The sequence below is a fragment of the Streptomyces sp. NBC_01176 genome (assembly GCF_045039825.1).
In the GTDB taxonomy this organism is placed as follows: domain Bacteria; phylum Actinomycetota; class Actinomycetes; order Streptomycetales; family Streptomycetaceae; genus Streptomyces.
This window is the reverse complement of record NZ_CP108600.1, coordinates 1,261,855-1,318,795: the sequence shown is the minus strand read 5'-3', so window position 1 is coordinate 1,318,795 and position 56,941 is coordinate 1,261,855. Positions and strand designations below refer to the sequence as shown.

Here is a 56,941-nt window from a genome sequence, read left to right as displayed (position 1 = left end):
TCGTCGAGCGGGGCCGGATCCCACCTGCCCGCGATCACCGGAGTCCCGGCCGCGCCTTCCGGGAGACACGGCGCGACCGCCGTCGGGGCACCGGCACGGACCGGTGCCCCGACGGCGGTCGGCTGCTCGACGGAGACGGGGCGAACCGGCCCGTGCCGTCGATGACGAGGGACGCGTGCTCGGGTGCGTTCCTCGAACGCGCCGTCGCTCAGCCGGCCTTCGACCGGCGCGACCGGCTGAACCGGCGCATGAGCGGGGCCTCGACCGTGGAGTAGAGCACCCACGACAGCAGGACCGTGACGGCGGCGGTGCCGAGCAGCATCGCGAAGCCGGCCGTGTTGGAGTACATCTGCTGCATGCCGAGCGCCTTGCGCAGCCAGGACAGGGCCGTGTAGTGCAGCAGGTAGAAGGCGAAGGAGATCTCGCCGAGCCAGACCATCGTGCGATTGCGGAACAGGGTGAAGCGGCCCTCGATGTCCGCGGTCGCCGTGGCCGCGATCAGCAGCACGATCGGCAGGATCATCGTGGCGCGCTGGCCGTAGAGGTAGGGCACGTGGAAGGTCAGCACATATCCGCCGACCAGCAGCAGGCTCGACCAGACCATGCCGATGTTGCGCCAGCGCCCGTGCTTCACCGCGAGCGCCACCAGGATGCCGAGGGCGAAGTCGACCATACGGACCGGGGGCAGTACGTAGGCGAACCAGTACTGCGAGACCGAGAGGACCTGGCCGCTGGGCACCGGCGGGGTCTTCGGGAACAGCGCGTACGCCAGCGCGGGGGTGGCCACCACCGCGGCGATCCCCCCGGCGATCCAGTACTTCAGGTGACGGGGGTCGATACGCCGGAACACGTGCAGCAGCAGCGGGAAGCAGAGATAGAAGACGGCTTCCACCGCCAGCGACCAACTCGGGGAGTCCACACTGAAGTTGGTGAAGTAGCTGGGCACCCACACCTGGACCATGAAGAGGTTGGCGACGGCGACGCGGGTGGAGGTGTAGGAACCTGCGAACAGCAGCATGGCGAGGGCCCAGGCGACCACGTAGATCGGGTAGATCTTGACGAACCGGCGCCGCCAGAACGCCGTCGTGGTGTCGCTGTCCCGCGCCGACCAGGTCAGTACGAACCCGCTGAGCACGAAGAAGAACGCCACGCCGAGTCCGCCGGACTGCCCGAACCAGTCGGCCAGACGGTACTCGGTGCGGTCGTCGGCCAGCAGCCGCAGCGGGGGGATCGGCAGGAAGGCGTGGTGGGCGAACACGGCGAGCGCGGCGGGGAACCGCAGGCCGGTGAGTGACGGCAGCCGTGAGGGGCGGGGGCGTTTCGGCTCCGCGGCTGCGCCGCTCTCACCGGCCGGCGCGGAGCCGGTCAGAACTTGATCAGTGGCCATGGGATCTCCGTTGTCGGGCCGTTCTCGGGGAGTCCTGCGGTGTCCGGTCCCGCACGAGGGGGAAGGGACCGCGTCTGTACAGCGCACGGTGGTGAGGCTCGGCCGGTCGGGTCGTGCGTGTCGTCGCGTGGCGGCCCAGTCCGTCCGTCACCTCGCCCTACTGCGTTTCTCCGGTGGGGAGTTACCTCGTTTTTTGTACCGTCGCGTGCTAGTGGCGCACTCAAGAACCAGGGGTGGACCGAGCCGGGCGGGGTGGTGTTGTACTCGACCCGGCCACCGGGCCGACCACGCGGAAAAGGCCCGCGCGTCGTCGACGCGCGGGCCTTGCTGGTCGTGCCTCGGCGACGCACGGGGGCGTGAACCGTCAGTCGTCCGCTGTGCGGCCGTCCCCCGGCGGGGAGCCGTTCGCCGCCGGTCTCCCCGGTCGCTCCGGGTCACCGTCCCATGGCCCGGTGACCCCGACCGACCGCACCGTCCCCCGGCCCGGTGCGGGAGCGCGGCGGCTCAGTAGCGGACGTCGCTCTGGACGAGCGGCGGATACACGGTGGAGGTGTGCCCGTCGACGGTGGTGCCCGCGAACTGCAGCATCGACCGCAGGGCGCCGTGCATCGGTGCCGGGTAGTCCAGTTCAGGAGTGGACACCTCGTCCAGCCGCCGGAGCTGTTCGGGTGTGAGTGTCACCTCCAGGCCGGCGAGGTTGTTCTCCAGATGGTCGACGCGCCGGGCGCCCAGAATGGGTACGACGGTGCCCTCGCGGGCCCGCAGCCAGGCCAGCGACACCGCCGCCGAGGTGGTGCCGAGTTCGTCGGCGACCTCCGCGACGGTGTCGATGACGGGGTACTCGTCCTCTCCGGGGCCGCCGACGAAGGCCGTCCGCGCGGAGTCGGTGACCTGGGTGCCCCGCCGGTACTTGCCCGACAGGAAGCCGTTCTTGAGCGGGCTCCACGGCACCAGTGCCATGCCCTGGTCGAGCGCGAGCGGCGCGAGTTCACCCTCGACGGTGCGGGCCAGCAGCGAGTACTCGACCTGCAGCGCGATCAGCGGGCTCCAGCCCTTCAGCAGCGCCGTCGTCTGGGCCTGCGCGGTGACCCAGGCAGGGGTGTTGGAGAAGCCGATGTAGCGGATCTTGCCGGCCGTGACCAGGTTGTCGAGGGTGCGCAGTGTTTCCTCGATCGGGGTGTGCCGGTCCCAGTTGTGCAGCCAGTACAGGTCGAGATGGTCGGTGCGCAGACGGCGGAGGCTCTCGTCGAGCTGGGCGATGATCGACCGGCGGCCGGCCCCGCCCCCGTTGGGATCGCCGGGGAAGAGGTTGGTGAAGAACTTCGACGCCAGCACGACGCGCTCGCGCTGTCCGGGACGCGCGGCGAAGAAGTCGCCGAGGATCCTCTCGGAGTGGCCGTTGGTGTAGAAGTTCGCGGTGTCGATGAAGTTCCCGCCCCGGTCGAGATAGGTCGCCAGGATCTTCTCGGACTCCTCGACGCTGCAACCGGCACCCCCGGGATCCTCTCCGAAGGTCATCGCGCCGAGGGCGAACGGGCTGACCCGCAGCCCCGACCGGCCGAGGGTGACGTAGTGGTCGAGCGGCATGACGGTGCTCCTGTGGGTGTCGCGACGGATTCGGATCTGCTCACCACCATCGAAACGCGAACGGCAGGGGCCGGAGTAGGCCGATCCGCGCGGGTGCTTGCACGATCCTCTTCGCTTCGCCCCGACCGGGCCCGCCCGGCGGCGTCCGGGAGGATTCCGCGGCGGGCGCGCCCCTCCACCGGGCCGCCGAGCGGGGTCCGTCGCCTCAGCTGCCGCTGAGTATCGTGCGCGGCAGCGACGCGCCGCGGTGTTCGTTGCAGTCGGCCGGTGCCGGATCGCCGGGGACGGGCCATGCCTGGTGGGACTGCAGGGCGACGCTCACCAGGGTCAGGAGCAGGTGGATGTCGGAGTCGACTTCGAGGCGTATGGTCACCCAACGCGAACCGGGCACCATCCGGACCGCGCTCGCGCCCCTGAGGTGATCCTCGTAGCGGCGGATGGCACGGGCCGTCAGATGCAGGTCGACCTCGTGTTCGGAGTGGAAGTGCACGATCTCGTCCCGGGCCGAGCGCAGTGCCCGCCCCGTGCCGCAGCTGGGCCGGGCCTCCGAGAGGTCCGGCCAGGCCGCCAGTTGCGTCATGGCACGCAAGGCCAACGTCATGCCCCCCATCATGACCAGCTCACCGCCCGGCCACCAGGACTTCGGGATGCCGTAACCGACTTGTGGTCCGGGCGTATCGGTGCATATCGGGTCAGGATGACGAGGGAATCGCGGCTGGCGGGAGGGGCGTCGCCCGGGTCGGCCGGGCGAGCGGACACGCCGCACCGGGAGCGGAGCGTCAGGCCATCCAGAAGAACACCGCGGTCATCCGCTTGTCCTCGATGGTGGTGCCCGCGTAGCCGGTGGCGCTGTGCATCAGGTTGGCGTTGTACAGCAGCAGTCGGTTGTAGCGATGCGGCACACGCACGTCCTCGACGAACGAGTCCGGCGGGACGAAGCGGGTTCCCAGCGCCTCGACGAGGTTGTTGTGCGGCGCCGCCACCACGTTGCCGCCGAGACGGCCGCCGGGCAGGTTCTGCCGGTAGAAGCTCGTTCCGCAGTCCTTGGGCGCGGCCGGGTTGAGATACAGCACCGCGGCGTACCGGCACAGCGCGCGGGAGTCGGTGTGCGGGCGCGGCTCACCCTCGTCCTTGCCGACCACCTGGACGCAGTTGTGGTTGAGGGTGGCTCCGGAGGCCGTCGCCTGCTGCCACAGCTCCCGCGCTCCGGTGGCCTTCTTCACCAGCCGCTCCACGCGGGCGAGTTCGTCCGGTTCGAGCCCCGGCATCGTGCGCAGGCCCGGCCAGCTCTCCGAGGTGTACGGGTGACCCTTGACCCAGTCGTCCTTGGCGAGGCAACGGGCCCGGACGGCTTCCACGTCGGGCAGGACGTCGTCGAGAACCCAGTAGTCCCGGTCGCGGGTCGGTTTCCGGTAGGGGAGAACGGGGAGAGCGGGAGTCCGTGGGGGGTGTGGGGACATGCGGCAGACCATAGTGGCGGCGCCGGTCACCACTGGCCAAGGAATTGGTCAACAGTCTGTCAACTTCCCTTGGTCGCGGGGGAGTCGCGCGGCTTCGGTGAGGGGATCGACGGCGCGTACGTCACACCGGTGGCTCCGTCAGGGACTGCTCGGCCCAGATGATCTTGCCCTCGGGGGTGTAGCGGGTGCCCCAGCGCTGGGTGAACTGGGATATCAGGAACAGCCCACGGCCGCCCTCGTCGGTCGTCTTCGGATGGCGCAGATGCGGAGCGGTGGCACCTCCGTCGGAGACCTCGCAGATCAGCGCACGTTCGGCGATCAGGCGCAGCCGGACAGGACCCGGGGCGTGCCGGATGGCGTTGGTGACGAGCTCGCTCACCACCAGCTCGGTGGTGAAGGCCAGCGAGTCCAGGCCCCAGACCCTGAGCTGCTCGGCGGAGGCCTTGCGGGCCCGGGCGACCACCGCCGGATCGTCGGGCAGGTCCCAGGTCGCCACCTGTTCGGTACCCAACCGGCGGGTCCGCGCCATCAGCAGCGCCACGTCGTCGTACGGACGGGTCGGAACGAGATCGTCCACGATGGTCCGGCACAGCCCGTCCAGTGATCCCCGGTATCCCTCCAGCGCGCGGCGCAGACGCTCCCGGCCCGCTTCCGGGTCCCGGCCGGTGCGGGGCGTGGCGATGAGCCCGTCCGTGTGGAGGCCGAGCAGGCTGCCTTCCGCCAGGGTGAACTCGGCGGATTCGAAAGGCAGTCCGCCCACGCCCAGCGCGGGACCGCGGGGAAGGTCGGCGAACGAGACCGTGCCGTCGGGGGCGACGATCGCGGGTGCCGGATGCCCCGCGCCCGCCATGGTGCACCGCCCGCTCACCGGGTCGTACACGGCGTAGAGACAGCTGGCGCCGACGGCCTGCATGCCGCTGGTGAGGGTGTCGGCCCCGCTGCCCTCCTCCCGGGCGGCCCGGCTGACCAGGTCGTCCAGATGGGCGAGCACCTCCTCGGGCGGCAGATCCAGATCGGCGAGCGTCTGCACGGCGGCTCGCAGCCGCCCCATGGCGGCGGCACCGTCGATGCCGTGCCCGGTCACCTCGCCCACGACCAGCGCCACCCTGGCCCCGGACAGCGGAATCACGTCGAACCAGTCGCCCGCCAGCCCCGTCAGCTCGTCCGCGGGCCGGTAGCAGGCGGAGACCTCCACGGCGTTCTGCTCGGGGAAGCGGTGCGGAAGCAGATTGCGCTGCAGGACGAGTGCCGCGTCGCGCTCACGGGTGTAGCGGCGGGCGTTGTCCACGCACAGGGCGGCCCGGCCGACGAACTCCTCAGCCAGGCTCAGATCCTCCTCGTCGAACGGGTCGTGGCGCCGGCGCCGGAAGAACGTGGTGATGCCCAGGGTGACGCCCCGCGCACGGATGGGCACGATCATGACGCTGTTCAGTCCGAGATCGGCGAAGCGGGCGGCCTGCCGCCCCTCGTCCGCCGTGGCCCACTCCTCGGCCGACGGATCGAGCCGCTGCTCGCGCCACGAGCGTCCCTCGGCCAGACACCGGATCGGGGGCGAGCCCGCCTGGTACGTCGCCACGCCGCCGACGGGCACGGTGGTCTCGGGCACCCCGGCCCGGGTCGACTGCTGACCGGCGCGCCGCAGGGGCAGCGCGTCCGTGTCCCCCGGCGGACCGGTGGCCGGCTCGGCTCCCTTGAGCACGGAATCCAGCAGGTCCACGGTGGCGAAGTCTGCCAGGCCCGGCACGGCCACGTCGGCCAGTTCCTGCGCGGTCTGCTGGACGTCGAGACTGCGGCCGATGTGCTCCCCGGCCCGGTCCAGCAGCGCCAGCCGCCGCCGGGCCCGGTAGCGCTCGGTGACGTCGACGACCGTGTAGTACACACCGATCGGATGGCCGTGGTCGTCGTCGAGCCGGACGAACGACAGGGAGTGCGCGGTCTCGCGATGCGGCGCGGACCGTACGCGGCCCACGTGCTCGAATCCGACCACCGGCTCACCGCTCCGCAGCACCTGGCGCATCCTCGCCTCCAGGGCCTCGGCGTCGAGCCCCGGCTGCACATCGGCGAGTCTGCGTCCCAGTCGCCGCTGCGGCGAACCGCCCCCGAACTGCTCCAGCGCGGTGTTCGACCACACGAACCGCAGTTCCGTGTCCACGATCGCGATGCCCACCGGCGAGCCCGCGTTCATCCGCTCCAGCACGGACCGGCTCATGTTCCAGCCGGGACCGTCGGCGAGGTCGGCGAGCAGCACCACCCACCGCGTCGGAGCGCCGTCCTCCCGCACCGGGACGGCCCGCACCATCACCCGGACCGCATGGCCGTCGCGGTGCAGTGCGGACAGCAGCCCGCTCCAGCCGCCGACGCCGCGGCACCGCTCGGAACGCTCGGTGATCCGCGCCGCGTCCTCCGGGAGCAGCAGGTCCACGACGTGGTGGCCCACCACCTCGGCGGGCCGGTATCCCAGCAGCCGCTGGGCGTCCGCGGTCCAGCCGGTCACCGTCAAATGGGCGTCGAGCAGGAGTGGCGCGGCATCCGCCACGTCGAAGCGCCGACGGGGCGGCACCTCTCGTTCCTCGCTCACGGCCACGGTGACCCTCTCCGCTCTCCGAAGGTGGTCCTACCCCGTATGTGCCCATTCTTCACGTTGTTCGACCCGAGCCGCGGAGAGCGGTCGGCGGCCGGCCATTGCAGCAGGACGGCCACCGGGAGCCCACCGGCCGTCCGTCAGGGGCGCCTTTCGCTGAACTCCGGGGCCGACCGTCGCGTATCACTCCACGGGGACGGCGTGAGCTCGCGCGCACGGAAGGAGAGCAGTGTGTCGACACCGCCCGAACCGGGGCAGCCCGCGAGGCGACGGGCGATCGAGCCCACCCATGTGCAGCGGCGCCGCCGGACGGAAGCACTGGCGCAGCTCATGAAGGAGGTGCGGGAGGAGCAGTACGGGGCCGATCCGGACGGTGGCTACGAGGTGGTCGCCGTGCCAGCCACCTCCTCGAAGGCCGTATCGTCGGCTGCCGATGAGGCGACGGAGGAACTGCCGCCCGTACCGGGGGGCGAGGACTACGCCCGCGACGCCGGAACCGCGGGCGTCGCGCCGGGAGCCGCGCGGCGGACCGGGCGCGCACCCGACGTGGCGCCGGGGAACGGGCCCCGGCCCGCCCGGGGGCGGCAGCCCGCGCCACGGCGGCAGCCCGCGCCCGGCCGGGAACACGCACCCGGGCGCGGCCACGCCGACGGTGCCGGCCGACGCCGGGCCGCCATCGCCCTGGGGGTGACGGCGGCTGCCCTGGCCGGCTTCGCCCTCGCGCTCCTGCTGCCCGGCGACCAGGACGGCCGCGCGCGGGCCGGACAGCCCGGCACCAGCCCCTCCGCGACAGCCGCCGCCCCGGCGCCGTCCGGATCCGCCGACCCGGACGGCACGGGCACCCTCCGTGAGGGGGACAGCGGCCCCGAAGTGACCGCACTGCAACAACGGCTGCTCCGCGTCCCGGACGTGTACGCGGGCGGCTCCACCAATGGCAGCTACGACGCCACGCTCACCGCGGCCGTCGCCCGCTTCCAGCTCTGGTACGGGATCCGGGGTGACGAGACCGGCGTCTACGGCGACGACACCCGCGCCGCCCTGGAGTCGCGTACGACGCCGTAGACCGTCGGGGGCGCGGGAGCTCCCGACGGCCCACCCGGGGCGCGCGGCGCTCGCGGGGGCCGGCCGGGTCGGCCCGCGAGCCCGGTCCGCCGGAACGGCCTGCGAGCCCCGGTTCGGACGGGGAGGCCCGGGAGCCCCGGTTCAGGGTTCAGACGGGGAGACCGGCGAGCCAGTCGATCAGGATGCGGTTGACGTCCTCGGGCCGTTCCTGCTGGATCCAGTGGCCGCAGCCCTCCAGGATGTGGGACGAGACCAGACCGGGCAGGGTCGTGGGGAACGCCGTGATCGCGTCGGCCAGCCAGGTGGTGGACGCGTCGAGGGCGCCTCCGACGAACAGCGAGGGCTGGGTGACGGGCGCGCCGTCGTGGTCGGCCAGGTCCTCCCAGTCGCGGTCCATGTTCCGGTAGCGGTTGAGCGCCCCGCTCGTCCCGGTCCGCTCGAACTCCTCCGCGTAGACGTCGAGGGTGGACTCGTCGAGCCAGTGGGGGAGACGTCCGGACGGGAACCGGTCCCGCAGGGTTCCGCCGGGGCTCACGAAGTGCGGGTCCGGCGTGCCGGGGCCGGGCATGGTGTCGCCGGACAGCGCCGCGTAGAAGCCCCCGAGCCAGCCACGGACGTCGGGCTCGATCTCGGCCTCGGCCCGGCCGGGCCGCTGGAAGTAGGAGACGTAGAACTCCTCGGGGCCGCCCATCCGCGCGAAGACGTCGCTGGGGCGCGGACCGCCGCGTGGGGTGTAGGGCACGCTGAGCAGCCCGACCGCGCGGAACACGTCGGGGCGGACCAGCGCGGAGGTGGCGGCGATGGTGGAGCCCCAGTCGTGCCCGACGACGGTCGCGGACCGCTCACCGAGTGCGTGCACGACGGCGGCGCAGTCCTCGACCAGGTTCAGGATCCGGTACTCGGCCACGCTGTCGGGCCTGGACGAGCGACCGTAGCCGCGGACGTCCAGGGCGACCGCCCGGTAGCCGGCCGCGGCGAGCGCCGTCAGCTGATGGCGCCAGGAGTACCAGGACTCCGGAAATCCGTGAACCAGCAGGACCAGCGGGCCGGTTCCCTGCTCCACCAGATGGATCCGGCCGGCCGGCGAGGACACCAGACGGTGGGTGCGGTCTGCTGCGGACGACTTCGGCACGGATCCTCCCAGGACACATCGGCTACGGGGTGCGACGAGCGGGGCCCGGGGGACCCGGCCTTCCCGCGCCGGCACTACGAGTGATCATGCGGCGATCGGCGGGCCGTGGCCCAGCCCTGTTGCCGATCCGGCAAAACCGGGCCCTCGCCGCCGCCTTCGAGCACTCTGGTGTCGTCGCCCGCTCGCAGCGGGCAAGGCGACCGCGCAGACGTCACGCGGCACCGTGGAGCACGGACCTCAGCGCAGGGCGTCGTCCCGAGCGGGCGGCGTCGGGCCGGCGGATCACGCGGACCGCCCGGTGTTCTCCAGGTCCAGCAGCCGCTGCTTGCGCTCCAGACCCGCGGCGTACCCGGCGAGTGCGCCGGCGGCACCGATCACGCGATGACAGGGGCGCACGACGAGCAGGGGGTTCGCGCCGATGGCGGTGCCCACGGCGCGCACGGCCGCGCGTGACACACCGATCCGTGAGGCGATCTCGCCGTAGCTGACGGTCGTGCCGTACGGGATGCCCTCGACGGCCTTCCACACCCGCCGCTGGAAGTCGGTGCCCGCCCCGCCGGCGTACTCGATGGTGAAGTCGGTCAGCCCGCCCTCGAAGTAGGAGTTCAGCTGCGCGACGATGTCCTTGAACGCGCCGTCGTCCCGCGTCCAGCCGTCCCGTACGACGGCACCGGCCTTCTGGCCGGGCATGGAGAGCGACACGAGCGCCGTGCCGCCCCTGGCGGTGGCCGACTCCTCGCCCACGAGAAGCAGCTCGCCCAAGGGGCTGTCGATGGTCGTCCAGACCGTCATCGGGGGTGTCCTTTCATGCGTGGTCCAAGCGGTGCGAGCACCGCTTCACCTGCTATGTTGCCGTGTTCTCCGCTCGGCGTCCGGCGGGATTCGGACACCTAGCTGCCGGCTGCCGCCATACCCCGCCGCCCTGGGAGCCCGGCGTCGGCCGGCCTCTCGTCCCCGGCGCGATGTTCGCCAGGTCGACACGCGCCCTGCCACCCACGCTCACCTGCCTCACCGTCTTCCGGCGGAGACTGGTGCAGGGACCGGCGACCTCCGCAGCGAAGGGCTGATCTCGTGCATCTCCCCTACCAGCGCGGCCGGTTGCACGATCTGCCGGACGACCCGGCGGCGTACGACACCGTTCTCGCCGCCGTCACCGAGGAGGCGCTGGCCCGCCTGACGCCGGACGGCAGCCTCGAACACCCCGCAGCCGTCGACGACATCGGCGACACGTCGCTCGGCGTCACCTCGCTGCTGGCGCTCGCCTGGCAGCGCACCGGGGACCCGCGCCTGCCGGACGCCGTCCGCCGCAGCCTCGCCTTCCATCTGCGCGAGCGCGTCTTCACGCGGGACAACCCCGGTTACCCCAACCTGAGAATCCGTGACTCCGGTATGCCGTACGCCCGTTACGTACTGGAGGACGGCGCCCACCCCATCGGCGACTGGCCGAGCACGGTGTGGGCGCTGCTCCAGGCGGTCACCGTGCTGGACCTGGCCGAAGGGCTCGTCGACGACGCACAGCACGGCGAACTGCGGGACGTGGCACAGGGATACTGGCGTCGGCTGACCGAGGTGACCTTCTTCAACCCGCAGGAGGCAGGCAACCAGGCCATCGGCTGCGTCGTCGGCGGACTGATGCTCGCCCGCCATCTCCCGGCGGTGGAAGGGGAGTCGGTCAGGTCGCACGCGATGCGGCTGTACACCGACGAGATCCGGGCCCGCCGCGTCCGCGACCGGGGAGCCCTCCTGCCCCCGGAACACGGCGGAGCCTACGACAACAACTACGGACCGATCTCCCTGTCCTTCCTCGCCCAGGCCCACCGGGTGAGCGGAGAGCCGGTCTTCGCCGAGGACGGCGACACGCTCGCCCGCTACCTCGACGCACGGCTGACGGCGGGTGGGTTCGACCTCGGCGGTCCGCGCTACAGCGAACAGCACTGCGGCTTCGAGGCCGTTCTCGGCCTGCGCCGCTTCGGCGGCCGGATCGGGGCCGACCTCGGCCGCTACCGGGGGGACACCCGCTGGGGACGGCACGCGACCGGGCCGGACGGCGCCGTCGACGGCCACTTCGCCTTCATGCTGGTCTGGCAGATCCAGGACACGGCCCGGTGGCACCGCACACCCAGGACGGCACCGGTGCGCCACCAACTGCGCGCGGGCACCGTCTCGGTGGCGTTCGACGACCGGATGACGCCGTCCCTGGTCGAGGCGGCGGGCACCTACCTGCTGCCCGCCGCCGTGAACCGCCAGCACGGCTTCGGGCCGGTCGTCGACGGCTTCCTGCTGACCCGCCCTATGGGCGCGGTGCGGGTGCGCGACCTGGCAAGCGACGGACTGACGGCCAAGCTCGTCAGCAAGCCCGTCGTCACCCCCGACCACGTCCTGCGCCACGTCAGGTCGCTGTACGTCACGGACGGCACCAGCCTGTGGACGACGGTCGCCGTCGAACGGCTGGACGGGGACCCGTACCTGCTCGCCGGAATGCCGTACGCGGCCGACGACGGCGACCGGGTCCGCAGGGTCGCGGCGGCGGACGTGGTGTCCGCCGGCACCCTTCGGCTGACGCACCCGCGGACCGAGGGCGCCGACCGCTTCGACGCCCGCGCGCGGACCACCCAGGAGGAGGCGGCCTTCGTCCTCGCCGCCGACCCCCGGGTCTACGGCAACCCCGACGAGGGCTGGCGCCACCTGGTCGCCTCCACGGCGTTCGAGGCGGGGCCGGCTCCCGGCGCCCCGGAGGACCTGCACGTCTTCGCCGTGCGCTACGGCTCCCCGGGTCCCTTCGCCCCCGTCGTGGAGCACGCGCCCGAGGGGCTGACGATCCGAACCGAGGCGTTCACCGCACTGATCGGGAGTCCGGCGGGCGATGCGCGGGGGGAACCCGGGGCACGGATCCGGAGGCGGTGACCTCGGGTCCCACGACCAGATCGGCACGGGCCCGCGTCGCGGCGATCAGATCGGCGTTGCGCTGGTCCGTGCCGAGCACCCAGGCCACCGCCGTGTCGTGGTCCTTGCCGAACTCCTCGTGGCGGGCGACGAGACGGCGTACGCGTTCGGTCTCGTCGAGCTCGCAGAACCAGACCTCGTCCAGCTGCGCCCGTACGCGCTCCCATGCCGCGTCGCGCAGGAGGAGGTAGTTGCCCTCGGTGATGACCAGACGGGCGGTGCGGGGGACCGGGACGGCGCCCGCGATCGGCTGCTCCAGGGTCCGTTCGAAGCCCGGCGCGTAGACGATGCCGTCGTCCTGCTCCTCGTCGCGGAGCCGGCGCAGCAGTGCCGCGTACCCCGCCGCGTCGAAGGTGTCGGGCGCGCCCTTGCGGTCCCGGCGGCCCAGGCGCTCCAACTCGACGTCCGCGAGATGGAACCCGTCCATCGGCACGTGCGCGACCCAGCGGGAGCCGTCGCCGTTCAGCTCCCGGACCAGCCGCTCGGCCAGCGTCGTCTTGCCCGCTCCGGGACTTCCGGCGACGCCGAGGATCGCCCGCCGGCCCGGACGGACGAGGGACGCGGCCCGTTCCAGAAGGTCGTCGAAGGTCATGAGCGGCGCCCCGGACGCACGACCGCCGTGCCGGCGTTCAGATCGACGGTCGTACGGTGCGCGGGCGCCCCGTCCTCCTCGTCGTCCCGCATCACCAGGGCCGACTGCCGTTCCTTGAGCTCGTGCTGCTTGCCCGGCGACAGACTCGCGTGCAGTTGCTCGAAGCCGGTGGCGGATATCTGGCCCTGCCGCGCGCCGTTCCGCCACGGCAGGAGGCCGGCCCGTCCGGCGCGCAGCAGCGCCTGGTCGGCGAAGGCCGTGAGGGTCAGTACGACGACGAGTCCCGGCAGGGTCATGAAGACGGCGAATCCCATGCCACCAGTATCGGGCGCGGAGCCGGAAACCGGCCGACCCGGCTCTACCGGGGCCTGCGCCGACCCGGGTGACGGGTGCGGCCGGCGCCGGTCCGGCCGCACCCTGGCCCGTCAGTCGCGGGCGATGCCCGGCGCGATGTCCTCGTACCGCTCCGTGGGCGCGGCGGGCGCCATGGCACGCCGGGTCGCCTTGGACGACTTGCCGCAGAACGCGGACTCCAGCGTGCCGGCCATGGTGTTGAGCACGTTCGCGTTGTTCGAGGTGTTGGCGAGCGAGGTGACGCTGCGCTTGCCGTCCTTCGAGGTGAAGGCGTACGTGTAGTAGCCCTGCACGGTGCCGGTGTGCCCGTACACGGAGACACCGCAGGACAGGTCACGGCGGCGCAGACCGAGGCCGTAGCCCTGGGTGCTGCTGACGGTGGTCCACTGCTGCATCTGGGCGAGCTGCGCGGCGGACATGAGCTTTCCGGCCATCAGGGCGGAGAAGAACGTGTTGAGGTCCCGCGTGCTGGAGATGATCGCGCCCGCGCTCTGTGCCCAGGACACCGTCTGCGCGGTGGAGTCGACCAGGGCCGCACCGGCCGCGTCGGGGGTGAGATAGCCGTTGGCGTGCGTACCGGGGATGGAGGTGCCGGGGTGCACGTAGAAGGTGTCGGTCAGGCCGAGCGGTTTGAAGATGCGGTTCTGGTACTCCTTGGCCACCGCGTTCCCGGTGAGCTTCTCGATGAGCATGCCCGCGACGACGAAGTTGGTGTTGGAGTACGAGTAGGCCGCCCCCGGCGCGTTGGTGAGCGCGTGCTTCAGGGACAGCCGCACCAGGTCCTGGTAGCTGAAGACCTTGTTGCGGACGGACTCGAATCCCGGGACCGTCTGCGCGAACATGTCGTTGGTGTAGTCGTAGAGACCGCTGCGGTGACTCATCACATGGCGCACGGTGATCCTGTCGTCGGGCAGCAGCCCCGGCAGATACGTGTTCACCGAGGTGTCCAGGTTCAGCTTGCCCTCGTCGACCAGCTGCAGCAGGACCACGGCGGAGAAGCTCTTGGTGACGCTGCCGACGCGGAACCGGTCGGCCGCGGTGATGGACCGACCGGTGGCCCGGTCGGCGACCCCCTCGGACAACTCGTGGACGGTGCCCGCGTCGTCGACCCGGACCATCGCACCCGGTGCTCCCTGGGCCAGCGCCGCGTGCAGCACGCCCTGAAGCCCGGCGTCGTCGGGCGCACCCGACTTCGCCGCCGCGACGCTCGTGACCCGTCCGGTGCCCGAGTCGCCCGGCGCCGCGGAGGCCGCCTGCGCGGGGAGCGCGACGAGGGACAGCAGTACCGCGCCCAGCGCCGTACCCGTGCCCACCGATCCTGAGACCATCTGATTCTTCTCCCGACTCTCTCCACCGGGTTCGCCGCCGGTGCGGACGTCCGGCGCGAACCGTGCCGCGGACGCGGCGTCGACACCCTCTTTACGCGCCGGAAGGCCCCCGGGTTGCACGGCACGGAGGGGAATCGGAAGGTACGTCAGAATGGGTCGGGTCAGCCGCCGAAGAGCTGGGTCCAGTACATGCCGGCGTCGCCGCCGCCCGCGAGGCCGATGCCTATGTGGGTGAAGTCGGGCTTGAGGATGTTGGCGCGGTGTCCGGGGCTGTTCATCCAGCCTCGGACGACCTCCTCGGGAGAACGCTGGCCGCAGGCGATGTTCTCGCCGATGGTCCGGCGCGCGGAGCCCGCCGCGGCGGCCCGGTCCCAGGGCCGGCGGCCGTCGGGGGAGGTGTGGGAGTAGAAGGCGCGGGCCACCATGTCGTCGCTGTGCGCCTGGGCCGCGCTGGTGAGCGGCGCGTCGGCGAGGAGCGGTGGCAGGCCTTCGCCGGCCCGCTCGGTGTTGGTCAGCGCGACGACCTCCCGCGACGTCCGCGCGAGTCCGTCGGTGCTGAACGGCCGCGCCCACAGCGCCGTCCAGTACAGGTCGCCGGAACGGGGGGCGGCGACGTACGCGAGACCCGTCTGGGTGTACGCGTGGTCGTACAGGGTGGCGCGGGACTGCTCGGTGGTGAGGCAGTACTCGACGAACTCGCCGGGTGTGCGCGGGCCGGAGACGAGGTGCTCGCCCACGGTGAGATAGGCGTATCCCACGGCCGTGACGCGCTGGTAGACCGAGGTCCCGTCAGCGCCCTGGGAACTGAGGAGCCCGCGCGCCGCCATGTCGGAGGCGTGCGCCCGAGCCGCGCCCGCGAGCCGTGCGTCGAGCGACACGGGTGGGGAACCGGCGGCCGCGCGCACGGAGTTCACCAGCTCCAGGAAGCCGTCCGGATCGGGTGCCGCGGCCGGCGGGGTGTCGTCCTCGGTGACGTCCACCCCGAAGTCCCGGGCGATGCCGGCCAGTCCCTCCGCGTACCCCTGCCCCAGGGCCCGCAGCTTCCACTCCGCGCCACGCCGGTAGATCTCCGCGAGCAGCAGCACGGTCTCCCGCTGCGGGCGCGGGGGAGTGAAGCGCGCCAGGGTGCGCCCGCCGGAACCGGTGACGAGCAGGGTGGGGGCGGGCAGCCGGCCCAGCGGTGTGCCGGGATCGGCCGGAGTGACGAGCACGGTGACCCGGCTCGCTCCGGAGCGCAGGCCCGGCGGGTCGACCGTGAGGCTCTCCCCGGTGAGCCGGGCACCCGGCACCGCGGGCTGGTTGTAGAAGACGAAGTCGGTGTCGCCGCGCACCTTGCCGGTGTCGTCGGTGATGAGCGCCGAGACGTCGAAGGGGCCCGGCACCCGGATCGTCAGGGTGCCGGCCGGCAGGGGTACGTTGCCCCCGGGAACCAGCTCGCTCATCGTGCCGCCCGTCGAAGTGGTGGTCCCTGCGGACCTCCGACGCGGGCGTCCTCGACTCCGGCCCGCTCAGCCCGTCAACGTCCGGTGCGCGCGGGAGGGTTCCCGGGTTCGTCGGCGTCGAGCAGCTCCGGGCGGCGCAACGAGCGCAGGGCCAGCAGGAGGACGCCGATGTCGTCCAGGTAGATCGGGTCGGGCAGCAGGTCGGTCGGGAGCAGCAGGTAGGCGACGGCGCCCCAGAAGACCCAGCGGGAGCCGGTCGGGAGTCCGGCGCGCCGCAGATCGCGTCGCGCCCGTACGAGCCGGGCCAGGAGCGCGATCGCCACCGCGAGCGCGACGGCACCCAGGATCGCGACGACGACGACCACTGTCCATGCCGTGGAATCCATGAGTCCGTCCAGGGGTGTCGGCGGGAAGTTCGGTTTCTCCCTGTCGTCTTCCCGGCCATGGCGTTCGTACCGCCCCGGGTTCGGCCATGTGCGGGGCGACGACCTCTACGCGCCTTCGGCGGCGCCCTCGGGCAGGTCACGGCGGCAGAGGACGAAGTCGTCGAAGACGTGCCGGCCCGGCCGGTCGCCGACGGTGTCGATGGCCGCGCGGATGTCGCGGAGCTGGGCCGTCGTCATCTGCAGGGGCGGTTCGTCGGGCTGGTAGGTGGTCCGCACGGGGTAGTCCTCGCCCGGTTGCCGGGTCATCTCGATGTGGCAGCCGAGCACATGGGTGACCGGCCGGTCGGCGCAGAAACCGATCAGGCGGTCGACGGTGCGGGTGAAGGCCGGCCAGTCCTCGACGTACAGCCGGCCGGGGTAGACGGTGTCACCGGTGAGGAGGAAACCGGTCCAGGGGTCGAAGTACGTCACCGAGGCCGCGTGATGCCCGGGCGTGGCCAGGCACTCCAGGACCCGGCCGCCGAGGTCGACGCGGGCGACGCCGTCCGGGTCCCGGTCGAATCCGAAGAACGTCCACGCCTCGTCGAGGGCCGCGTCCACCACCCTGGTGCGGGGGCGGTCGGTGAACTGGCCGTCCCCCGCGACGTGGTCGCCGTGCGGGTGGGTGTGCAGCACCAGCAGCTCGTAGTCGTCCCGGGGACGCGCGGCCAGCCGGTCGCGTATCAGCCCGTCCACCACCCGCCGCAGCGGGAAGTGCGCGGGCGAGGCCGTGGCACCCGTGTCGATGAGCACGGCCCGCGCCTCGCCGAACAGGAGGAACAGGAAGGGGGCCTCGTAGTCGACGGCCATGTTCTGCCGCAGGATCACCGTGTCCGCGTCGTGGACGTGCACCTGGAGGTCCGGGTCCGTGTTGTGCTTGGCCGACGGCGATCCGTGGATCCACCGCACATCGAGAGTCCGTGGCACGGCCGTTCGTTCCGCCGCGCCGTCGTCCACGGCCTTTGGCCCCTGTGCGTTCACGACGTCTCCCGGTGGTCGTTGCACCGGGACCGTCACCCGGCCCCGGAGCCTCAGTTTCGCGTGGCGGCGCTGTCCGTGAGCGCGTGGGTGACCGCTCGGACGCTGCGGGCGATATGACTGAGCTGCAGAACTTCGGCAGCGTACATCTTGATGGTGTGCTCGATCACCGACTCGTGCAGGCCGAGGGCCGGCAGCTCGGAGCGGGCGGTCTGCAGGGCCGTGCGGGCGACGCGTATCTCGTGCTGCACCTGGATCTGTGCGTGGCGGGCGAGCAGAACGGGGTGCTTCATCAGGGTCGGATAACTCGCGTAGCGGGCCGGCACCAGTTCGCGCAGCCACTTGGTGGCCGATCGCTCCCAGTCGAAGCTGCCGGGGGTCTTGACCTGGCACGGCCAGTCCGAGGTGATCGGGGAATACGTCAGGGCCATGTTCATCGCTTCCGGGTCACGTCGGCGGCAAGGGGGCAACGGTTCTGGGGCGGCCCCGGTCCAGGGGAAAGGCCGGGGCCGCCACCTCGGGCCCCGTTCGCACGGAGCCCGTCCGATCACCCGGAACCCGTTGCGGGTAGGAGCGGACGGCCCCGGATGGTCGTAGGACGCGACCCGGAGGCCTCCTGGTCGCGATCCGCGAGCAGTATTTATATATACCGGCAGTTACGCAAGGACATGAAAAAATTCATGCGTGATATGGGGCGATAGGTCCCGTGATGCCGTGGTGACGCGCGGTGGGGGAGGGGGTGTCAGAACCTTGGGCAGAGGGCCTGGCATGCTCAGGTCTTCCGTGCGAAGGTCAGTCCTTCAGGAAGAACTGGTGCTGTTCGGCGATCTGCTCGTACTCCTCCAGGCGGGCCTGTGTCCGCTCCGGATCGGCGTCGGTCATGGCCTGGAGCAGCGCCGCCGACATGACCACGGGCGCGGCGTACGAGTCGAAGACGAGCCGGGAGCCGGTGCCGACGGTGAAGGTGATGTCGGCCTCGTCGGCCAGCGGTCCGAGCGCCAGGTCGGTGATCAGGGCCACCTTCAGCCCGGCACTGCGCGCGACCCGCACCGCGGTGAGCGTCTCCTGCGCGTGCCGCGGCATTCCGAACGCCAGCAGCCAGGTGCCGCCCGCCTCGCGCGACTGGAGCAGCGCGTCGTACGCGACGCTTCCGCCCCGGGTCACCACCCGTACGTCGGGGTGGATGCGGCGCGCCGCGTAGGCGAAGTACTCGGCCAGCGACACCGAGATGCGCAGCCCGAGAACCGTCAGCGGTGTGGACTGCGAGAGCGCGCGGCCGAGTTCGATCACCTGGTCCGGGTCGGCGAAGTCGCGCCGCAGGTTCTCCAGGTTGTCGATCTCCACGTCCACCGCGGCCTGCAGCTCGTTGCCGCGGTCCTCGGCCGGCGCGCCCGGGGTGCTGCCCAGTGTGCTGAGCGCGATGGCCTGGAGCTTCTCCCGCAACGCGGGGTAACCGCTGAAGCCGACCGCGGCGGCGAACCGGGTCACGGACGGCTGGCTCACCCCGACGCGCTCCGCGAGATCGGTGATCGACAGGAAGGCGGCCTCGGTGATGTGCTCGATCAGGTACTGGGCGATACGGCGCTGCCCCGGCGAGAGCCGCGGCCCGTCGAACAGTTCCCGGAGCTGGGACGCGGGCGCCGCGCCCGCCTCCGGAGCCGTCTTTCCCGACGTGATCGCGGACGCCTGCGCGCGTGCCTGCTGCGGCGATGGCACCGATGTGCCTCCTTCGTGTCCCACGAGGGTTCAACATAGCTCACGGACCGTGCACACCAGGGCATGGATGACCACACGCAGTAGCTCACCGCACGCGGGGTGGGGTGCGGCGCCGGGTCGGGAACCGGGTGGACGACACCGTCCGGCGGGGGCGGCGGACCGCGTGGCGGCGGTCTCGTCACCTGACGATCGTACGTGGACATGAACTCGGTCTGGTTCGCGCCAAGTTGACGACCGGCCATGGACAGTGCACGGGACGGGAGTTGAGGATGGGAAATCCCCATCCGTAGGAGTTGTTCATATGCGTAGACGACACCTGCTGGCCGGCGGTACCGCTCTCGCGGCCGCCGCTTCGCTCCACCCCGTTCTGACGACGCCCGCGCGAGCCGCGGGGACCACGGTTCCGCCGAGGGCGGGGGGCGCGGCACCGCTGCCTTCGAGGAGCGAGGTCGTCGCCGTCCTGCGGCGCGTGGCCGACCACTGGATCGCCGCGCACCCGGACTCCGGCGACAACGGCTGGGCCAACGCCACCTTCTTCAGCGGACTGCTCGCCCTCCACCGCCTGACCGGCGACGCGCGCCACCTCGCCTACGCCCGGTCCTGGGCGGACCGGCACGCCTACGGGCTCAACAGCGGGGCCACCACACGCCACGCGGACAACCAGTGCGCCGGGCAGGCCTACCTCGACCTGTACGAGATCGAGCCCGAGGAGCGGAAGCTCACCGCGATCGAGACCTCCCTGCACCGCATGGTCTACACCGACCAGCCGGACAAGAATGACGACTGGTGGTGGGACGACGCCCTCCACATGGCCATGCCGCCCTTCGCCCGCCTGGGCGCCCTCCGCCGGGACCCGCAGTACTGGCAGAAGCTGTACTCCCTCTACGGCCACACCAAGCGCGCCGAGGGCGGCCCCGGCCTGTACGACGGCGCGACGGGCCTGTGGTACCGCGACGCGCGCTTCCTCCCCGGGGGCATCGTCTCGCCCTCGGGCCGGCCCGTCGTCTGGTCGCGCGGCAACGGATGGGTGGCGGGCGGTCATGTGAAGACCCTCAAGGCGCTGCCGTCGACGGAGCGTCACACCGCCGAGTACCGCGACACACTGACGCGGTTGGTGAGGGCCGCCGCGGCCGTGCAGCGCGGCGACGGTTTCTGGAACGTCAACCTCGCCGACGCGACCCATCTGCCCGGCCCCGAGACCAGCGGCACGTCCTTCCTCCTGTACGGCACCTCGTACGCGGTCGGCGCCCGTCTGGTCGACCGGGACACCTTCCTCCCGGTGGCCGCCCGCGCCTGGAACGGCCTCGTCACCACGGCCGTGCACCCCGACGGCTTCCTCGGTTATGTCCAGAACGTCGGCGACCGCCCGGAATCCAGCCAGCCGGTCACCTACGACAGCACCGCGGACTTCGGCGTCGGCGCCTTCCTGCTGGCCGGCACCGAACTGGCCCGGCTCACCACGCCCTGACGGCCGGCGGGGCGGCACCCCCGGCGTGGCACGTCCGGGACGGCCGAGCACATGGGCGACGGCCGAGCGCGGCGGCGGCCGTCGCGAGGCCGGGGTGCCGCCGCTGTCGTCGGGGGATGACAGACTGATCACATGGACGAGCGTGAATTCGGCAGGTCAGGTCAGAAGGCATCGGTCATCGGTCTCGGTACGTGGCAGCTCGGCGCCGACTGGGGCGACGTGAGCGCGGAGGACGCCAAGGCGGTGCTGGAGACGGCGGCGGAGTCCGGGGTGACCTTCTTCGACACCGCGGACGTGTACGGCGACGGACGCAGCGAGCAGACGATCGCGTCCTTCGTGAGCGGCCGCCCCGACCTGCATGTGATGGTCGCGACGAAGATGGGCCGCCGGGTCGAGCAGATCCCGCAGAACTACGTCCTCGACAACTTCCGCGCGTGGAACGACCGCTCCCGGCGCAATCTCGGCGTCGACCGCCTCGACCTGGTGCAGCTGCACTGCCCGCCGACCCCGGTCTACTCGTCGGACGAGGTGTTCGACGCGCTGGACACCCTGGTCGAGGAGGAGCGGATCGCCGCGTACGGAGTGAGCGTCGAGACCTGCGACGAGGCGCTGACGGCGATCGCCCGTCCGAACGTCGCGAGCGTGCAGATCATCCTCAACCCGTTCCGCATGAAGCCCCTGCGGCAGGTTCTTCCCGCCGCCCGGGAGGCGGGCGTCGGCATCATCGTCCGTGTTCCGCTGGCCTCCGGACTGCTCTCCGGTAGGTACACGAAGGACACGGTGTTCGCGGCCGACGACCACCGTACGTACAACCGTCACGGCGAGGCCTTCGACCAGGGCGAGACCTTCTCGGGCGTCGACTTCGTGACGGGCGTGGAGGCGGCGGCCGAGTTCTCCGCCCTCGCGCCGGAAGGCTGCACCCCGGCCCAGCTGGCGCTGCGCTGGATCATCCAGCAGCCCGGCGTCACCACGGTGATCCCGGGCGCGCGTTCACCCGAACAGGCCCACGCCAACGCGGAGGCCGCGAAGCTCCCGCCGCTGTCGCGGCAGACGCTGGACGCGATCGACGAGCTCTACGACCGCCGGATCAAGGAGCAGGTGGAGAGCCGCTGGTAGCGGGCCGCGAGAGTCCCGACCGGGACGCCGATCGCCGGCCCGCGGCACCGGGGCCGGCGGTCGGCGTTCGGCGTGTCGGGGGCGCCGACGTGTGTCGTGCCGTCCGCGGGACCGTCAGCGGGCGACCATGTCACCGGACGTTTGTCCGAAGCCCTCGCTCCGGAGTGCGTCGAGCTGCCGGTCGTGCGCCCGGCTGAGCAGCAGGACGGACAGCGTGGCTCCGATCAGCGCGCAGAACATGTCCCACTGGGTGTCCCACACGTCGCCCTGGGTGGCCAGGAAGGCGTCCGCCGAGTGACCGCCGATGACCGCGGCCGCCCACTCGAACATCTCGAAGAGCGCGCTGAAGGCCAGGCACGCGCACACGGTCAGCGGTGCGAGCCAGCGGCTGCCGCGCAGCGGTGAGGTCCGGCTCAGCACCTCCCGCACCAGAATGGCGGGCACGAATCCCTGCATGAGGTGACCGAACCGGTCGTACGGATTGCGGGAGAGCCCGAGCAGGTCCCGCGCCCAGTCGCCCGCCGGTACCTCCGCGTACGTGTAGTGGCCTCCCACGGCGAGGACCAACGCGTGGGCAGCCAGCAGGCAGTACAGCAGGTCCGTGAGCGGGAAGCGGCGCCGGAACAGCACGGCGAGGGGCAGCCCGAGCAGCACCCACACGGTCTCCAGCAGCCAGGTCGTCCGGTCGTGCGGGTTCCAGGCGGAGACGGCCAGACCCGCGACGACGAGCGCGACGAGCGCCGTGGGCAGGACCCGCCGGCCGGCACCGGCACCGGGCTGCGGCAGGCCGTCGGACGCAGGGTGGCGGGTGAGCGAGGAGAGGCGAAGTCCGTTCACGGGTGGGCTCCTTGGTCCGGGTCGCTCCATCGTGCTGGAGCGGGGGAGCGAGGGCATGAGTACGCCTACTCACCCGGGACGAGTGGACGAGATGCGGCGGCGGTCGACCGAGGAGAATGACGAACATGTTCGTCACGTACTTGTTCGCAACGAACATGTTCGTTACCTTCGAGGGGTGACAGCACACCCCGCACCCCGCCCGAGCCGTCGCGAGCGGCCGGCGAAACCAGCCCTGACCAGGGAAGGCATCATCGAGACCGCCGTGGCGCTGATGCGTGCCGAAGGTCTCCGCCGGGTCACCATGCGCCGCCTGGCACAGGAGCTCGACACCGGCCCGGCCTCGCTCTACGTCTACGTACGCAACACCGCGGAACTGCACGCGGCCGTACTCGACGAGCTTCTCGGCGCCGTCGACCTCGGTCCGGCCCGCGCGGACGGCGACTGGCGCGACCGGCTCGTCCAGGTGCTCACCTCCTACACGGCCGTGCTGTTCGAGCACCCGGGCCTGGCCCGCTCGGCCCTGGTGTCCCGCCCGTTCGGCGACCGCTACCTGGACCTGCTGGACGCACTGCTCTCCCTGATGGGCGAGGGCGGCATCCCCCGGGCCCGAGCGGCCTGGGCAGTGGACCTGCTGCTGCAGTTCGCCACCGCGACCGCCGCCGAACACGCCCCCGGAGACCCAGCCGACACCGAGGGTGACGCCGGCGAATGGGCCGCGCTCGCCGCCGCACTGCACGGTGCCTCCGGCGAACGGCATCCGCACGTCACCGCCGCGGGCACCGAACTGCTCTCAGGGCCCGGTGAGGCCCGTATGCACTGGGGCTTCCAGGTACTGATCAGCGGAATCCTGCACACCCCGAGGCACGGGACGTCCGACACGCCCCGGCCGTCCCTCCCGAAGGAGTAGCGACATGTCGATCCATCACCCCATAGCCGTCGTCGGCGCCGGTCTCGGCGGCCTCACACTCGCCCGCGTGCTGCACCGGAGCGGCATCGAGGCAGCCGTCTTCGACCTCGACGCCTCACCCACCGCCCGTGCGCAGGGCGGCATGCTGGACATGCACGAGGAATCCGGGCAGGCCGCGCTGCGTGCCGCCGGTCTCCACGACGCGTTCCGGGAACTCATCCACCACGGTGGCGAGGCCATGCGCATCCTGGACAAGTCGGCCGTCGTCCACATGGAGAACGACGGCCAGGGCGGCGGACGGCCCGAGGTCAAGCGCGGGGCGCTGCGCGACCTCCTGCTCGGCGCACTGCCCTCGGGCACCGTCCGTTGGGGCGCCAAGGTCACCGGCGTACGGACGCTCGACGACCGCCGGCACGAGGTGACGCTCGCCGACGGGGAGACGTTCACTGCCGATGTGCTGATCGGCGCCGACGGTGCCTGGTCGAAAGTCCGCCCGCTGGTCTCGGACGCCAACCCGGTCTACTCCGGTCTCTCCTTCGTCGAGCTCCACCTCCTTGACGCGGACACCCGGCACCCCACGGGCGCCGCCCTCGTCGGCCACGGCATGATGTTCGCCCTCGCCGAGGGCAAGGGCCTCCTCGCCCACCGCGATCCCGACGGCTCGCTGCACGTCTACGTCGCCCTGCGGACGCCCGCCGACTGGGCCACCTCAGGACCCATCGACTTCACCGCGACCGCGGAGGCGAAGGCGGCCCTGCTCGAGCACTTCCCCGACTGGGACGAGCGCCTGCGCGCGCTGGTCGCCGGCGCGGACGGCGCGCTCGTAGCCCGGCCCCTTCACGAGCTGCCGGTCGGCCACCGCTGGGACCGCACCCTGGGCGTCACCCTGCTCGGCGACGCCGCGCACCTGATGTCCCCCTTCGCAGGCGAGGGCGCCAACCTCGCCATGCTCGACGGCGCCGAGCTCGCGACCGCCATCGCCACCCACCGGGACGACATCGAGAAGGCGGTGGCGGTGTACGAGGAGGCGCTCTTCGTCCGCAGCGAGGCGGCGGCGGCCGAGTCCGCGGACAACCTCGAACTCTGCTTCCAGCCGGACGCGCCGCGCCCTCTCGTCGACCGCATGACCCAGTATCAGGGCGGGGCCCAGGCCGGGGCGGTGTCCTGATCCGGGTCCGGATCCGCGACGCTTCGACCAGCGCCGGCGCCGGCGCCAGTACCAGCACCGGCACCGACAGCGGCAGCGATTCGGCTCACTCTCGCGGCGCCGCGCCCCGAAGCGCCGTGATGCAGGAGCCGATCGCCTGCTGGAGTTTCTCCAGCCGCTGCACCATGTCGTCCTCGTAGATGTCGTCGGCGTCGTCGAAGGTCAGCTCCTCGAAGACCTTCGTGGCCCGCTGCAGGCTGTTGTAGAACTTCGTACGGCGTTCCTGGACCCGCAGTTCGGGGTCTGCCTCGACGGTCTCGACGACCAGGCCCTTCATCGTGTCGTAGGCCTCGGTCGCCCACTCGCCCGTGTCCTCGCCCTCGTCCAGCTCGTCGAGGAGCGACAGGTGGCGCTCGGCCTCCGAGCGGAGCTCGGCCGGCGCGTCGAGGGTCTGCCCCGCCGGGGTCCTGATCTGCCCCTTCTCGGCGATCTGGCGGACGTAGCCGATCCGGTCGGCCGCCCTGGACTCGGTGGCCACCGCCTTCTTCAGTTCGTCGGTCCGCGCGATGTCGCGGGCCAACTCGGCCTGCAGCGCCGGGTCTTCCTTCACCCGGTCCAGGAGCGCGGTGCGGGCCGCCTGCGCCGTGGAGGGGTCGGCGAGGATCGCGGCCCGCAGCGCGGTGGGATTCTCGGCGACCTCCAGCGCCTTGGTGGGGCGGATGCCCTCGGCCTGGGCCGCCTCGGCGATGGCGGTTCCCCGTTCGGAGGACGCGCTGGAACGGGAGACGTAGTACGTCAACCACGCGTCCGCGCCCGGCAGTTCGATCTCCTCGCCCGGGACGAGAACCTCGAAGTGCGGGACGAGACCGTCGTCGGCCGCCTTGTCCCACGCCTTGTAGAAGCGCATCACCCGCTCGGGTGAGCAGGCGGCCAGCTCGGCGAACTCCTTCGCGGACACCTTCGCGGTCTCGTCGGCGGACTGCCCGCCGGGACGCACACTGCGCGCGACCTTCAGGGCGAAGGCCCAGCCGCCGGTCCGCGCGTAGGCCCCGAAGTCACGCGCATCACGTGAGACGGCGTCGCCCTGCGCGTCACGGGAGACGGAGTCCTGCGCGTCGGGTGAGACGGCGTGGTCCTGCGCGTCGGGTGAGACGGCGTCGTCCTGCGCGTCGCGTGAGACGGGGATCTGTGCGTCGGGGCGCGCGGCGGATTCTGCGGTCGGGGCGAAGGTTGCGGTCACCGGGAACTCTCCAAGGTAAGTGCGGAGTTAAGATCACAGAGAATGAAGCTTTGGCCGTAGGTTGGGCCGGATCAAGCAGACACACAAGCAACAACGGAATCAAGTAAGCCTGAAACGACGCGATGTGACGCTGTTCACCCCGATGTGGCGCAAAGTGATGAATTCCTTACAGTCATCACACGTAGGGGAGGGGGCAGTACATCGTGAGACCGGCGGGAGGATCCATCGTGCGACCGTTCACCCTCAACTACGCCTTGCCCACAGGGCATTCGGCCGCTGTACCCCCGTACCACTTCGACGTGTCCCTGCAACTGAACGTGCTGCCGGACGGCCGGCCGGCCGTCAGCGACCGCGCTCTCCTGATGGCGACCGGTACGACGACATCCACCGCCGGTTCCCAGACGCACTTCGACGACTGACGGCCACCCACAGCGATGACGGTACTGATTCTCACGGCGGAGCAGGACGTCACCGCCGACATGGTCGTGGCCAGACTGCACGAACAGGGCGTGCCCATGGTGCGCCTGGACCCCGCCGACGTGCCGGGCAGGGCTGTCCTGTCCGCGGACTACGCGCACGGCGACTTCGACGGCTACCTCTCGGTCAACGGCCATGTGCTCAGCATGGGCGGCCTGCGATCCGTGTGGGTGCGCCGCCCGGGCGAGCCCGCGGCGCACGCGCCGGAGCCCTCGCCGTGGCTGACCGCGGAGACCCGGCAGGCGCTGTTCGGGATGCTCTACTCCGCCTCGACCCGCTGGATGAACCACCCGCGCCGCGCCGAGCAGGCCCGGCACAAGCCCTGGCAGTTGAGGGTGGCGCACAGCAGTGGGTTCGCGGTGCCCCCGACCGTCATCACGACCGCGCCGCGGGTGGCCCAGCAGTTCGTCGAGGAGTACCGGCAGGTGGTGGTCAAGTCCGCCTCCGGGCCTCCGCCGGGCGAACCTCGGGTGGCACTGCCCACCACCCTGATCGGCCCCGACGCGGACTTCTCCGGCGTCGCGGCCGGACCCGCGCTGCTCCAGCAGTACATTCCCAAGCGCGCCGACATCCGGCTCACGTGCATCGGGGACCGTCTCTTCGGTGCCCGTAAGACGGCGGTCGCGGGGCAGGTCGACGGGCGCTTCGGCGAGACCGGGCACGTCTGGGAGCCCGTCGCGGTGCCGGGGCGCATCGCCCGTTCGGTGCAGGAGTACACGGCCTTCACCGAACTCGCCTACACCGCCTTCGACTTCGCCGAGGACGAGGAAGGGGTGTGGTGGTTCCTCGAGGGCAACCAGGGCGGGCAGTTCGGCTTCATCGAGCTGGAGACCGGCCAGCCCATCTCCGAGGCGGTGGCGCTGTGGCTCTCCCAGCGAAGACCGGCGGACCGCCGCTGACCGCGGTCGTCGACTCTCACCCGCGCGCCGGACCCCGGCGGGGCGGGCCGGGCAGGGGACCGGACACAACGCCGGACACGGAACCGGGCACCGGACCGGGCACAAGCGGGGCGGGCCGGCTGTCGTGACCCGGGATCACTCCGCCGTGAACGTGAACGTCCGCAGGAACGTGTCCAGCGCCCGCTGGTTGGCGGCCGTGTCCCAGTCGGCCGCCGGGGTCGTCCACCGCAGGGAGAACCCGCGCTGGTCCTCGACGAGGAAACCGCGCCCGAACGTGCGCTCGCGGACCCCGTCGGACGTGGAGAGCCACTCCATGTCCGCGCCCCGGTAGCCGCGGTAGTCGACGGACCGGATGCCGCCCACCCGCTCGTAGTCGATGGAGTCGCCCCGCAGGGAGGTGTCCACCTCGTTCCAGACCGCGACGGGGTCCGGGGTCAGCCGGGTGCTGTAGGTGACGGTCAGGGTACGCGGGTCGCCGCTCGCGCCGAGCAGGACACGGTAGGACTGGTCGGCGGAGCGCTCGGTCCGCAGGGGTGCCCAGCCCTTGGGGAGGTCGATGGCGAAGCCCTGGGGTGCGGTGAAGCGGAAGAACCCGGCCGGCGGATCCTGTCGTTCGGTGCGGGAGGGGGACGGAGAGGGGGAAGTGGACGGGGACGACGAGCGGGAGGCCGAGGGGGTCCCCCGGGGATCCGTGCCCCCGGCGGTGGGAACGTGGGAGGCGGTCGGCCGGCTGGGCGCGGAGGTGGACGGCGCGGAGCCCGACGCGGACGTGTCGTGCCCGGACAGCCCGCCCGCCGCGGCGAGTCCGGCGAAGCAGACGACCGTCACGGCCAGCGCTCCCCCCAGCAACACCGGCCGGCTGACGGGCCGCCTGCCGCGCAACCGTCCCGGGCGCGCGCCTTCGAAACCGGCCTCCTCGAACAACGGCAGCGTCCCGGTCGGCTCCCAGTCGTCGAGCTCCGCCTTGAGGATGCGCGTGAGCGCCTCCCGTACGACCGACTCCGGCACCCGCTCCACTGGATCCCGGCGCAGAAGCCCCTGGATGGCCGGGCCGAGCGGCCCGGCGTTGAGCGGGGCCCTGATGGGCAGCCGCTCCACGGCGCGGAACGTCGCCTCGAGACCGCCCCGGTCCCGGATGAGCGGCCGGCCCTCGACCATCTCGTACATGATCGCGCCCAGTGCCCACAGATCGGTGGCCGGTCCGCCGCCCTCACCGCGGGCCTGTTCGGGCGAGGCGTACGAGGGTGCCGTGACACGGGGCGCGTCGGTGGCTCCCATCAGTCCGAATCCGCCCACCGTGATCCCACCGAACTCCTCCACCCACACCTGCCCGGGACTCAGGTCGCCGTGCGTGAAGCCCTCTTGATGCGCGGCGCCCAGGACCTCGAGCAGATCGAGGCCGATGCGGGCCGTCCTGACGTGGTCCACGGGGCCGTGCGCGAGGAGTGCGCTCAAGGGGACGCCCGCGGGCCTCGCGGTGACGGTCCACAGGAACTCGTCGTCCTCGACGACATCGACGACGACGGCAACCCGCCCGGAGCAGACCAGACCCAGCGACTCGGACTCGCGGGTGATCCGTACGGCGGTGCGCAGCCCGGCCTCCTCGCGCAGGTGGTCCGGACGCCGGGAGCGGGTCAAGGTGACGAGGCGTCGGGACTCGACGTCCTGGCCGTTCCAGCTCTCGCGTCCCTCCTCCTGGTGGACGACCTCCAGGAGCCGGTATCTTCCCGCGACCGACTCGTCCGTGGAGACTTGCACCTTGGCCATGGTCATCCCTCGCTGCACAACGGGCACTCACCTTTCCCGTTGGTACGGCGGGTGTGACGGTGGGTGTTCAAAGGCGGGCGATTCCCAGGTCCTGTTTTTCCTGAATTTATTTCATGTAGCGCACATGTACGAACAGTTCGGGCCTGTTCTCCCATCGGCCCGCCGTGCTGCCGTCCGGTCGTCCGAGGCCGTTCAGCTCACGGTGGCCTTGCCGATGTACGACGCGGCGAAGGTGGCCGCCGCCGCGGGCGAGTCCAGGATCCGCCGCAGCCGGGCGCGCGCGGCACCCGCCCGGAAGGGATCGCCCGAGGACGGCCCGTGCAGCAACTCCGCCAGCCACTGGGAGAATTCCTGGTACTCCCAGACCCGCCGCAGACAGGCCGCCGAGTAGTCGCGCAGACCGCTGCCGTCCCCCGTGTCGCAGTACGCGACGAGGGCGTCCGCGAGAAGCAGGGCGTCGTGCAGCGCGAGGTTCATGCCCTTCGCGGCGATCGGCGCCACGAGGTGAGCGGAGTCGCCCGCCAGGAACAACCGCCCGTACGCCATCGGTTCCACGACGTAGCTGTGCATGTCGAGCACGCGCTTCTCGATCAGCCGCCCCTCGGTCAGCGGGGGCGCCCCGGCCACCGCCAGCCGGGCGTGCAGCTCCGACCACACGCGGTCGTGCGACCAGCGCTCCGGGTCCTCACCGGGTGCCACCTCCAGGTAGTAGCGGGTGACCTCCGGACTGCGGGCCATATGAGCGGCGAATCCCCGCGGGTGGACGCCGAAGACGACACAGTCGCTGGACGGCGGCGCCTCGGCCAGCAGCGCCAGCCATCCGACGCCGTAGTCGTGACGGGCGACGGTGCCCCGCCCGGGCGCCACACAGGAACGGGTCACTCCGCGGGCGCCGTCGCAGCCGGCCACGATCTCGCAGTCGACGCGCCGCCGTTCGCCCGTCGCAGGATCCGTGTACAGCACCGAGGGCTCGTCGCCGTCGAGGCCGTGCAGGGCCACGTCCTTCACCCCGAACCGGATGTCGCCGCCCTTCACGTCGGCGTACGCCCGCACCAGGTCGGTCACCAGCAGCGGCTGCGGATAGACGAAGTGCCGCTCCCCGGTCAGCTCGGCGTACCGGAAGCGATGGCGTTCGCCGTCGATGCGGAACTCGCAGTCGCTGTGCGCCTGCGCCCGCTCCACGAGCCGGTCCGCGAGCCCTCGCTCGCGCAGCGCCCGCACCGCCCACTCCTCGATGAACCCCGCGCGGGGCCGCTGTTCGACGAACTCCCGGCTCTCGGTCTCCAGAACCACACACCCGACGCCCGCCGAGCGCAGTATGTTCGCGACGGTGAGCCCCGCGGGCCCCGCGCCGATGATGACGACCGGGACACGCCGCGTCGGCGCGGAAGTGGGGGAGGGCTTGATCATCTGTGCATTATGTCGGTGGCCCGACAACCCCTGGCAGGGTCTGCACAACCCTCTGACACTTCCTTCGCCGACGCGCCGCGACCTCCTCGACGCCGATGCCGCTCAGGCGCGCCATGAGGTCCCAAGTCACCTTTGAACTCCGGGCGGACGCCGGTGCATGCGTGGGCGGAGCGGATGAGACCACCGGACTCTGAGACCCCTGCCCGCTCGACGATGGCATCGACCGGGGAACAGCGGGGCGTCAACCGGCGGACCCGCGGGTACCAAATCCCTTCCGCCTGTGGTCAACGGGGCGGCGGTCTCGGAGCCACCGGAGCTTCCCGAGCTGAGGGCTCCGAAGACCGCTGCATGGGTTGCTCTGGTCGACGGCACACGCTGACAGCGTGGCTGAGGCCGGTGGGGGTGCAGCGAGACACACGCCTGCCCGGTCGGTTGGCGCACCCGCCGTCGTGGCCAACTGTCACGGGCTGAGGCGCAGGCGATCCCGTCTTCCACTCCGCGCTGGTGTACCCGGTCACCCGGCTGCGGTCGGCGTTGCAGCGCTGGGCATCCTTGTGGGCATGACGATTTCCGACGGCGGGCCGTACGTGAAGGTGCACTTCCGGCTCGAGGTCAAAGACAACTGGCCCCCGGCATCAGTGGAGAGCCTGTGGGCGGTCGATCAGGGCGACGGCACCGTGCGGCTCGACAACATCCCGTGGTTCGTCCGCGGCATCGCTTGCGGGGACATCGTGGTCACTGAGCCCGACGAGGAGGGCGTGCGATGGGCCGGCGAGGTGGTTCGCCGCTCCGAGAACTGCACCATCCGCCTCATCGTGTTCCGTGACGGCGGCTCGGGTGCCGCACGGCAGAGCGTGATCAACGCGTTTCAGGAACTCGGCGTCGACGGCGAGGGCATAGAGCGGTTCGGCATGGTCGCCCTGGATGTCCCGCCCACCGTCGATCTCGCCAAGGTGCAAAAGCTCCTCAACCACGGCGTAGCCAAAGAGTGGTGGGACATGGAAGAGGGCTGCATCACCGCGCAGTGGCGAGCCGCGTCCGTCGGTTGATGCTCCTCCTGTGTTCCACGCCGGGCCGTTCCTGGGCCGTCCAAGGTTGCTCGATGATGGCCAAGGACGACCAACGGCGGACGACCAGGCTCAGGTGCCCACTGCCCCTGAGCAGGGAATAAGCAGGTCCCCGATCCCCGACCAGACACAGGGCAAGAACAAGCCGAGGCCACGACAGTAATCGGCCGGCCAGGACGGCTCGTTGCGCTCACGATGGGCGGTGTGGACCGGTTGCGGCACAGCGCCTGGCAGTACGTGGCGGAGCTACTCCCACCCGAGGAGCTCCCGATGCTCGCTGCTCATGCACTCGTCGAGCGAACTCCCGGGACGGGAGAACGATCTCAGGACCTCGGCCCACTCGTTGACCGCCTCCACCGATCTCGGATCCGCTATGGGTGTGCCGGGTCCGGGGCGCGACTGACCGACTCGCCTGAACGCGCACCTTGCCAGACCGGTGCCAGATACTGCTGGGAACCGCGGGGAATGCGGTCACTCACCCAGAAGCTCCCTCAGATCATGACGCGGCTCGGCAGCAGGCCAGCGGGACTATCGAGTCAATGACGGCTCGTCGCAGTCGAGACGCCTCGCTGAGCTGGGGACCAGCTGGAGACCCAGTAGACCTGACCTGATCTGCGCACCCTCGATGATCCCGACCACCAGGCTCACGAGGCGGTGCTCACCGGGCCCCGGAGTCATTGCCAAGTAGGTTCCGGGCATGACTACTTCTCCTGAGCACGTCGAGAGCAGAGAAGACTTGGCAGCCTTCGTTCGTTCCCTGCGGCGCAGCCGCGACGAGGATGGCGGCTCATGGGAGAACCCGGACCTCCCGGGCTTCTTGGAGGCCTTGGCGGCATGGATCGACGACGCAGACGGCTGGTACAGCAACACCGGACGCGAGCTGCCACCCTCCGGTGACTGGAGGTTCTTCGCACGAGCCCTGCGAGCGGCGACCATCTACGAGTAACCAGGGCCGTGTCGAATACCTGTCGAAGTGGGGTGGCAGGCCGTCGTCGGGGCGAGTGATTGCCCAGGCCAGGGCCCGAATGCGGGCGGACGGGCAAAGCGCCGTCCAGCCGACCACAGCCAGCGGCGGCCCGAGACGGCGAGGTGCTTCAGCTGCTGTGGCCGTGATGCCGCGGGTGGCGTTCACCAGCGCGACCAAGGAGAGCGAGGCGCGCCCACACCTTGCGGGACCTAGTTGGTCCGGGCGGGTTCTGCCTCCTTCCGCAACTCAGGGGCGTGCGGCGTGCGTTGCGGGGCGAGGAAGATTCCCATGACCGGGATGACGTACACGGCCCAGACGACCACCTGGAGGACGGTCGGGTCGGGCTGGAAGTTTGGTAGAGGACGCCCTGGCGGCCAGCCCCATTCCTTGTGGAGGGTCTTCCAGTCGCGGCGTCTGGGCTCGGGGCCGGGGCGCCGGAGCCGCCCATGCGGTGCCGGTGCGACAAGCGCTTTCAAGGTCGACGGCCGCTGACGCCGCGACAGGCCGTTGCCTTCCGCGTCAACCCGTAGGCGTCGTCGCGCCATCCGTGTTCGCACAAGGGGCCCACCTGGTAGCCCTGTCCTTCGCAGGTCTCGAGTATGTGGGGGAGGGCCCCCAGGGTCGCGCGCCAGGCTTCAGGTGCGGATGTGCAGTCGGAGTCGTGGAGCAGGATGGTGCCGCCGCCGTCCAGGTCGGTGGTGACGACGCGGTGGACGGACTCGGGGGTGGCGTGTGCCGTCCAGTCCTCTCCCCAGCAGGTCCACAGCACCGGGGTGAGGCCGAGGCGGTGTGCGGCGAGATGGGCCGCGGTCGACATGACACCGTACGGCGGCCGGAAGAGGCTGGGCGTTTGTCCGGTTATGGTGGCGACGGTGTCGCGGGCTCGGGCGAAGTCGTCGTACGTGGCGCGAGGGCCACGGAGGAGGAGCGGGCGGTGCAGCCAGCCGTGGACGCCGATCTCATGGCCGGCGGCGGCGATCTCCCGTACGACGTCCGGAAAGCGCTGGGCCTCTCTGCCGAGCAGGAAGAAGGTGGCGCGGACCTCGCGTTCCGCGAGCAGTCGCAGGAAGCGCGGGGTGGACCGCGGGTCGGGTCCGTCGTCGAAGGTCAGGGCGACGTGGTCGGGGCGGCCGCGGCCCGAGAGACGGGGCATGGCGCGGTTGCGCAGCGGTCCGAAGGTGGAGACCACGGGTGCGGCGTGGGCGGCGGCGAGAACCGGCAGGGCGGCCAGTGCGGCCGTGCGGAGCATGCGGCGGCCGGTCACGAGTGGCGGCCTTCGGGCCCCGTGCCGTGGTTGTCCCCTGGGTGGAGGTCGTCCAGGTCGAGGCTGTGGCCGATCGTCCGCACCAGGGTGGGTCCGTCGAGCGCCGTGGCGCCTCCCGTGACCACGGCACACGCCCATACGGCGCACGCGACCGCGGCCGTGGCGGCGAGCCGACGAGGTGCGGGGCGTGCCCGGGTGACCGAAGCCGAGCCCTCCCGCGCCGGGCCGCGCAGGTGCCGACGTGCGATCTCTGCTGCCGGACCCAGGTCGGGAGTTCGGGTGAAGAGGGCGAGGGCGGCCTCGCGCTGCCGCGCGCCGAGTGGGCCGTCCGTCAAATCGGTCAGCACGTTCTTGAGATCCGCCGGGTCGCGGATCCACGCGGCCACGCCGGCCTCGTGGAGCGCTGCGGCGTTGGTCAGGCCGTGGCCAGGTATGCAGCGGTAGCTTGCGACCGGCAGCCCCGCAGCGAATGCTTCCAGCGAGGTCAGACCGCCCGCGTTCTGCACCAGGACGTCGGAGGCGTTCATCAGGGCGGGCATGTCGTCGACCCACCCGTAGGCGTACTCGATGCCGTCGGCGCGCAACCGTGCGGCCAGCGCCTCGTTGCGTCCGCAGACGACCACCGGTACGGCCGCGCCCGAGTCGCGCAGTTCCAGGGCCACTTGCCGGACAGGCCCGACGCCCCACGATCCGGCGACCAGCAGTGCCAGCGGGGCCTTCTGCGGCAGGCCGAACCTTTCGCGTGCCCGATCACGTTCCGCCCCGGTGCAGGGCCGGAAGCGCGGATCGGTGACCGGCCCGCACACCTGAACGGTCCGGGCGCCGGCAGCACGCGCCTGGGCAGCGGTGACCGGATGGGCGGCCAGATGCGCGTCCACACCGTCCGCCGCCCACAGCGGATGTACGGAGAAGTCGGTCAGGTAGGTCAGGACGGGAACGGCCAGCCTGCCGTCCCGGCGCAGACTGCCCAGTACCTGGCTGGCCCCGGGGTAGGTGGAGACGACGGCGCCGGTACCCGGGTGCAGGGCGCGCAGCACCCGGCGTTCGGTCGCGCGCAGCAGCGCCCGTGCGGCCGGGCCGCCGCCTCCGGCGCGCTCACTGCTGGAGTAGATCCGCTGATAGGCCCATGGGGCACGGACGAGCATCCGGTGGTAGCCCGTCCGGATCGCCGGGCCGAGTCCGGCGGGCAGCAGGTCCAGCAGGTCGTGGCGGTCCACGGCGAACCCGTCCGCCGTGAGGCGGCGGGCCAGTTCGGCCGCCGCGCCGTCGTGACCGGCGCCAACGCTCGCGGAGAAGATCGCGATGCGGCCCGTGTGCGCCGTCATGGCCGTACGAGGGCCCGGCGGCAGGGCACTCGCGATCACGCGTCCGGGGACCATGCGTTCGGCGTGGGGCATGGGCTGTTCCTCCACCGTCAGAGGGCATGCGGGATCTACAACATGTAGTAGTTCACGCTTTGAAGCCCGGAGCATACCTCCTACAATTAGTAGGAGATCGCCGGGTAGTCTGTCGGGAAGGCAGGAGCAGGGGAGACGGACTGTGAGCGAACCGAGGGAACAGGAAGCCTCCGGGGGATCCGGCAGGCGGGCCCGCGGTGAACTGGAGAGCGATGTACTCGCCGCGCTCTGGGCTGCGGACGGTCCGATGACTGCTCGTCAGGTACGGGAGCGCCTGGCAGCCGGCCTGGCCTACACCACGGTTCTGACGATCCTGACTCGTCTCCACGACAAGGGCATGCTGGTCCGGCGCCGAGAGGGCAGGGGATACGCCTACACCCCGGCCCGGGACGAGGCTTCGCACACCGCTCGGCGCATGCGGTCGCTCCTGGAGGAGGGACCGGACCGCGAGGCGGTACTGACCCGCTTCGTCTCCGAACTGTCCGACCAGGACGAGGAACTGCTGCACAACCTGCTGTCCGAGCACGACGCGCGCGGCGGCCGCGGCGGCGGCGAGACGTCCGACGGAAGGCCCTGAGCCGGTGCGGATCAGCGTCTACGTTCCGTTCCTCGTATCCGCCCTGCTCGCCCTGCTGGCGCCACGTCCGGCGCGCCGGCTGGCCCCGCGCCCCGCCGCGTGGGCCCTGGCCTGCGCCGCGCTCGTCACGGCGGCCGGATGGACGGCATCGCTGGCCATGTTGGCCTTCACCGGCGTCGCACAGATACCCCAGGTCGCCGCCGAAGGCCACTGGTCGGTCCGCGCGGTGCGAGCGGCTGACCCGGTGCACCTCACCGTCGCGGCCGGCAGCGCGCTCCTCCTGGCCGTGAGCCTCGTCCTGTTCGCCGTGGCCGCCCTGCGGCACCTTCGCCATGTCGCCCAGGCCCGCCGGGAGTGTGCCCGGCTGCCCGGTGACACCGAGCTGGCCGTGGTCGACGACGACGTACCGCTGGCGTTCGCGCTGGCGGGGGCGCCCGGACGGATCGTGGTGTCCCGGGGCATGCTGCGATGCCTCGACGACGACGAACGCGGCGCTCTGCTGGCCCACGAGCGGGCGCATTTGAACGCCCGGCACCATCGCTTCCAGACCCTCTGGCGGCTCACGGCGGCGGTGAACCCACTGCTGCGGCCGCTGGTGGACACCGGCGCGTACGTGCTGGAACGCTGGGCGGACGAGGAGGCCGCCGCGCGGGTCGGCGACCGCACGGTCGTCGCTCGCGCCGTCGGGCGAGCCGCGCTGGCGTCCGCCAGGGCGTCACGCCCCAGCGTCCTGGCGGCGACCGGCGGGGTCGTTCCCCAGCGGGTACGGGCCCTGCTGGCTCCTCCTCCCACGCGCCGAACCCTGCCCTTCGTTGCGGGCGCGCTGCTGCTGGTCCTGTGCTTCGTGAGTCTGGCCGACGCCGCGTCCGACAGCGACGAGATGGTCGACAGCGCCAAGCGTGTGCAGTGTGCCGCGCACGGCGCACATGCCACCGCGGCAACTGCCGTGACGGATCACCGGGACCAGCGGCACGACGTCTGTCGAGGCTCCCGGGAGACCGTGACGAGCTCCGGACGCACCATGTACAGCCGAGCGGTACGTGCGTGCACATGACCTGGGCGGTGCGCGCGCCCCTGTAGCCGTGCCAGTACACGCATTCTCGATCCCCGTCGGGAAGCCTCCTCAAGGAACCGGACTGCCATGGTGTCGCGTCTACGCTCGTGTTTTCACGGCAACGGGCGCTCGGCAAGCGAGCCCAAGCTGCGTGTCAGCCAGATCTACCTGAGGGGGACGCATGAACATTCGGAAGCACATCGCTGCCGTGGCCCTGTCTGCGGTTCTGCTTGGTGGTGCTGTCGCGATCGCCCCGGCCGCGAGCGCCGCCAACTATCCGCACCAGAACTGGCCGTGATTTCGGTCCACGAGCCGGTGGTCTCGTCTTTTGTAATCCAGAGCAGTTGTTGCCCTGTTCGACAGAGCTCGTCTGCGCCTTCTTCCCAAGGAAGCCGCCTGTCCTTGTCCGGCCAGAGCAGCTGCGTGAGCGGCAGTGTCGGGGGCTGGTAGAAGTCGATGCCGGCGCCGAAGAAGTCGTGGTACCAGCTGGGATGTATGGGCCGGACGGCCACGTCGTAGCCGTTGAGGACGTCTCCCCGGCGCTGCTCGGGCTCAAGTGGGTTGCCGTCCTGTATTGCTGCCCCAGCGGCGTTCGACACGCGTTATCGCGGTCTGCGACGGCAGGCCGAACACGCTTACCTCGGGACTGCGCAGTGTGTGCCAGAGACCGACGGAGTAGCCCCAATCGCCGGGGGCATCATCGCCGGCCACGCCCATGATATGCCAGCCGAAGTCCGCCACGCTCTTGGCTATGCGGCTGTCGCGTTCCTCCGACACGGGGCCGCCCCATTCCGCCGGGGCGCTGAGGAGGGGCGCCGTCCATTCGAGGAGAGTAGGAAGGCTCGCGCAGGGTGGGGTCGTCCGGGGTGGCTGTACGGCCGCGAAGTACCGCAACCCCAGCAGCTGGCCCGACCGGTAGCGCCACTCCGGGGCCGTGAAACGACCCGGATGAGATCCGGCTAGAGCTACGGATCAGAGGTTCGCCATGCCACAACCGGGCCGGATCGGGCGGGGACTCACGGGGAACTGCGACTGTTTGCGGGGCCTGAGCCGGTACCCGATCGGCACCCGGCATCCAGAATGCCGCTCTTGTCGCACACATTCGGCGGACGCACTACAGCGACGAGGGGCGGCCCGTGGAGACTGCGGACATCGTGGTGCCCGCCGTTCACTGCGAGATCGTCTACGAGATCCCGATCAACCGTCCATAGCGGCCTGCCGGACCCCGGAGCAGATTTGCGGGTGTCGTGACTACTTTCGGCGTCGGATGTACCAACCGGCCACCAGCACGATGAGGATGGCAACGACGAAGGCCCACACGGTTGTTGCGCCGTGGTACGAACGGTAGGCAATCAGAGCGAGCATGTTCGCGCGGATACCCCGGGCGTAGGGCTTCAGCCGACCTGGCCGCCTCTTTGTCGAATGCGTGCCGAAGGTGTCGCACGTCCGGGGTCGTCAGTCGAAGAACGCGGGTCAGAGGGCGTGCGCCGGTGATCTCGCCAAACGCCTTTTCAGCGCTCGGTCGTTCGGAACGTGCCACAGCCGTGCCACATCGTGCGGTCAGCCACGGTCAACGACGGCTCGCCGCAGTCGAGATGCACCGATGAGCTGGGCGGGCGTCACAGCGGCAGCGACCTGCGTGTCCACGCCCCCGATCACGTCCGCCCTTACATGGCGGATGTCGGCGGTTCGAAACCGTCCGCGCCCACCAGGTTCGGGATGCGAGAGAGTCCCAGGTCGGTCGGTGTGAAACCGGGTGCCTGGGCCTTGATTTTTTGGCTGCTGGGGGCCGCTGTGCCGCTTACGTGCCGGCTGGTCCGTAGGGAGTCCGCCTGGCTGACGCCGCCGGGCCTAGTAGTGCTTCGTTAGGTCTTTCCGTTTGTGCTGATCAAGAGCATGTTGGGGTGTGTGGATGCGTATGAACTGAACTGATTACGGGCGGCGTTGGCGATGTTTGTGGCGGATGTCTTCGCCTCGGTGCCGCGTAGGGATCAGCGGGCCAGGGGTGAGTGCTATCTGCGGGGGCTGATGTTGGATGGACGGCGGAAGTCCATCCAGCCGATGGCCGAACTGGCTGCCGGACGGGCAGGCCCTGCAGCAGTTCGTGAACCAGTCGCCGTGGGATCCGCTGCCGGTCAGGCAGCGGATCGCCGAGCGCCTGACCACAGTTGTCAGTCCCGAGGTGTGGGTGATCGACGACGTGTCGTTCCCCAAGTGCGGCAAGGCGTCGGTCGGTGTGGCCCGCCAGTACTGCGGAGCACTCGGGAAACGGGCGAACTGCCAGGTCGCGGTCAGTGTCCATGCCGCCGGCGACACCGCATCGTGCCCGCTTGAGTGGCAGTTGTATCTGCCGCGGGAATGGACGGACGAGCCGGACCGCTGCCGCCGGGCAGGAGTCCCCGACAACGTGGTGCACCAGGAGAAATGGCGTCTCGCACTCGATCTCCTGGACACACTCGCAACGTGGCAGCTGACAGCGCCGGTCGTGGTCGCCGACGCCGGCTACGGCGTCAGCACCCCCTTCCGGCTCGGTCTCGAAGAACGGGGCCTGTCCTATGTGCTGGCACTGAACGGGAAGGAAGTCGCCCACTCCGAGGATGCCGAGCCGCACCGGCCCGCTTATGGCGGGCTCGGGCCGCCCACCCTTCCCCGCTACCGCACCCCGCCGCGAGCGATCTCCACCCTCGTGGCGGAGGCGGGTGCGGAGCGGTTCACCGAGGTGACCTGGCGGCAGGGCAGTAAAGGCGCGATGACCTCACGGTTCATGGTGCTGAGCGTGCGGCCCGCGGGCACGCGGTCCCTGGCCGCCGCCCAGGAAGCCGGCGGCGGCCGCAACCGGTGGGACGGCGTTCTGCCCGCCCACACCGTCCTGGTCGAATGGCCGGACGGCCAGGACGCCCCGACGAACTACTGGATATCGAACCTGGCCGCCACCACACCAACCGCCGACCTGGTGCACGGCCTGGGCCTGGACCACTTCGAGGGCCGCACCTGGCGCGGCTGGCACCACCACGTCACCCTCGTCACCGCCGCGCACGCCTTCCTCACCCTCCGCAGGCTCGACCCAAAAGTCCCGGCACCAGCCCGAGTCTCTACCAGACGCTCGACGCACTCCAGGACCTGCTGAGGTGCTGGACCGGCACCTGCACCACCTGCGGCCACCCCCTCAAAACCAGCAGAACCAGACCAAGAACCTAACGAAGCACTACTAGAGCCTGTCCGGCAGATCATGTGACTGTCGGGTCTGCGGCTCGTTGTTGTTGGCATGGGGCGGGGGGATCTGACGAATGCCGAGTGGGTCCGCTTGGAGCCGCACCTGCCGGCGTTAGGACGGCGTGGCGGCCGGTGGAACGACCACCGCAAGGTGATCAATGGAATCCTGTTCCGGGTCCGGACGGGCATACCGTGGCGGGACCTTCCCGAGCGTTTCGGTAACTGGAAGACCGTCTATGAACGCCACCGGCGCTGGTCGGCGGACGGCAGATGGGACCGGATCCTGCGCGCCGTCCAGACCGACACCGACCTGGCGGGCCGTATCGACTGGAGCATGGTCGGCGTTGATTCGACATCCTGCCGTGCCCACCAGCACGCGGCCGGAGCCCGGAAGAAGAAGACGCGCATCCCGAAAAAAGGACCACGCCCCGGCACCACCGCCCCGACGAAGGACTCGGACGGTCCCGGGGCGGACTTACCTGCAAGATCCACCTCGCGGGCGAAGGCGGCTGCCGCCCGCTGGCCTTCCTCCTCACCCCCGGCCAGTGGGGCGACGCACCACAGATGATCGAGGTCCTCGAACGCATCCGCGTTCCCCGCTCGCAAGGCGGTCGCCCCCGCACCCGGCCGGACCACCTAGGCGGCGACAAGGCATACAGCTCACGCCGCAACCGACGCTACTTGCGAAGACGCCAGATCAAGCACACCATCCCCGAACCGAGGAACCAGCGGGCCAACCGCAAACGACGCGGCAGCAAGGGCGGGCGGCCCTCCGGCTTCGACAGTGAGATCTACAAACGCCGCAACGAGGTCGAGCGGACGATCAACCGGTTCAAGAACTTCCGAGCCGTCGCCACCCGCTACGACAAGAGGGCCTACGTCTTCCACGGCACCGTGGCCATCGCCGCGATCCGCTTATGGCTCCGGCCGTGATCACTCGACAGAAACTCGCCCTTATCAGGGGTGAGCATGATGAATGCTGACCATCCCTCCAACCCGTACTTCAGTTCACCTCGGCGGATCCTCGCCCGTGAGCCCGTCGACGGATTCACGGATGAGGTCGGCGTGACCGGCGTGGCGGGCGTACTCCTCGATGAGGTCAAGGAGAATGCGGCGGAGGTTGGGCCGTTCGCCGCTACGGGTGGTGTAGGCGCCAAGTTGGTCCAGCCCGCCCGTGCTGAGCGCCTCGTCGACGACGGCACGGGAGCGGGCGACTGATTCCCGCCAGAGAGCGCGCAGTTGCTCGGGGGTGTCCTCCGCAGCGGAGCGGTAGTCCCAGTCGGGGGTGCTGTCCCAGTCGACGGTGTCCCAGGGAGCACCGACGGGGGAGTCGAGCCACAGCCGGGCGAAGTGACTGTCTTCTACGTGCGCCAGGTGCTTGAGGAGGCCGCCCAGAGTGATGGTGGACGTGCCGAGTGTGGCGCGAAGGCCGGAGGCGTCCAGGCCGGAGCATTTCCAGGCCAGGGTAGCCCGCTGCCGTTCGAGGGCCCCGAGGATGGCTGCTGCCTCGGTGCCGGCGAGTGGAGGTTCCGTCCAAGCTTCGGTTTTGCTCTCAGTCATGGCCGCAGACCTTAGCGAACAGAGCTGACAGTGCGGCCGCCGAGTGAGAGGCAACGAACCAATCACCCAGAACCACAAGATCCGCCGGACAGGCCGTAGGCCTGTGGTGAGGAGAGGCGCGTTGGTGTCGTACCTGCGGCGCCGAACCCGGTCACGGTCGACGTCGACAGCGAGATGCGCCGGCAGCTCTCGAGCTGCCCCACCGTCCGGATGCCCGGCGGGGGTCTGCGGACCGACGGCGCGGTAGAACTTTCCCTACTTCATCAAGGCCCATGCACGGCGCGGGCGCACGCCGCCTCTGGGGCGCGGCCTGCCTCCTGTCTGCGCCCCGGCCGGCCGCGCCCGGTATCGCGCTGCGTGCATGCGGGCGAAGCTTGGAAGTCATCCGCAGGCCGAGAAGGTGCCTCCGGCGGGGGCGTTCAGACTCCGGGATGGATGGGCGCCGCTCGCGAGTGCCGGCAGATTCGTTGTGAGCGTTGTGGGCTGCCATCCCGACCACCGTCGACCCAGGCAGAGCCGAGCAGACGAGGCCCCTGGCGTCCAGGTCGTTCGTACAGTGGCGCGCTCCACCTGGACGCCAGGAACCACGCCCGCTCCATGGTGTGCGGGTCGACGGCGGACGGGCTGGAAGCTGGGGCAAGTGGTGGGTTGAGATTGTTGGTTGAGTGATCACTCTGCAAAAAAGCGAGGGGGCTGCGGTCGGCGACATGTCGGGTGCATGATGATCCCATGACGTCTTGGCTGAGCACCCGGAGCACGGGGTTGCTCATACTGATCTCGTGGGCGATCACACTGACAGGTGCCCTGATCGGAATCGCATTCACCCGAACCTTCCTTGACCACCCGCCTCTAAGGCCCTTTGCCTCTGAACTCCCTATGGCGGTAGGTGGCAGTCTCTTCGTCGCCGTCGCCACCGCCATGAGGTTGCGTCGTAGACGGCGGCAGCAGGACCAATGAGGTGGAGCACGTTGCCGTACAGCAGAGAAGCACGGCAACCGCTACGACCGCAGCTGGCCATCACTCCACGTACGCAGCTGGCTGGCCGACTCAGCAAGCCTCAGCGACCGCCGCGCCCGTAGTGCGCATCGAGGGGTCGTGGCACGGTCTCCGGGCCGTGCCACTTTCGGGCCAGAACGCACGGGGACTCAGGGGGAACAGGGGCTCGCCAGGGGGACGCCGTCAGTCTGTTCCCAGGGCAGGGAATCCCCAGGTCATGCCTGCGATCGCCCAATCTCGCTCCTAAAGCGGTGGTCTGCACGTGGCGGGTGAGATCATCCGAGGATGTCAGACGCGCAACTTCCCCTCAGGCTGGACCCTCCAGCGGATCCGCGACGTATTCGGAGACCGGGAGGCTCATGAACATCGTGGGAGGAATCACCATGATGTATTGGGTTGCTGCTTTCGTCGCCAGAGCGAACCGCCCGGCCGCCCCCATCCTCAACTTCTCGCGAAGGCTCGCCGTTCGTCGGCGGCCCGCCCCCTTGCGTATACCTCGTACAGTCGGCATACCGCAGGAATCATGGACCGGCAGCCCATATCGACACCACGCTTTGAAGCTCAGTAACTGCGTGACAACGCCGACGAACAACGGCGGACGCCCACGCGCACCCACGGATCATCAGCGCAGGTGAGACGCGCACCAGCCCAAGGCAACGCCCCCACCCAAGTTGCTTCGGGACGAAGAGGTCCCTCGGTTCAAATCCCGCCACCCCGACAGGTCAAGCATCAGGTCAAGCTCAGCATCCTCACCCCTCCGGTCATTTAGGTCAGTATCTGACCTCCATGCCCCCTAGCGTCCTCCTTGCCCGGCACAAGACGAACCACGGAAGGCAGCGACCATGAGCGAGACCGTGACTGTCAACGAACTGGCCACCCACGACTCGGCCCCTGAGCCCACCCCTACCGGCGAGCGCGCCGACTTGCTGGAGGCGCTGGCCAACCATCGTCACTTCCTGCGATTCACTACCCGTGACCTCACCGACGAGCAGGCCGGGCGCCGGACCACCACCAGCCAGCTGTGCTTGGGCGGCCTGATCAAACATGTCACTGCGGTGGAGCGATCCTGGGCGCAGTTCATCCTGGACGGCCCGTCGGCGATGCCCGACTTCACCAACATGACCGAGGCCGACTGGGCCCGACGGTCTGACGAGTTCCGGATGCTGCCTGGCGAGACGCTGATCGGCGTGCTCGCCGACTACGCCGAGGTAGCCCGCCGAACAGACGAACTGATCGCCACCCACCCCGACCTGGACTCCACACAACCTCTACCGAAGGCCCCGTGGTCCGAACCGGGCGCCCGATGGTCGGCCCGCCGGGTACTGATGCACGTCATCACCGAGACCGCCCAGCACGCCGGCCACGCCGACATCATCCGCGAGTCCCTGGACGGCGCCAAGACCATGGGTTAGCCAGCGGCGCGGCAGGGCGTATCGCCCTCTTCCTGGGGGCGATACGCCCTGCGATCCCGCAAACGCCTTCGCCTCCACGATCCGCGGGTCAGGGACGTCAGCGAGCCAGATGACATCTAGTCCTGACATCAACGCGCGCGAACGTCGGCGTATCAGTGCAGCTGATGGCGCACCCACGAACGGCGGTACGAAGCCGCTATGCAGGCCTCGAAGGGCCGCCGGATCGAACTCCTAAAGCGGGTGTCGCGCACCCGTCCCTGGATACGATGTCCAGCACCCGACGCGTATTGAACTCCTGCACGACACCAATCTGCGGACCAGATCCCTGCGGTCGGAATCGAGCGGATCGTAGATCTCGGCCAGTCGCGGGTGTCTGTGCGGCCGAAGGTATGCGGAGGACGTGGAAGGGGTGCCCTCCCCAACAGCGGAAGTGCACCCCCAAGGACGGTCAGCGGTGGTCGTGGCGGTGGTGACCCCAGCGGCCGTCGTGGTCGTGGCGGTGGTGACCCCAGCGGCCGTCGCGGTCGTGGCGGTGGTGACCCCAGCGGCCGTCGCGGTCGTCGCGGTGGTGACCCCAGCGGTCGTCGCGGTGGTGACCCCAGCGGCCGTCGCGGTGGTGACCCCAGCGGCCGTCACGGTCGCCGCCCCTATTGTCGTGACCACGGTCGTGCGTGGCATGAGATACCACCGAAGGCGCGGCGGCGGCGCTGGCGCCAGTGGCGCCGCCTACCAGGATGGCGGCCGCGACGCCCAGCGCGGCGGCAAAACGGGAAACCCGCATTCCGTGCTCCTTTCACGGCAGGTGCCAAATGCGCCTGCCTGGGTCGGACATATTCATCTTGACGTCCGCAATGCACCATTGAGTCCGACTCGCCGTCAAAGACACCTCATGTAATGTAAAATCGTGATTTGGGAACCGGCGCTTGGAGTGTCGTCGTCACACGCGCGCGTACGAGTGGCTCCCCCGTCCACCAGGGTCAACTTGCACCCCACGATCCCGCCGAGCTCGCGCTCCCCTACGACCCCACCTCTCCGCGAGTACCTCCACCAGAGGCAACCCCCGCTCCGACTCGTCCCGCCGCACCGGTCCGGCACATGCGGGTAGGCGTCAGCGCCCGTGGACCATCCCTGGACATGCAGCCGTCGAGCACGCAGAAGCGGCCCTGTGACCAGCAGCGACGCCACACGCCCAGAGGGCCTCCGGAGCAGTTGCCCGACCTGCACCCGGCATCCAGAGTGCTGCGGCGCGGACGTATTACAGCGACGAGGGGCGGGCCGTGGAGACTGCGGACATCGTGGTGCCCGCCGCTCACTACGAGATCGTCTACGAGATTTCGATCAACCGTCCATAGCGGCCTACCGGACCTGCGGAAGCAGATGCGGGGGTGTCGCGACTACCTTCAGCGTCGGATGTACCAGCCGGCCACCAGCACGATGAGGATGGCAACGACGAAGGCCCACACGGTCGTTGCGCCGTGGTACGAACGGTAGGCAATCAGAGCAAGCATGTTCAGGCGGATACCCCCGGGCGTACGGCTTCAGCCGACCCGCGTTGCCCGCCACTCTGTCGAATGCGTGTCGAAGGCGCCGCACGTTCGCAGTCGTCAGCCGAAGAACGTGAGGTCAGAGGGCGTGCGCCGGTGATCTCGCCAAGCGCCTTCTAAGCGCTCTGTCGTTCGGACCCTGCCACAGTCGTGCCACATCGTGCGGTCAACCACGGTCAATGACGGGTCGTCGCAGTCGAGATGCGCTGTTCACCCGGGTCGTTGCTACAGCCGACGCGACCTGGGGAACTACGTCGCCGACCACGTCCGCCCTTGCAAAGCCGTGGTGCCCGGTCTGCCGCTGGAGCTCCCGTGGGCAGCCAGTACTCTGCGGCCAACAGCCCGTCGAGCTTGGAGGTTCCGTGGCCCATGCCGCTCTCACCGCGCCGGATCGGCTGTGGTCGGCTCAGGAGGTCTTGTCGCGTCCGAGCCCGGTGCCGGCGGCGGCCGGGGTCTACGGGTGGCACTTCGAACAGGCGCCCTGTGCGGACCTCACAGCCGGGCGCCTGCTCTACGTCGGTATAGCCCCGCGGTACATGGCGAACCGGACCAGCACACAGAACCTGCGCAAGCGCGTGCGGTATCACTACCGAGGCAACGCGGCAGGATCGACGCTTCGCCTCACCCTTGGTTGCCTGCTCGGGATCGAGCTGCGTCGAGTAGGAAAGAGCGGGACACGCATGACCTTCGGCAAGGCCGGGGAAGCCGCCCTCAGTCAGTGGATGGCGGAGAACGCCCGAGTGTGCTGGATCGAGCACGACGAACCATGGACCATGGAGTCGGAGTTCATTTCTCAACTCGACCTGCCTCTGAACCTCGACCAGAACCGCCACAACCCGTTCCATAGCCGCCTCAAGGAACTGAGATCCCAAGCTCGCCATCGCGCACGAGAGTTGGCTGTCAGCGCATAGACCGTCCGCCGCTCTGACATCACCAGCTGACATCAACGACGGCGAACGATGGCGCACGGCGGTGGCTGGAGCCGGATGTGGGAGCGACCGGCGGGCCTCGTTCCGGCACTTCGCATCGCGCAGCGATCGAACTTACAAGGCGGATGTCGGCGGTTCGAAACCGTCCGCGCCCACCAGTCCCAGGACACGACTAAGGCCCAGGTCAACCGGTGCGAAGCCGGAGACCTGGGCCTTGATTTTTCTCGGCGACTTTTCGCGCCGCCGTGCCACTCACGTGCCAGATGGTCCGTGCGGAGGTCGCTTCATCTTCTTGATCTGACCGTCCACGTAGTCGGCGATCTGGTGGTCGCGGCCGTTGACGAGGTGCTGATAAATCAGCGCGGCCCGCACCGACGAGTGGCCCATGCGGTGCAACGGTCCTCACGTACGGAGCCACGACGGCAGGCGCCTCATCCCTGTCGAGTCCCAGCGGGATAGAACTTTCTCTATTTCATCAAGCGCCCGGCGGCGCTCCGCTCCGCCAGGCGCGCTTCCCGGCTCTGGCTGCGCCCGCGCTCCTGCCTTCGGCCCGCTCGGCGCTGCCGCCGCCGACGCGCGCCCACATGTGGATAGGACCGGTGTCATGAATCGATCACCTCGTAGCGCGGCCTACGGTCAAGACGATGCCTCCGGCGGGGGATCGGCCGGCACCGGGATGGAGGGGGCACCGTTCCCGACCGCGGGTCTGTAGGGGCGTGCGCAGGGCGCTCCCATCCCGACCACCATCGACCCAGGCAGAGCCGAGCAGTCGCGGCCCATGGCGTCCAGGTCGTTCGTACAGTGGCGCGCTCCACCTTGACGCCCTGAACCACGCCCGCTCCACGGTGTGTGGGTCGACGGCGGACGGGATGGGAGCTGGGGAGGGTGGTGGGTAAACGAAGGCGGGAGGGTGCGGCTCAGTCCACGGCCTGTTGACTGGCCGAGGCACAGCGCTGGCAGACTGCTCATGTGTCGACTTCTGCGCAAGGCGCTACTCGGGCTCGGATCGTCGCGGCGTTCCTGCGCGACGGCAACCGGGTGTTGTTGTGTCACCGATCTCCCGAGCGCCGCTGGTACCCCGACGTGTGGGACCTACCCGGTGGACATGTGGAACCTGGAGAGCTTCCCGGTGCGGCGCTGGCCAGGGAGCTGCACGAGGAGCTCGGGATCGAGGTCGCGGTGCCTGCAGGCCCGCCCACGCAGCAAATCCACACCGACGCTTTCGACATGCAGATCTGGCTGATCGAAATCTGGACGGGAGCCCCGGTCAATGTCGCGTTGGACGAACACGATGCCATCGCGTGGTTCCAGGAAAGCGAACTCGGAGAACTGCGCCTCGCTCACGACAGCTATCTTGCGATGTTCACCGAGGCACTCGCCGTGCGCTGAGCTTGACCGCCACCCCAGCGATGTCAAGCCCCGTCGGTGTACCTGACGCCAACGGCTGACACAACAGGGGCCGCTCTCGTTTGTTGGCGTTCGCCGCTCGCCGGCTCCCCAGTTCTAAAAACTCCTAGCAGAATGAGGCTGGGACAAGCTGGTTGAGAGTGAAGATCCAGTCCAGCACCATGAGTCCTGGCAGATGCGGGCGGGCAAGGCAAAGGGCACACGGTGGAACTGATCAGTCTCTCGGATGGTGACAACAGCTTCCGGGTGCGCGTGCAGGGGCGTCGGTCGCCGGGTGTGCTGCATCTTCACGACCAGTTCGACGCAGAGGTCCTTGTCGCGAGCAGCTTTGTCAGCGGGCGACTGGCCATGTCCCTGTCCCCTTCCGACCTGGAGAACTGGTCGCGTGCCTTGGACCTGCTCGCTGCCGGCGAGGACGTCTGCTGGAGGGAGGATGACGACCACAGCCCGGAGATCAGGATCCAGCCGTACAACGAAGAGCATGAGACGGCCGCTGTCCGTGTAGAGGATCTGGGCAGCTCGTGCGTCTCCGTGTTCCTTCCCATGAGTCTTGAGGAGGGTTGGATCGACGAGCAGCGCAGGCTGCTTGTACTGGTGCGGAAGGAGTGGCCGAGCGAAGTCCTGCAGTCATCACCAGGTGTCTATGAGTGGCGGCGCTGAACTGCCGCCAAGCGGCGCCAGCAGATGATGGCGCAGCCGAGGGTGAGGAAAGCCTGGTGGAGGTCGTCGCGGATCTCCCAGCGGATCCGCAGGCGGCGGAACCAGTGCAGGAGCGCGAAGGCGGCTTCGACGACCCAGCGGTGGACGCCCAGGCCGGAGCCGTGCTCGGTCCCGCGGCGGGCGATGACCGGGCGGATGCCCAGGCCGCGCAGGTCGCGGCGGTAGGTGTCGTAGTCGTAGCGGCGGTCGGCGTACAGCGCATCGGGGCGCCGGCGGGGACGCCCGCGCTTGCCCTTGACCGCCGGAACAGCGTGGACCAGGGGCATGAGCTGGGTGACGTCGTGGCGGTTCCCGCCGGTCAGCGTGGCGGCGAGCGGGATACCGTGCGCTTCCACGATCACGTGGTGCTTGCTGCCCGCCCTGCCCCGGTCCCTGGAGACGGCCCGGTCTTCGCACCGCCCTTCATCGCCCGCAGGTGGGAGCCGTTGACTGCGGCCCGGGTGAAGTCCAGCAGGTCAGCCGCCCGTAATTTGGTGAGCAGCAGCTCGTGCAGAGCCTGCCACACCCCAGTCTGATGCCAGTCCCGCAACCTGCGCCAGCAGCTGCTCCCCGAACCGTAGCCCAGCTCCTGTGGCAGGAACTCCCAGGGGATCCCTGTGTACAGCACGAACAGGATCCCGTTGAGGACCCGCCGGTCCTCCAGCCGTTTGCGCCCCGAGTACCGCTGTCTGCGTTCGATCACCGGCAGCAGCGGAGTGATCCGTTCCCACAGCCCGTCATCGATCTCCCACGGCCTCCGCTGCCCCACACCCCACCCCGATCCATCGAACGCAGGCGCAACGCCAGCTGACTGCCTGTCATTCCAAGGCGGCAACCACTCTTTTTGCTAGGAGTCCTAAGCTGACCAACAGAACCGGGAGGTATGGAGGGGGTTATGTCGTCGTCGTTCGCAACAATGCTTCTGCCCCTGGTTGTGATCGTCGGTGGGCTCTGCCTCACGGGCACTGTTCTCGGCATCCACGCCCTTCTACTCGGACGCCTGCCAGGCCGACGCCTAGCAAGGTGGGTCCGACAGCCCAGACTCTGGGGAGTCGGCGCGGTGCTCGTCTCCTGTCTCGGCTTCGGCAGCGGCGCGCTGTTCGTGATCGGGCTCGGGTTGGTCGCCCTTGGCCATACCGTTAAGCCTACGTCCTGATCCCCCGCACGACCGTGCCACAACCGTGCCAGAACGAGCGGGGAGCCACGGGGAACCGCGGACGTCGGCGGTGCATGCACCCCAAGTCCGTCGGGTTGGCTCCTACCGCAGGTCAGCGGCCGGATCACCCACCCTCGCTCCTAAAGCGGGTGTACGCCAGGCGTAAAGCGTCCCGGCGCGTATGGGCGCCATGTCATCATCGGGCGATGCTGACTGAGGAGGACGCGCGCCGACTGGTGCTTGCCGAGATCGACGACGCACGGGGCTGCGTCGAGTACGACCTTCAGATCCTGCGTGTAGAGGCCTTGCCGTTCGGGTGGATCTTCGACTGGGGGGGGGCAGCCTGGGATGGTCAGAGCGGACCGCGCCCTCGGTTGGGAGGCAACGGTCCCTTCCTGGTGGATCGTGAAAACGAGCGGTTGATCCGAACAGCCACCAGCATCCCCGTCGCCCGTCAGATCGCCGACTATGAACGCCGGCTACGACGCGAAGCTCACGCCCGGAATTTGGCAGCGAAGCAAGCCCTACAGCAGCGCGGTACCGCAACCTCAGCGACTGCCCCCGCCCGTCGGCGTCCCTCAGGGGTCCCGCAGCGACCGGAATGACCGTCGCTGACCGAACTGGCTAGGATCCGTCTTCAAACTGATCTTGCCCAGAGCAGGAATGATGCGAGATTGACCGCTGCCTCGTAGGAGGTGGCGGTCTTGTCGTATCTGGTGGCGATGCCGCGGAAGCCTTTGAGACGGTTGAAGCAGCGCTCAACTACGTTGCGGCGGCGATAGATCTGTCGGTCGAATGCCGGCCGCCGGCCGCCGCGACGGCCGCGGCCCAGCCGGTGTCGCTGCTGGTCGGCTTTCTCCGGGATGGTGCACGCGATGCCGCGTTTACCTGGTCGCGTTTGGAGCGGGGCCGGCCAAGGCCGGTCCGCGGGACGCGGATGCGTTCCAGGAGGGGACGCGCGCAGATGCTGTCGTGGCGTTGGCCGGGTGTCAGCAGGATCGCGAGCGGGCCGCCCTTGCCGTCGCAGGCGAGATGGATTTTGGTGGTCAGGCCTCCTCGCGATCGGCCGAGGGCGTGATCGTCCGGTTCGTCCGGTGGGCGGTTCCCCCTTTTCGGCCGGTGGCGGCGGCGTGCTGGTGGGCGCGGACGATGGGGGAGTCGATCTGGACGAGCCAGTCGATGTCGCCGGCCGCGTCCGCGTGTGCCTGGATCTGCTGGAGGGCCCGGGTGAACACGCCGTCCAGCGCATAGCGGCGGAAGCGGGTGTAGACCGTCTTCCATGGCCCGTAGCGATCCGGCAGGTCACGCCAGGAGATCCCGGTCCGGATCTTGTAGACCATCCCGTTGATGACCTGCCGATCCTCCACACGCGGACGGCCCGTCGCGGCCCGCGGTATCAACGGAGCGAGTAACTCCCACTTCTGATCGGTGAGTTCATGGCGACGTATCACCCCACCATGATCCACCATCCGATGATCTTTGAAGACGGACCCTAGTGCTGCCCTAAGCCCCTGGTCATGTGTCGCCCTTGATCAAAGCGCTCCGGTTCGCGTGCCAATGCTCCCGTGCGCGACACCACTTGAGCCTCCAGAGACGCGCGGACACCTCATGGACAGGTGGCGACGTACAAGGGAAGGATGGTGAATGCACCGAATGGCATCACCCCTCCCGTCGCCACCCGTCACCGTAAGTAAGTAGCCGTTGTGACCCGCCCCGCCGTGTCACCCGTCGTCGCCCCGGAGGCCCGCGTATGAGTGCCCGTCCCCTGCCCGTCAGCACCCCCGCCGCCCAGGGGGTCGACGCCGCGGGCGTCCACGCGTTCCTCGACGCGGTCGAGGCCGCGCCTGACATCGAACCGCACAGCCTGATGCTCCTGCGCCACGGGCATGTCGTGGCCTCCGGCTGGTGGGCGCCCTACGCACCCGACCGCCTCCACCTGCTGTACTCGCTCAGCAAGAGCTTCACGTCCACGGCCGCCGGATTCGCCGTCGCGGAGGGGCTGGTGCGCCTCGACGACCCCGTGATCTCGTACTTCCCCGAGTTCGAGGCGGAGATCACCGACCCGCGCAGCCGTTCCATGCTCGTCCGGCACGTGGCGTCCATGGCCAGCGGTCACCTCGGTGAGACCTTCGAGGCGGCCGCCCGAGTCGACCGGAAGGAGATCGTGCGGGGATTCCTCCTCGTACCGCCGGACCAGGAGCCGGGGACCGTCTTCGCCTACAACCAGCCCGCCACGTACACGCTCGCCTCGATCGTCCAGCGGGTGACCGGACAGTCGCTGACCGAGTACCTGCGGCCCCGCCTGCTCGACCCGTTGGGCATCGGCGAGACCGCCTGGCTGCAGCGTCCGGCGGGGCGCGACCTCGGCTTCAGCGGTCTGCACGCGGCGACGGACGCGATCGCCCGGCTCGGCCAGTTCTACCTCCAGGACGGAGTCTGGAACGGCGAACGCCTGCTGCCCTCCTGGTGGATCACGGAGGCCACGCGCGAACAGATCGCCACCGCGGACGGTACGGCCGTGGGTGCGGGGTCCGACTGGCAGCGGGGATACGGGTTCCAGTTCTGGATGGGCCGGCACGGCTACCGCGGCGACGGCGCCTTCGGGCAGTTCTGCGTGGTCCTCCCCGAACAGGACGTGGTGATCGCGACGACGGCCGCGACCGAGAACATGCAGGCCCTGCTGAACCTGATGTGGCGACACCTCCTCCCGGCGTTCGGTTCCACGCCGCTCGCGGGCACCGAGGACGAGGGGCTGCGACGCCGTCTGGCGAGGCTGGCCCTGCCACCGGTCGAGGCGAGCCCCGAACCGCCCGCCGCGGGTGACGCCTGGTCGCGCACCGTGTTCGTCCCTCAGGACGGCGTCTGCGCGGAGCAGCGGACCCTGACGGGTGTCGAGGTCGTGGCCCCGGTCGATGACGGCGACTGGAGGGTGTCTCTCGTCGAGGGCGACGAGAGACACGAACTGCGGCTCACCGCGGCGGGGTGGACGGTCGAGGACGGGCCGATCCCCATGGCGGTGAGCGGAGGATGGACGGATCCGGACACGCTCCGCTTCGACGTGGTGTTCCTGGAGACCCCGCATCGCCTGACCGTGCGCTGCGTGCTGCCGGACGGCACCTTCGGTGTGCGCTGGCACACGACTCCGCTGCACCGCGGCCCACTGCGCTCACTGGCGGCACCCGGGCGGGACCGGGTGCGCCAGGGGTAGTGGCAGCCAGGGCATCGGCGAACTCGCCGACCACTTTGAGCTGCTGTAACGTGAAATCACCCGCCGCCGCGCCCGTCAGCGGCCCGTCGAGGTGCGGGGGCCCGCCCCCGCCCCGCCGCTGACCGGCGCACACTACAGGGGTGATGCCCGCCGGTCCGGTCCGCGTTTCACACGCGTCGGGGTCGCGGGCCCACCGCGACCACCTGCGGGCAGAGAGCCTCGAGATCGGTCCGACTCTCCAAGGCAGGGATCCAGATGACCACCTATCGAGTCGCTCAAGTGGAGTCCGCCGGCGGTTCGTTCGAGATCGTCGAGCGTGAGGCCACCCCGCCGGGCCCCGGCCATGTGCGGGTCATCGTCGACGCCTGCGGGGTGTGCCACAGCGACACCTTCTTCGTGAACGCCGGGGTTCCGGGCGTGACGTTCCCGGTGGTCCCCGGACACGAGATCGCCGGGCGCGTCGAGGAACTCGGAGAAGGCACGCAGGGCCGCGGCTGGGAGGTCGGCGACCGGGTGGCGATCGGCTGGTTCGGCGGCGCCTGCGGCTACTGCACGCCCTGCCGGGAGGGCGACTTCGTCGTCTGCGAGAACCTGAAGGTTCCCGGGTGGCAGTACGAGGGGGGATACGCGGAGTCGGTCGTCGTACCGGTGGACACCCTGGCGCGGATCCCCGACGCGCTGGCGGCGACCGACGCGGCGCCGCTGGCCTGCGCGGGAGTGACGGTGTTCAACGGCCTGCGACGCAGCTCGGCACGGCCGGGCGACCTGGTGGCCGTCCTCGGGGTCGGGGGACTCGGCCACCTGGCGGTGCAGTACGCGGTCGCGATGGGCTGCGAGACGGTGGCCATCGCCCGTGGTGCGGGCAAGGCGGACTTCGCCAAGCGACTCGGCGCCCACCACTACGTCGACAGCACGGCCGACACCCCCGTCTCCGAGGCGCTGCGGTCCCTTGGTGGCGCACAGGTCGTCCTCGCCACCGCCTCCAACTCCGAGGCGATCACGGCGACCGTGGACGGACTGCGCCACCGCGGCGAGCTGGTCGTCATCGGCCTGGACGGCACACCACTGGGGGTCAGCCCGGCCCAGCTGATCACGGGCGCCAAGGTCGTCCGCGGGCATCCGAGCGGCACCTCGCAGGACACCCAGGACACCATGGCGTTCAGCGCCCTGCACGGCATCCGCCCGATGACGGAGGTCGTGCCGCTCGATCAGACGAACGAGGCGTACCGGAAGATGCTTGCCGGCTCCGCGCGGTTCCGCATGGTGCTCACCAACGGGTGACGCTGGGCGGTTCGATCGGTGGGGCGGGGTTCAGGGCGCGCGGAGCGCGAACGGCCTCTCGCCCAGGACTGGCGCCGGCGCAGGCTTTGTACATCTGTTGGCCCGGGCGTCGGGACGGGGCGACCGTTGCCGGTACGGCGCCAGGCTGCCTCGATGCTGAAGCGGTCTTCCAGGCGGTCGGGGCTGAGGTAGGCGAATCCCCTGCCGTATCCGAAGTTAATACTTGCCGCACCAGTGGTTTTTCATCGGGTGAGGAGCGCCTGGGTGGATGTGAAGAATACCGACGCGGCGGTTGTGTTCATTGACCCACAGAACGATGTGCTGAGCGAGGGTGGAGCGAACTGGGACGCGGTGGGAGCGAGCGTCACGGAGAACAGGACCGTCGAGAATATGGAGAGAATCTTCGAGGCGGCGAAGGCGGGTGGATACGAGGTCTTCATCTCGCCCCATTGCAAGGATTATTCTTGGCGGGATGCTGGCGAACATGTGCGTCGAGTCCCACATGCGGCACCTCATCGAGGAGGGATTCGAGGTCGCCGTGGTGAGGGACGCAACCGCTGGACCCCGACACCCGGTCTGGGGCGACGGGTATCAGGCGGCGATCATCAACTACCGTTTCTTCGCCCATGCGGTGCTGTCGACTGACGAAGTACTCGAACGAATGCGCTGAGGAACTCGCAGCCTGGAAACAGCGCTCGCGCCCGTCCGATGGTTTTATTGCGGGGGGATTGTCGTGGAAACACGTCTGGCCCGCCTGTAGCCGGTGCTCGGAACGACGTGTCGGTAGCAACAGAGGTTGCGGACCGCAAACGAGCGGATTCGGGTCGGCGCGAAAGAGGATACCGTGGAGTTCCAACACATCGTGGAATTGGTCGGTCGAGCCGTTGACGCCGTCGGCGTAGCAATCATAGTCGTGGGAATGCTCTTGGCGACCGTTCTCGCGGCTGTCCGGCTCAGTCGCCGGCAGGCGGGTGTGTACCGCGGCTATCGCCGTCGCGTCGGGCGGTCGATCCTGCTGGGGCTGGAGTTCCTCGTAGCCGGCGATATCATCCGGACAGTCGCCGTCGCACCGACGTACACGAGTGTCGGAGTGCTGGCCGTGATCGTGGGTATCCGCACCTTCCTCAGCTTCTCTCTCGAGCTGGAGATCACCGGGCGATGGCCATGGCAAAAGCTAGCGGCCGAAGCCGAAGACTGACCTCGCGTGGCGCCGGCGGCCGACGAAGCCGCGCCATGCTGCCGTGCATTCTTAGGCGCTGTTTCTCGGATCTCCCTCCGTGAACGGGGTGTTGGGGGCAGGCTGGCTCCATGGGACGCGGAGACCTGACGAATGCGGAGTGGGACCGGCTGGAGTCGTTCTTACCTCGCGGTGGTGCGCGTGGGGGCCGGTGGAGTGATCACCGGCGGGTGATCAACGGGGTGCTGTACCGGGTCCGCACGGGGGTGCAGTGGCGGGATCTGCCCGAGCGGTTCGGACCGTGGGAGACGGTCTACAAACGTCATCGCCGCTGGTCGGCGGACGGGACCTGGCACATGCTGCTGTCGAAGGTGCAGGCCGCAGAGGACGCCGCGGGCCACATCGACTGGGACGTGTCCGTCGACTCCACGGCGGTGCGAGCTCACCAGCACGCCGCCGGCGCGCGGAAGGCACCGCCCACCGCGGCTGCTCAAAAGGGGGCCCTTCCGCGGACGAATCAGGGCGATCCGGTGCTTCGGAAACTGGCCGTCCGGCTGGAGGAGGTGGTCAGGTCGGCGAGTGCCTGGGACGTTCCCGGGGCGGCTTCACCACCAAGATCCACCTCGCAGCGGACGGGCGATGCCGACCGCTCACCGTTCTCCTGACACCTGGACACTTCGGTGACGGCCCCCAACTGCAGCCCGTCCTGGAGCAGGTGTCGGTACCCCGCAGCGGGGTCGGCCGGCCTCGCAGCCGGCCCGACCATGTCCTGGCCGACAAGGCCTACACATCCCGCGAGAACCGCCGCTACCTGCGACGACGCGGCATCTCGCACACCATCCCCGAACGACTCGACCAGCGCAGACACCGACGCAACCGCGGTTCCCAAGGCGGTCGGCCCACCGGATTCGACCGCGAACGCTACAAGAAACGCAACACCGTTGAGCGAGCCATCAACCGTCTCAAGGGCTTCCGCGCGGTCGCCACACGCTACGAGAAACGGGCCTACACCTACCTCGGCACCGTCACCGTCGCAGCACTCATCATCTGGCTCCGCACATGATCCGAGAAACAGCGCCTAGGCCAGGGCTCAGTCAGACCACACGGCCGGTTCGGCGGCTGTCCTCCTGGCGATGACAGAGCGCCAACGGGCGGGCCTTTCAACGGGCCGACGCACCGGAGGCAGGTGTCATCGCCAGGCTGATCGGGACACGGTCACCCACCTGTAGCGACTCCGACTCTCCCCGCCACTTGCCGTCACCCCGGTCGGCCACGACCCCTCAGCGCAGCGTGTCCGCCCAGTTCGCGGGCACGCGTCCCGCGGGGCCGGGCGTGGGCTGGTCCAAGGGGTGGCTTTCCGGGGCCGCGAGCTCGGGACCCGCCTCGTACAACTCGGACGTCTCGAAGTTCCAGAACCACGACTCGCCGGGCTCGTAACTTCGGATGATCGGATGGCCGGTGCTCTGCGCGTGGGCGGTGGCGTGCTTGGAGGGCGAGTCGTCGCAACAGCCGATGTGACCGCACTGGGCGCACCGCCGCAGATGGAACCACCAGCCGTCGACGGCGTCACAGTCACCGCACCCCGTACCGCTCGGCGGGACGGTCGGGTCGATTCCTGCGGGCAGGGTCATGACGCCTCCTCGGGCGTTTCGGTGTCCGCCGCGGTCACCGGCAGACGGACCTGGAAGCGGGTGTCACCGGGGACGGACTGCACCGACAGGCTCCCGTGGTGCTTGTTGGCGACGATCCGCCAGGAGATGTCCAGTCCGAGCCCCGTG

General features: G+C 70.0%; 50 protein-coding genes, 1 tRNA gene and 5 pseudogenes (1 of these 56 cut by a window edge). 26 read left to right on the top strand and 30 right to left on the bottom strand.

Annotated features, from left to right (window positions below):
* Nucleotides 1-208: 208 nt before the first annotated feature.
* The 5 genes from OG199_RS05490 to OG199_RS05470 form a co-directional block, all read right to left on the bottom strand.
* Nucleotides 209-1,387 (bottom strand): acyltransferase family protein, encoded by a 1,179-nt coding sequence (locus tag OG199_RS05490; RefSeq protein WP_405828307.1) that lies wholly within the window; start codon nt 1,385-1,387, stop codon nt 209-211.
* A gap of 504 nt (nt 1,388-1,891) precedes the next feature.
* Nucleotides 1,892-2,974, bottom strand: a complete 1,083-nt coding sequence (locus OG199_RS05485) for an aldo/keto reductase (protein WP_405828306.1) — start codon at nt 2,972-2,974, stop codon at nt 1,892-1,894.
* Nucleotides 2,975-3,179: 205 nt separating this feature from the next.
* Nucleotides 3,180-3,575 (bottom strand): luciferase family protein, encoded by a 396-nt coding sequence (locus OG199_RS05480; RefSeq protein WP_405828304.1) that lies wholly within the window; start codon nt 3,573-3,575, stop codon nt 3,180-3,182.
* Nucleotides 3,576-3,753: 178 nt separating this feature from the next.
* Nucleotides 3,754-4,434: a DUF6445 family protein gene (locus OG199_RS05475; protein WP_405828303.1), complete on the bottom strand. Its 681-nt coding sequence runs from the start codon at nt 4,432-4,434 to the stop codon at nt 3,754-3,756.
* Nucleotides 4,435-4,555: 121 nt separating this feature from the next.
* Nucleotides 4,556-7,018, bottom strand: a complete 2,463-nt coding sequence (locus tag OG199_RS05470; RefSeq protein WP_401809417.1) for a SpoIIE family protein phosphatase — start codon at nt 7,016-7,018, stop codon at nt 4,556-4,558.
* A 228-nt stretch (nt 7,019-7,246) separates the two neighbouring features.
* On the opposite strand from OG199_RS05470, the gene OG199_RS05465 reads away from it, so the two are divergent.
* On the top strand, nt 7,247-8,077 hold the full coding sequence (locus tag OG199_RS05465; RefSeq protein WP_405828301.1) for a peptidoglycan-binding protein: 831 nt from the start codon (nt 7,247-7,249) through the stop codon (nt 8,075-8,077).
* A gap of 148 nt (nt 8,078-8,225) precedes the next feature.
* On the opposite strand, the gene OG199_RS05460 is transcribed toward OG199_RS05465, so the two are convergent.
* Nucleotides 8,226-9,209 carry an alpha/beta fold hydrolase gene (locus OG199_RS05460; protein WP_405828299.1) on the bottom strand — a complete coding sequence of 328 codons (984 nt, stop codon included), beginning with the start codon at nt 9,207-9,209 and terminating at the stop codon, nt 8,226-8,228.
* A gap of 282 nt (nt 9,210-9,491) precedes the next feature.
* Nucleotides 9,492-10,001, bottom strand: coding sequence for a methylated-DNA--[protein]-cysteine S-methyltransferase (locus tag OG199_RS05455; protein ID WP_401809423.1), 510 nt, complete (start codon nt 9,999-10,001; stop codon nt 9,492-9,494).
* A gap of 279 nt (nt 10,002-10,280) precedes the next feature.
* Between OG199_RS05455 and OG199_RS05450 the strand changes: the two genes are divergently transcribed.
* Entirely contained in the window at nt 10,281-12,113 is a 1,833-nt protein-coding gene (locus OG199_RS05450; RefSeq protein ID WP_405828298.1) for a hypothetical protein, read from the top strand.
* On the opposite strand, the gene OG199_RS05445 is transcribed toward OG199_RS05450, so the two are convergent.
* The 8 genes from OG199_RS05445 to OG199_RS05410 form a co-directional block, all read right to left on the bottom strand.
* On the bottom strand, nt 12,043-12,744 hold the full coding sequence (locus tag OG199_RS05445) for a nucleoside/nucleotide kinase family protein (protein ID WP_405828297.1): 702 nt from the start codon (nt 12,742-12,744) through the stop codon (nt 12,043-12,045). The genes OG199_RS05450 and OG199_RS05445 overlap by 71 nt on opposite strands.
* Nucleotides 12,741-13,058 (bottom strand): DUF6191 domain-containing protein, encoded by a 318-nt coding sequence (locus OG199_RS05440; protein WP_356799170.1) that lies wholly within the window; start codon nt 13,056-13,058, stop codon nt 12,741-12,743. Before OG199_RS05440 ends, OG199_RS05445 begins: the two co-directional genes overlap by 4 nt.
* A 111-nt stretch (nt 13,059-13,169) precedes the next feature.
* Entirely contained in the window at nt 13,170-14,426 is a 1,257-nt protein-coding gene (locus OG199_RS05435; protein ID WP_405828295.1) for a serine hydrolase domain-containing protein, read from the bottom strand.
* Between the two features lie 161 nt (nt 14,427-14,587).
* Nucleotides 14,588-15,868 carry a CAP domain-containing protein gene (locus OG199_RS05430; protein ID WP_405828293.1) on the bottom strand — a complete coding sequence of 427 codons (1,281 nt, stop codon included), beginning with the start codon at nt 15,866-15,868 and terminating at the stop codon, nt 14,588-14,590.
* A 74-nt stretch (nt 15,869-15,942) separates the two neighbouring features.
* Nucleotides 15,943-16,254: a DUF1232 domain-containing protein gene (locus tag OG199_RS05425; RefSeq protein ID WP_266705394.1), complete on the bottom strand. Its 312-nt coding sequence runs from the start codon at nt 16,252-16,254 to the stop codon at nt 15,943-15,945.
* Nucleotides 16,255-16,359: 105 nt separating this feature from the next.
* Complete coding sequence (locus tag OG199_RS05420) at nt 16,360-17,220, bottom strand: MBL fold metallo-hydrolase (protein ID WP_405828290.1); 861 nt, start codon at nt 17,218-17,220, stop codon at nt 16,360-16,362.
* Nucleotides 17,221-17,324: 104 nt separating this feature from the next.
* Nucleotides 17,325-17,702, bottom strand: coding sequence for a hypothetical protein (locus OG199_RS05415; RefSeq protein WP_356799178.1), 378 nt, complete (start codon nt 17,700-17,702; stop codon nt 17,325-17,327).
* A 361-nt stretch (nt 17,703-18,063) separates the two neighbouring features.
* On the bottom strand, nt 18,064-18,987 hold the full coding sequence (locus OG199_RS05410) for a MurR/RpiR family transcriptional regulator (RefSeq protein WP_356799180.1): 924 nt from the start codon (nt 18,985-18,987) through the stop codon (nt 18,064-18,066).
* 301 nt (nt 18,988-19,288) lie between these two features.
* Here OG199_RS05410 and OG199_RS05405 point away from each other — a divergent pair, with 301 nt between their 5' ends.
* Nucleotides 19,289-20,455 (top strand): glycoside hydrolase family 88 protein, encoded by a 1,167-nt coding sequence (locus OG199_RS05405; protein ID WP_405828288.1) that lies wholly within the window; start codon nt 19,289-19,291, stop codon nt 20,453-20,455.
* A 132-nt stretch (nt 20,456-20,587) separates the two neighbouring features.
* Entirely contained in the window at nt 20,588-21,571 is a 984-nt protein-coding gene (locus tag OG199_RS05400; RefSeq protein WP_405828286.1) for an aldo/keto reductase, read from the top strand.
* A 114-nt stretch (nt 21,572-21,685) separates the two neighbouring features.
* Here the strand turns inward: OG199_RS05400 and OG199_RS05395 are convergent, their stop codons facing one another.
* On the bottom strand, nt 21,686-22,357 hold the full coding sequence (locus OG199_RS05395) for a DUF2238 domain-containing protein (RefSeq protein ID WP_405834442.1): 672 nt from the start codon (nt 22,355-22,357) through the stop codon (nt 21,686-21,688).
* A 226-nt stretch (nt 22,358-22,583) separates the two neighbouring features.
* Here OG199_RS05395 and OG199_RS05390 point away from each other — a divergent pair, with 226 nt between their 5' ends.
* Together OG199_RS05390 and OG199_RS05385 are read left to right on the top strand one after the other, a co-directional pair.
* On the top strand, nt 22,584-23,315 hold the full coding sequence (locus tag OG199_RS05390) for a TetR/AcrR family transcriptional regulator (protein WP_356799186.1): 732 nt from the start codon (nt 22,584-22,586) through the stop codon (nt 23,313-23,315).
* Nucleotides 23,316-23,319: 4 nt separating this feature from the next.
* Nucleotides 23,320-24,483, top strand: coding sequence for an FAD-dependent oxidoreductase (locus OG199_RS05385; protein ID WP_405828283.1), 1,164 nt, complete (start codon nt 23,320-23,322; stop codon nt 24,481-24,483).
* Nucleotides 24,484-24,568: 85 nt separating this feature from the next.
* On the opposite strand, the gene OG199_RS05380 is transcribed toward OG199_RS05385, so the two are convergent.
* Nucleotides 24,569-25,702: a hypothetical protein gene (locus OG199_RS05380; protein ID WP_405828282.1), complete on the bottom strand. Its 1,134-nt coding sequence runs from the start codon at nt 25,700-25,702 to the stop codon at nt 24,569-24,571.
* Nucleotides 25,703-25,929: 227 nt separating this feature from the next.
* Between OG199_RS05380 and tgmA the strand changes: the two genes are divergently transcribed.
* Together tgmA and OG199_RS05370 are read left to right on the top strand one after the other, a co-directional pair.
* Entirely contained in the window at nt 25,930-26,121 is a 192-nt protein-coding gene (tgmA, locus tag OG199_RS05375; RefSeq protein ID WP_148008417.1) for a putative ATP-grasp-modified RiPP, read from the top strand.
* A gap of 15 nt (nt 26,122-26,136) precedes the next feature.
* Nucleotides 26,137-27,078 carry an MvdC/MvdD family ATP grasp protein gene (locus tag OG199_RS05370; protein WP_266705410.1) on the top strand — a complete coding sequence of 314 codons (942 nt, stop codon included), beginning with the start codon at nt 26,137-26,139 and terminating at the stop codon, nt 27,076-27,078.
* A 135-nt stretch (nt 27,079-27,213) separates the two neighbouring features.
* On the opposite strand, the gene OG199_RS05365 is transcribed toward OG199_RS05370, so the two are convergent.
* Nucleotides 27,214-28,845: a serine/threonine protein kinase gene (locus tag OG199_RS05365; protein WP_405828279.1), complete on the bottom strand. Its 1,632-nt coding sequence runs from the start codon at nt 28,843-28,845 to the stop codon at nt 27,214-27,216.
* A 192-nt stretch (nt 28,846-29,037) separates the two neighbouring features.
* Nucleotides 29,038-30,255, bottom strand: coding sequence for a 4-hydroxybenzoate 3-monooxygenase (locus OG199_RS05360; RefSeq protein ID WP_405828277.1), 1,218 nt, complete (start codon nt 30,253-30,255; stop codon nt 29,038-29,040).
* A gap of 560 nt (nt 30,256-30,815) precedes the next feature.
* On the opposite strand from OG199_RS05360, the gene OG199_RS05355 reads away from it, so the two are divergent.
* Together OG199_RS05355 and OG199_RS05350 are read left to right on the top strand one after the other, a co-directional pair.
* Nucleotides 30,816-31,304, top strand: coding sequence for a DUF4265 domain-containing protein (locus OG199_RS05355; protein ID WP_405828275.1), 489 nt, complete (start codon nt 30,816-30,818; stop codon nt 31,302-31,304).
* 715 nt (nt 31,305-32,019) lie between these two features.
* Entirely contained in the window at nt 32,020-32,268 is a 249-nt protein-coding gene (locus tag OG199_RS05350; RefSeq protein ID WP_405828274.1) for a hypothetical protein, read from the top strand.
* 493 nt (nt 32,269-32,761) lie between these two features.
* Here OG199_RS05350 and OG199_RS05345 read toward each other — a convergent pair whose 3' ends face one another.
* Nucleotides 32,762-33,538 (bottom strand): polysaccharide deacetylase family protein, encoded by a 777-nt coding sequence (locus OG199_RS05345; RefSeq protein ID WP_405828272.1) that lies wholly within the window; start codon nt 33,536-33,538, stop codon nt 32,762-32,764.
* Nucleotides 33,539-33,549: 11 nt separating this feature from the next.
* Nucleotides 33,550-34,950, bottom strand: a complete 1,401-nt coding sequence (locus OG199_RS05340) for an MGDG synthase family glycosyltransferase (protein WP_405828270.1) — start codon at nt 34,948-34,950, stop codon at nt 33,550-33,552.
* 142 nt (nt 34,951-35,092) lie between these two features.
* On the opposite strand from OG199_RS05340, the gene OG199_RS05335 reads away from it, so the two are divergent.
* A complete protein-coding gene (locus OG199_RS05335; RefSeq protein ID WP_356799206.1) occupies nt 35,093-35,527 on the top strand; it encodes a BlaI/MecI/CopY family transcriptional regulator in 435 nt (144 codons plus the stop codon).
* 4 nt (nt 35,528-35,531) lie between these two features.
* Complete coding sequence (locus tag OG199_RS05330) at nt 35,532-36,581, top strand: M56 family metallopeptidase (RefSeq protein WP_405828268.1); 1,050 nt, start codon at nt 35,532-35,534, stop codon at nt 36,579-36,581.
* 428 nt (nt 36,582-37,009) lie between these two features.
* Here the strand turns inward: OG199_RS05330 and OG199_RS05325 are convergent.
* A pseudogene (locus OG199_RS05325) lies at nt 37,010-37,180 on the bottom strand (DUF4262 domain-containing protein); the annotation flags it as partial.
* The gene (locus tag OG199_RS05320; RefSeq protein WP_405828266.1) at nt 37,134-37,358 is read right to left on the bottom strand and encodes a DUF4262 domain-containing protein; all 225 of its coding nucleotides are present in this window, start codon (nt 37,356-37,358) and stop codon (nt 37,134-37,136) included. The pseudogene OG199_RS05325 and the gene OG199_RS05320, both read right to left, overlap by 47 nt.
* 293 nt (nt 37,359-37,651) lie before the next feature.
* Here OG199_RS05320 and OG199_RS05315 point away from each other — a divergent pair.
* From OG199_RS05315 to OG199_RS05300, 4 genes and pseudogenes are all read left to right on the top strand, one after another.
* Nucleotides 37,652-37,792 (top strand): annotated as a pseudogene (locus OG199_RS05315) (GntR family transcriptional regulator); the annotation flags it as partial.
* A gap of 399 nt (nt 37,793-38,191) precedes the next feature.
* Nucleotides 38,192-38,292 (top strand) — tRNA-Val (locus OG199_RS05310).
* 239 nt (nt 38,293-38,531) lie between these two features.
* Nucleotides 38,532-39,708 (top strand): annotated as a pseudogene (locus OG199_RS05305) (IS701 family transposase).
* Between the two features lie 138 nt (nt 39,709-39,846).
* Nucleotides 39,847-40,727, top strand: a protein-coding gene (locus tag OG199_RS05300) for an IS5 family transposase (RefSeq protein ID WP_405828265.1) whose coding sequence is annotated in 2 segments (ribosomal slippage) — nt 39,847-40,207 and nt 40,207-40,727 — 882 coding nt in all. Because the reading frame shifts where the segments join, the coding sequence is not laid out codon by codon here.
* Nucleotides 40,728-40,802: 75 nt separating this feature from the next.
* On the opposite strand, the gene OG199_RS05295 is transcribed toward OG199_RS05300, so the two are convergent.
* Nucleotides 40,803-41,354, bottom strand: coding sequence for a DinB family protein (locus OG199_RS05295; RefSeq protein ID WP_356809758.1), 552 nt, complete (start codon nt 41,352-41,354; stop codon nt 40,803-40,805).
* 1,838 nt (nt 41,355-43,192) lie between these two features.
* On the opposite strand from OG199_RS05295, the gene OG199_RS05290 reads away from it, so the two are divergent.
* Nucleotides 43,193-43,762, top strand: a complete 570-nt coding sequence (locus tag OG199_RS05290) for a DinB family protein (RefSeq protein WP_405828263.1) — start codon at nt 43,193-43,195, stop codon at nt 43,760-43,762.
* 448 nt (nt 43,763-44,210) lie between these two features.
* Here the strand turns inward: OG199_RS05290 and OG199_RS05285 are convergent, their stop codons facing one another.
* On the bottom strand, nt 44,211-44,543 hold the full coding sequence (locus tag OG199_RS05285; RefSeq protein ID WP_405828261.1) for a hypothetical protein: 333 nt from the start codon (nt 44,541-44,543) through the stop codon (nt 44,211-44,213).
* 418 nt (nt 44,544-44,961) lie between these two features.
* On the opposite strand from OG199_RS05285, the pseudogene OG199_RS05280 reads away from it, so the two are divergent.
* Both OG199_RS05280 and OG199_RS05275 read left to right on the top strand, forming a co-directional pair.
* Nucleotides 44,962-45,114 (top strand): annotated as a pseudogene (locus OG199_RS05280) (GntR family transcriptional regulator); the annotation flags it as partial.
* A gap of 554 nt (nt 45,115-45,668) precedes the next feature.
* Complete coding sequence (locus OG199_RS05275) at nt 45,669-46,217, top strand: GIY-YIG nuclease family protein (protein ID WP_405828259.1); 549 nt, start codon at nt 45,669-45,671, stop codon at nt 46,215-46,217.
* Between the two features lie 270 nt (nt 46,218-46,487).
* Here the strand turns inward: OG199_RS05275 and OG199_RS05270 are convergent, their stop codons facing one another.
* The gene (locus tag OG199_RS05270) at nt 46,488-46,622 is read right to left on the bottom strand and encodes an integrase (RefSeq protein WP_405828257.1); all 135 of its coding nucleotides are present in this window, start codon (nt 46,620-46,622) and stop codon (nt 46,488-46,490) included.
* A 582-nt stretch (nt 46,623-47,204) separates the two neighbouring features.
* Between OG199_RS05270 and OG199_RS05265 the strand changes: the two genes are divergently transcribed.
* The gene (locus OG199_RS05265; protein ID WP_405828255.1) at nt 47,205-47,624 is read left to right on the top strand and encodes an NUDIX domain-containing protein; all 420 of its coding nucleotides are present in this window, start codon (nt 47,205-47,207) and stop codon (nt 47,622-47,624) included.
* A gap of 222 nt (nt 47,625-47,846) precedes the next feature.
* Entirely contained in the window at nt 47,847-48,302 is a 456-nt protein-coding gene (locus OG199_RS05260; protein WP_405828253.1) for a DUF5959 family protein, read from the top strand.
* Here the strand turns inward: OG199_RS05260 and OG199_RS05255 are convergent.
* Nucleotides 48,284-49,110 (bottom strand): IS5 family transposase gene (locus OG199_RS05255; RefSeq protein ID WP_405828251.1). Its coding sequence is split into 2 segments (ribosomal slippage): nt 48,284-48,735 and nt 48,735-49,110, totalling 828 coding nucleotides; the frame shifts between segments, so codons are not numbered across the junction. The genes OG199_RS05260 and OG199_RS05255 overlap by 19 nt on opposite strands.
* A gap of 1,024 nt (nt 49,111-50,134) precedes the next feature.
* Nucleotides 50,135-50,966, bottom strand: a pseudogene (locus OG199_RS05250) (IS5 family transposase).
* A gap of 281 nt (nt 50,967-51,247) precedes the next feature.
* Between OG199_RS05250 and OG199_RS05245 the strand changes: the two are divergent.
* From OG199_RS05245 to OG199_RS05225, 5 genes are all read left to right on the top strand, one after another.
* A complete protein-coding gene (locus tag OG199_RS05245) occupies nt 51,248-52,705 on the top strand; it encodes a serine hydrolase domain-containing protein (RefSeq protein ID WP_405828249.1) in 1,458 nt (485 codons plus the stop codon).
* Nucleotides 52,706-52,960: 255 nt separating this feature from the next.
* Nucleotides 52,961-53,986: an alcohol dehydrogenase gene (locus tag OG199_RS05240; protein ID WP_356809353.1), complete on the top strand. Its 1,026-nt coding sequence runs from the start codon at nt 52,961-52,963 to the stop codon at nt 53,984-53,986.
* Between the two features lie 472 nt (nt 53,987-54,458).
* Nucleotides 54,459-54,656, top strand: coding sequence for an isochorismatase family protein (locus OG199_RS05235; protein WP_405828247.1), 198 nt, complete (start codon nt 54,459-54,461; stop codon nt 54,654-54,656).
* Nucleotides 54,657-54,830: 174 nt separating this feature from the next.
* Entirely contained in the window at nt 54,831-55,184 is a 354-nt protein-coding gene (locus OG199_RS05230) for a DUF1622 domain-containing protein (protein WP_405828245.1), read from the top strand.
* 110 nt (nt 55,185-55,294) lie between these two features.
* A protein-coding gene (locus tag OG199_RS05225; protein WP_393778048.1) for an IS5 family transposase occupies nt 55,295-56,226 on the top strand; the annotation gives its coding sequence in 2 pieces (ribosomal slippage) (nt 55,295-55,693 and nt 55,696-56,226; 930 coding nt in all).
* A gap of 217 nt (nt 56,227-56,443) precedes the next feature.
* Here OG199_RS05225 and OG199_RS05220 read toward each other — a convergent pair.
* Both OG199_RS05220 and OG199_RS05215 read right to left on the bottom strand, forming a co-directional pair.
* Nucleotides 56,444-56,794 carry a UBP-type zinc finger domain-containing protein gene (locus OG199_RS05220; protein WP_356802315.1) on the bottom strand — a complete coding sequence of 117 codons (351 nt, stop codon included), beginning with the start codon at nt 56,792-56,794 and terminating at the stop codon, nt 56,444-56,446.
* Nucleotides 56,791-56,941, bottom strand: partial view of an ATP-binding protein gene (locus tag OG199_RS05215; RefSeq protein ID WP_356802317.1) — the final stretch only. Its footprint extends 1,298 nt past the window's final position; only the last 151 of its 1,449 coding nucleotides appear in the window; its start codon lies beyond the right edge, outside the window; it ends in the stop codon at nt 56,791-56,793. The genes OG199_RS05220 and OG199_RS05215 overlap by 4 nt, the downstream gene beginning before the upstream one ends.

What these genes read in the sequence shown, in the direction of transcription:
- OG199_RS05360 (WP_405828277.1), bottom strand. Translation starts at nt 30,255, where the DNA reads ATGATCAAGCCCTCCCCCACTTCCGCGCCGACGCGGCGTGTCCCGGTC.
- OG199_RS05475 (WP_405828303.1), bottom strand. Translation starts at nt 4,434, where the DNA reads ATGTCCCCACACCCCCCACGGACTCCCGCTCTCCCCGTTCTCCCCTAC.
- OG199_RS05425 (WP_266705394.1), bottom strand. Translation starts at nt 16,254, where the DNA reads ATGGATTCCACGGCATGGACAGTGGTCGTCGTCGTCGCGATCCTGGGT.
- OG199_RS05435 (WP_405828295.1), bottom strand. Translation starts at nt 14,426, where the DNA reads ATGGTCTCAGGATCGGTGGGCACGGGTACGGCGCTGGGCGCGGTACTG.
- OG199_RS05290 (WP_405828263.1), top strand. Translation starts at nt 43,193, where the DNA reads ATGAGCGAGACCGTGACTGTCAACGAACTGGCCACCCACGACTCGGCC.
- OG199_RS05445 (WP_405828297.1), bottom strand. Translation starts at nt 12,744, where the DNA reads ATGACCTTCGACGACCTTCTGGAACGGGCCGCGTCCCTCGTCCGTCCG.
- OG199_RS05240 (WP_356809353.1), top strand. Translation starts at nt 52,961, where the DNA reads ATGACCACCTATCGAGTCGCTCAAGTGGAGTCCGCCGGCGGTTCGTTC.
- OG199_RS05355 (WP_405828275.1), top strand. Translation starts at nt 30,816, where the DNA reads ATGACGATTTCCGACGGCGGGCCGTACGTGAAGGTGCACTTCCGGCTC.
- OG199_RS05235 (WP_405828247.1), top strand. Translation starts at nt 54,459, where the DNA reads ATGCTGGCGAACATGTGCGTCGAGTCCCACATGCGGCACCTCATCGAG.
- OG199_RS05430 (WP_405828293.1), bottom strand. Translation starts at nt 15,868, where the DNA reads ATGAGCGAGCTGGTTCCCGGGGGCAACGTACCCCTGCCGGCCGGCACC.
- OG199_RS05490 (WP_405828307.1), bottom strand. Translation starts at nt 1,387, where the DNA reads ATGGCCACTGATCAAGTTCTGACCGGCTCCGCGCCGGCCGGTGAGAGC.
- OG199_RS05345 (WP_405828272.1), bottom strand. Translation starts at nt 33,538, where the DNA reads ATGCTCCGCACGGCCGCACTGGCCGCCCTGCCGGTTCTCGCCGCCGCC.
- OG199_RS05285 (WP_405828261.1), bottom strand. Translation starts at nt 44,543, where the DNA reads ATGCGGGTTTCCCGTTTTGCCGCCGCGCTGGGCGTCGCGGCCGCCATC.
- OG199_RS05455 (WP_401809423.1), bottom strand. Translation starts at nt 10,001, where the DNA reads ATGACGGTCTGGACGACCATCGACAGCCCCTTGGGCGAGCTGCTTCTC.
- OG199_RS05405 (WP_405828288.1), top strand. Translation starts at nt 19,289, where the DNA reads ATGCGTAGACGACACCTGCTGGCCGGCGGTACCGCTCTCGCGGCCGCC.
- OG199_RS05245 (WP_405828249.1), top strand. Translation starts at nt 51,248, where the DNA reads ATGAGTGCCCGTCCCCTGCCCGTCAGCACCCCCGCCGCCCAGGGGGTC.
- OG199_RS05365 (WP_405828279.1), bottom strand. Translation starts at nt 28,845, where the DNA reads ATGGCCAAGGTGCAAGTCTCCACGGACGAGTCGGTCGCGGGAAGATAC.
- OG199_RS05350 (WP_405828274.1), top strand. Translation starts at nt 32,020, where the DNA reads ATGACTACTTCTCCTGAGCACGTCGAGAGCAGAGAAGACTTGGCAGCC.
- OG199_RS05295 (WP_356809758.1), bottom strand. Translation starts at nt 41,354, where the DNA reads ATGACTGAGAGCAAAACCGAAGCTTGGACGGAACCTCCACTCGCCGGC.
- OG199_RS05415 (WP_356799178.1), bottom strand. Translation starts at nt 17,702, where the DNA reads ATGGCCCTGACGTATTCCCCGATCACCTCGGACTGGCCGTGCCAGGTC.
- OG199_RS05340 (WP_405828270.1), bottom strand. Translation starts at nt 34,950, where the DNA reads ATGCCCCACGCCGAACGCATGGTCCCCGGACGCGTGATCGCGAGTGCC.
- OG199_RS05400 (WP_405828286.1), top strand. Translation starts at nt 20,588, where the DNA reads ATGGACGAGCGTGAATTCGGCAGGTCAGGTCAGAAGGCATCGGTCATC.
- OG199_RS05220 (WP_356802315.1), bottom strand. Translation starts at nt 56,794, where the DNA reads ATGACCCTGCCCGCAGGAATCGACCCGACCGTCCCGCCGAGCGGTACG.
- OG199_RS05480 (WP_405828304.1), bottom strand. Translation starts at nt 3,575, where the DNA reads ATGACGTTGGCCTTGCGTGCCATGACGCAACTGGCGGCCTGGCCGGAC.
- OG199_RS05270 (WP_405828257.1), bottom strand. Translation starts at nt 46,622, where the DNA reads ATGGGCCACTCGTCGGTGCGGGCCGCGCTGATTTATCAGCACCTCGTC.
- OG199_RS05370 (WP_266705410.1), top strand. Translation starts at nt 26,137, where the DNA reads ATGACGGTACTGATTCTCACGGCGGAGCAGGACGTCACCGCCGACATG.
- OG199_RS05385 (WP_405828283.1), top strand. Translation starts at nt 23,320, where the DNA reads ATGTCGATCCATCACCCCATAGCCGTCGTCGGCGCCGGTCTCGGCGGC.
- OG199_RS05440 (WP_356799170.1), bottom strand. Translation starts at nt 13,058, where the DNA reads ATGGGATTCGCCGTCTTCATGACCCTGCCGGGACTCGTCGTCGTACTG.
- OG199_RS05485 (WP_405828306.1), bottom strand. Translation starts at nt 2,974, where the DNA reads ATGCCGCTCGACCACTACGTCACCCTCGGCCGGTCGGGGCTGCGGGTC.